Below are 57,671 nucleotides of genomic sequence, written 5' to 3' on the forward strand. Positions count from 1 at the left end.
GCCATCGCCTGCCCGAACTGTTTACCAATGGCGCCGAGATTGGCGTGTTGATCACGCAGGCGCTGGTGCACCAGTACGCCGACCTGCGCCAGGACCTGACGCTGCAGAGGAGCGGGCGCGAACCGCTGCATGTCAACAGCATCGTCAGCGCGCTGGGCGACGGCACGGCGCTGATCGAGCTGCGCGAGAACGTCCAGCAGCTAAAGCTCGACCGCGAAGAGCGCCTGATGGACCAGAGCCAGGCCAACAAGGAGCTGATCCGCAACCTGGCGCACGAGATCAAGAACCCTCTGGGCGGCATCCGCGGCGCAGCGCAGCTGCTCGAACTCGAGCTGCCGCCACACCACCTTCTGGAGCTGCAGGAATACACGCAGGTGATCATCAAGGAAGCCGACCGCCTGCAGACGCTGGTCGACCGCCTGCTGGCGCCGCACCGCAAGCCGCACATCGTCGGCGACGTCAATATCCACGAAGTGTGCGAGCGCGTGCGCAGCCTGATCCTGGCCGAATTCCCGCAGGGGCTGTCGATCCGGCGCGATTACGATGCATCGATTCCCGAGTTTCGCGGCGATATGGAGCAGCTGATCCAGGTGGTGCTGAACATCGCCCACAACGCCGCGCAGGCCGTCGCCGGGCGCATTGCGCAGGGCGACGCCGAGATCGTTTTGCGCACCCGCGTGGCGCGCCAGGTCACGCTGGCCAAGGTCCGCTACGGGCTGGCATTAGACTTGCATATCATCGACAATGGACCGGGCATCGCGCCCGATATCCGCGACCGCATTTTCTATCCGCTCGTATCCGGGCGTGACGGCGGGAGTGGCCTCGGGCTGACGCTGGCGCAAACGTTTGTGCAGCAACACCTGGGTGTGATCGAGTGCGAAAGCCGGCCTGGACTGACGGATTTCAGGATCCTGCTGCCCCTGCCATAAGCGGGAGAAAGCGGACCGCACCGGCCAGTCCTTTATTGAATCCATGTTGCGGGAAGCACGAAACCATGAAACCAATCTGGATTGTCGACGACGACGCATCGATTCGCTGGGTCCTCGAAAAGGCCCTGGCACGCGAAAGTCTGGAGACCCGCAGTTTCGCCAATGCGCGCGAAGCCATGACCGCCTTTGAAACCGACACGCCGCAAGTGCTGGTGTCGGATATCCGCATGCCGGGCGAATCCGGCATCGACCTGCTGCAAGCCGTCAAGGAACGCCATCCGGGCCTGCCGGTCATCATCATCACCGCGTTCTCGGACCTCGATTCGGCGGTGTCCTCGTTCCAGGGCGGCGCCTTTGATTACCTGGCCAAGCCATTCGATATCGACAAGGCCGTCTCGCTGATCCGGCGCGCGCTGGAAGAGAGCCTGCGCGAAGCGAGCGTCGAAGCCCCGCCGGCCGAAACCCCCGAGATCCTCGGCCACGCGCCGGCGATGCAAGAGGTGTTTCGCGCCATCGGCCGCCTGTCGCAGTCGAACGTCACGGTGCTGATCACGGGCGAATCGGGCACCGGCAAGGAGCTCGTGGCACGTGCGCTGCACAAGCACAGCCCGCGCGCGCAGCAACCGTTCATCGCATTGAACACGGCGGCGATCCCGAAGGACCTGCTCGAATCCGAACTGTTCGGCCACGAGCGCGGCGCGTTCACGGGTGCGCAGGCGATGCGGCGCGGCCGCTTCGAGCAGGCCGAGGACGGCACGCTGTTCCTCGACGAAATCGGCGACATGCCGTTCGACCTGCAGACGCGCCTGCTGCGCGTGCTGTCCGATGGTCACTTCTACCGCGTGGGCGGCCACCAGCCGGTCAAGGCCAATGTGCGCGTGATTGCCGCCACCCACCAGAACCTCGAGCAACGCGTGCGCGACGGTTTGTTCCGCGAAGACTTGTACCACCGCCTGAACGTGATCCGCCTGCGCCTGCCGTCGCTGCGCGAACGCAACGAAGACATTCCTGTTCTTACGCGCCACTTCCTGGTGCAAAGTGCGCACCAATTGGGGGTGGAGCCCAAGCGCATGAGCGAGCAGGCAATGCGCTTCCTGTCGGGCCTCGAGCTGCCGGGCAATGTGCGCCAGCTGGAAAACCTGTGCAACTGGATCACCGTGATGGCCCCGGGCCAGACCGTGGAGGTCAAGGATCTGCCGCGCGACCTGACCCAAGGCTCGGCGCCGCTGACGGGCAGCAGCGTGCCGAACGTGGTGCCGCTGTCCGACGGCATCGTCAGCGCCGGTGCGCAGCCAATGGCATCCGGCGGTGGCGTCGTGCTGCAGACCGCCGGCGCGCAGTCGCCCGAAGGCTGGCTGGGGCTGCTCGAACTGCAGGCGGCCGGCATGCTCAGCGCAGGGCAGATGGACGTGATGGATATCCTGGGACGCCAGTTCGAATCGGCCCTGATCCGTACGGCGCTCAAGCACACGCACGGGCGCAAGAACGACGCGGCCATGCGGCTCGGGATCGGGCGCAACACCATCACGCGCAAGATCGTGGAGCTGGGCATCGACGGTGCGCGCGAAGAGTAAGCTTTTAGATGGCAGGGCGTTGGTGTAAAGTCCTGCATCGGCGCGCTGCGCCCGTTTCATTTTCTACTCAATGCTGATCAATTGCGTCGCCTACCAGGAAGGCAAGAAGCTGTCCGATATCCCGGTCGAGGATATCAGCGAATACATCAAGCTCGATGACACCTTTGTCTGGGTCGCACTGCGCGACCCGGACGCCGCCGACATCGCCCTGATGCAGGAAGAATTCGGTCTGCACGAACTGGCGGTGGAAGACGCGCTGCGCGGTCACCAAAGGCCCAAGCTCGAAGAATATGGCGACTCGCTGTTCGTCGTCGTGCAGATCGTCGAACTGGTGGGCGAGGAGATGTCGGTCGGCCAGTTGTCCGTATTTGCCGGGCCCAATTACGTGCTGTCGGTGCGGCGTGATGCCAACCAGGGCTTTCTCGGCGTGCGGGCGCGCGCCGAGCGTGAACCGCACCAGCTCAGGAAAGGCGCGGGCTTCGTGCTGTATGCGCTGGTCGACGCCGTCGTCGACCGTTATTTCCCCGTGGTCGACACGCTCGAATCCGAGCTCGAATCGATCGAAGACCACATCTTTTCCATGCAGGGCAAGCAGCGCGACAATGTCGAGCGCCTGTATGACCTGAAGCGCAAGGCGCAGACGCTGCGCCACGCCGTGGTGCCGCTGATGGACGCGCTGGGACGCCTGTACGGCGGGCGCGTGCCGGCCGTGGTGGACGAGACCCAGGAATACTTCCGCGACGTGCACGACCACCTGCACCGCATCGCCGGCCGCCTGGACGCGGTGCGCGACACGATCAATACCGCGATCCAGGTGACGCTGTCGATGGTGGCGATCGAAGAAAACGAAGTGAGCAAGAAGCTGGCGTCGTACGCGGCGATCTTCGCGGTGTTTACCGCGTTCGCCGGCGTGTGGGGCATGAACTTCGAATTCATGCCCGAGCTGAAATGGAAGTATGGCTACCCGTTCGCGATGCTGACGATGATCTGCGTGTGCGGCTACCTGTATCGCAAGTTCAAGCGGGTGGGGTGGCTGTAACAGCGCTCGTAGGGTGGGCGGCTATGCCGTCCACGCGGTGATCGTGACCGGTGCCGCTGTCGTTCCGGATGATCTGGCGGCCAACCATCGCCGCGTGGGCGGGGGACCCGCCCACCCTACGTTAATTCTTGGGCTAGTGGTTTTTCCGGCCGTGGCGGCAGCGCTGCCTGACGCCACCCACTGCAGGCGTAGGGTGGGCGGCTAAGCCGTCCACGCGTTCAAGGTACGGTGGCATGCCACGCTACTCCTGGGCCCGTGATTTTCCGGCCGTGGCGGCGGCGCCGCCCGAGGCCACGATGACGAGCACGATCGCCAGCCACTGCAGGCTGGTCAGGCGCTCTCCGAGCCAGATGAAGCCGGCCAGCGCTGCGATGGCCGGTCCGCTGCTGACCAGGATGCCGAATACCCGCTGCGGCAGGCGCCGCAGTGCCATCATCTCGAGCGAGTAGGGCAGGGCGGACGACAGCAGCGCCACCGCCACGCCGCCCGCCAGCATGGCCGGCGTGAACAGCGCCATGCCCGCATGCGCCACGCCGAACGGCACCGCGAACACGCTCGCCGCCAGCAAGCCCCAGGCCACGGCCTGGCCACTGTTCAGGGTCGAGACGCGCTTGCCGAACACGATGTACATCGCCCAGCAGAACGCAGCCGCCAGCGCATACGCGATGCCGGCCGGGTCGAGCTGCGTCGCGCCGGCCACCGGCAGCAGCAGCCACAGGCCGAATCCCGCGCACACCACCCACACAAAATCGCGCGCATGACGCGACGACAGGACCACGACTGCCAGCGGCCCCGTGACCTCGATCGCCACCGCGATCCCCAGCGGGATGCGCTCGAACGCGCGGTAGATGCACAGGTTCATCGCGCCCAGCATCAGGCCGTACACGAGCAGGTTGCCCACATCGGCGCGCGCCGGGCGGCCAAAGCGCCATGGCCGCACGATGGCCAGCAGGATCAGCGCCGCCAGGCCCACGCGCAGCGCGGTGACGCCTTCGCTGCCCACGGCTGGAAACAACCCCTTGGCCCAGGCCGCGCCCGCGTTGACCGACACCATCGAGGCCAGGATCGCCAGACCCGGGCCCCATGCCGCATGCCGGCCCGCCGCGTTCAACGTGGCGCCATGGCCAGTGCCACCGCTTCGGCCACGCGAATGCCGTCGACGGCCGCCGACATGATGCCGCCCGCGTAACCGGCGCCTTCGCCAGCCGGGAACAGGCCGCGCGTGTTCAGGCTTTGCAGGTCGTCGTTGTTGCGCCGGATGCGGATCGGCGACGAGGTGCGTGTCTCCACGCCCGTCAGCACCGCGTCTTCCTTGTAGTAGCCCTTGATCTGCTTGTCGAAGGCGACAAACGCTTCGCGCATCGCGACGATGGCGTAGTCGGGCAGCGACGTGGCCAGGTCGGTCAGGTGCACGGCCGGCAGGAACGACGGCGTGACCGAACCGAGCGACGTGGACGGCCGACCGGCCACGAAGTCGCCCATCAGCTGGCCCGGTGCGTCGTAGGTCGAGCCGCCCAGCACGAACGCGCGCGATTCGAGTTCGCGCTGGAACGCGATGCCGGCCAGCGGATGGCCCGGGAAATCCTCGGGCGTGATGCCGACCACGATGGCGCTGTTGGCGTTGCGCTCGTTGCGCGAATACTGGCTCATGCCGTTGGTGACGACGCGGCCTTCTTCGCTCGATGCGGCCACCACGGTGCCGCCCGGGCACATGCAGAAGCTGTAGACCGAGCGGCCGTTGGACGCGTGGTGCACGATCTTGTAGTCGGCTGCGCCCAGCAGTTTGTTGCCGGCGTTCGGGCCGAAGCGGCAGACGTCGATCAGCGACTGCGGGTGCTCGACCCGGAAGCCGATCGAGAACGGCTTGGCTTCGATGTACACGCCGCGTTCGTACAGCATCTCGAAGGTGTCGCGCGCGCTGTGGCCGATGGCGATCGTCAGGTGACGGGTCGGGATTTCTTCGCCGCTGGCCAGGCGCACGCCGACCACCTGGCGCACGCCGCCGGTTTCTTCGATCAGGACATCCTGCATGCGCGTGTCGAAGCGCATTTCGCCGCCCAGGTTGATGATCTCGGCGCGCATCTGCTCGACCATCTTGACGAGGCGGAAGGTGCCGATGTGCGGCTTGCTGACGTACATGATCTCTTCGGGCGCGCCGAACTTGACGAACTCGGTGAGCACCTTGCGACCGTGGTGGTTGCTGTCCTTGATCTGGCTGTAGAGCTTGCCGTCCGAGAAGGTGCCGGCGCCGCCTTCGCCGAACTGCACGTTCGACTCGGTATCGAGCTTGCGCTTGCGCCAGAAGCCGAAGGTGTCGACGGTGCGCTCGCGCACGACCTTGCCGCGCTCGAGCACGATCGGGTTCAGGCCCATCTGCGCCAGGATCAGCGCAACAAACAGCCCGCACGGCCCGGTGCCGACCACGACCGGGCGCGGGGTGCCGGGGGCCGGTTTAGCGGCGTTGACGAACTTGTACTCGACGTCGGGGGCGGGCATGACGTGCGGGTCGCGCAGCTTTGCCAGCACGGCCTTGTCGTCGGCAACGGTCGCGTCGATCGAATAGATCAGGACGATGGCGGATTTCTTGCGCGCATCGTAGCTGCGCTTGTAGACGGCAAAGTCGAGCAGCTCGGCGTCAGCGATGCCAAGGCGGGCCAGGATGGCGTCGCGCAGGGCGGCGTCCGGGTGGTTCAGGGGGAGTTTGAGTTCGTTAATACGCAGCATGGGAGTGGTTGCTAGTGAGGCAACAAAATGAGAGCGGCAAAAGCCGTTATTTTACCCTGCCGTACAGGCACCAGCCGGTATGCGGGATAAAAAAACAAACAGTCTAAAACATGTAAATACATAGGGTTTGTGATCTTTTGACATTCTCACTTCGAAGCCCTGGTTTTGGTTTAAAACGTGCCAAATTACAACGAACTTTGTGGAACTGTCGCAACGTTCAAGCGCCGAAATTCATAAAAAATAACGTGCCTCGGGTGGCGCAAAAGTGCACTGCAGCAGGGAGTTTTCAGAGCTGTTTTGGTGAATGAATGCACCATGCCTGCGCGCTGTCTCACACCGACAACGTTGTGCGAACGAAAATAACGAAATGCATACGTATATGCACAAAAAGTTGTTGACGCCACAATGCACTATGCATGAACGTAGATGAGCGTTCATTTCCTTTTCGAGGAAAAAATGGCATGAACGTACCTGCGCGGCGATGCAGGTGTACAGGGAGGGGCGCTACCGCGATCGGTGCTGGTGCGACCAACAACAGGACTGCCATGAGCGGTCCGGCAAAAAAGAGAAAGCAAATCACATGTTGAAGAAAACTGTATTGGTTCACGCACTGAGTCTGGCCTTTGGTGGCGCAGTGATTGGCATGGCTGCAATGTCGCCGGCAATGGCGCAGTCGAATGCATCGGGTAGTGTCTTCGGCACCGTCGCACCGGGCAGCAATGTGCAGATTCTCATCGAGAACACCGACATCGGTATCCGCCGCACCCTGACGCCGGATGCACAGGGTCGTTTCGTTGCCAGCTCGCTGCCGAGTGGCACGTACCGCGTGTCCCAGTTGCGTGACGGCGCCGTCATCGGCTCGGTCAACGTCGAGACCGGCATTGGCCGCAACGGCGAAGCCATCTTCGCCGCTGCCGCACCGGCCGGCGGCCCGCAAGTCGTCCAGGTGACCGGTACCCGCGCCACCATCGACACCAGCAGCGCCGGCAGCAGCGCCACCTTCAATGCCCGCGAACTGGCAACGTTGCCGATCGGCCGCACCGTCGAAGCCATCATTCAGCTGGCGCCAAACACCACCACCGCCGACTCGCGCTTTGCCGGCGGCGCATCGTTCGGTGGCGGCGCAGCGTCCGAGAACTCGTACTACATCAACGGTTTCCCTGTCACCAACCCGCTGACCGGCCTGGGCGCTGCCCAGCTGCCATTCGGCGCGATCGCCGAAGCGCAAGTGCTGACCGGTGGCTTCGGTTCCGAATTCGGCCGCTCGATCGGCGGCGTCGTCAACATCGTCACCAAGGGCGGTACCAACACCTGGGAAGCGGGCGGCATCGTGACCTGGGAACCGAAATCGCTGCGCGCCACGCCGAAAGATATCTACTACCGCAATACCGGCACGCCAAACAACGTCAATACCGACGGTACGCTGCGCCTGGCGCGCGCCGAAAATACGCGCGACCAGAAGGTGTATGGCGCCTATGTAGGCGGCCCGATCATCAAGGACAAGCTGTTCTTCTTCGCATCGGCCGAGAAAACCGAGACTGAAGAAGGCCTCGTCAACGGCTTCCGCATCGCCACCAACAATGCCGCCGTCGGCTGGCGCGAGCGTGACACCAAGATCGAGCGCTACATGGCCAAGATCGACTGGAACATTACCGACAATCACCGCCTGGAATTCACGACGCTGGGCGACACGCCTGAAGTGAACAATTCGGACAGCGGCTTCAACTACGCGACCCGCACCCGCAGCGGTGTCGTCAACTCGAGCGCGCGGCGCATCAACGTCGACAACAACGGCGCCAAGATCAACACCCTGCGCTACGTCGGCAACCTGACCGACGACCTGACTGTCACCGCCCTGTATGGCCGCGCGAAGTCGCCGCACGAAAACTATTTCACCGGTTACAACCCGGACCTGTTCCAGATTTCGTCAACGGTCGATGCACGCGCGCCTGGCCTCAGCTACGCCAACCCGCAAAACATCAGCGGCAACATCCTGGCCCCGGGCTCGGAAGACATCGTCGATTCGGGTCGTTTCGACGTCGAATGGCGCCTCGGCGCCCACACGCTGCGCGGCGGCTTCGACCAGACCAAGGTCGAGTCGGTAGCAGCAGGCGACTTCCTCGCCGGTGGCGGCCGGTGGACCTACTACCGCGCCAGCGTGCCGGGCGCGGCCATCCCGGGCGAGGGCGGCGTGCGCGTTCCTGCACCGGCCAGCACCGGCAGCCCGTTGGGCAACCAGGGCTATTACGTGACCCGCGACCAGTTCTCGACCGTCACCAACTCGTTCGGTGAGCAGAGCGCGTGGTATCTGGAAGACCGTTTCCAGGCAACCCCGAACCTGCTACTGACGCTGGGTGTGCGTAACGAATCGTTCAAGAACCAGAACGACTCGAAGACCACCTTCCTGGAAATGAAGAACCAGTACCAGCCACGCCTGGCCGCCGTGTGGGACGTCAACGGTGATTCGAGCTTCAAGGTGTACGCGACCCTGGGCCGCTACTCGGTGCCGATCCCGACCCACATCTCGGTGCGTGGCGCTGGCCGCTCGACCTTCACGTCGCAGTACTACACCTACACCGGTACCGACGCGAACGGCGCGCCAACCGGTCTGACGCAGCTGAGCCAGCCTCTGTCGGGCAATAACGAATATGGTCAGGACAAAGTCGTCGATACCCTGGCTGCGCGCAATATGGAGCCGACCTATCAGGACGAAGTGACCTTCGGCTTCGAGAAAGCCTGGTCGCCATCGCTGAACTTCGGCGCGAAAGCGATTCATCGCAAGCTGCAGTCCACGATCGACGATTTCTGCGATGTGCGTCCATTCGAACGTTTTGCCGCAGCCAATGGCATCGCGATCACCAACCCGCTGTTTGGCAACAGCTGCCAGACCTTCAATCCGGGTGAAGACAATGAGTTCCTGGTCGACTTCTCCGGCGATGTATCGAAGCTGACACCTGTCAGCCTGACTGCGGCGGACATGGGCTTCGACAAGCCAAAGCGCACTTATAGCTCGGTCGAAGCATTCCTCGAGCACCCGTTCCGCAATGGCTGGTACGGCAAGATGAGCTATGTGTGGTCGCGCAACAAGGGCAATACCGAAGGCCAGGTGCGTTCGGATAACGGCCAGGCTGACGTCGCCGTTACGTCGTCGTGGGATTACCCTGAGCTGATGGAAGGCGCCTATGGCTACCTGCCGAATCACCGCAAGCACCAGGTCAAGGCATTCGGCTTCTATCAGTTCAACGACGAGATCACTGTTGGTGGTAATGCGCTGATCGCTTCGGGCCGTCCACGCAGCTGCATCGGCAGCGCCGCCAATCCGGGCGATTCGCCGAACTATGCCAACCAGACCTTCTATTGCGGTGGCCTGACCCGTTCGCAGAACGTGCTGACCCCACGTGGCTCGGTCGGCAGCCTGCCATGGACGCACCGTTGGGACATGAACGTGGCTTACAAGCCTAACTTCATCAAGGGCCTGCAGTTCCGTGTCGACGTGTTCAACGTCTTCAACAGCCAGTCGGTTGCCAGCGTGACGGAGGCCTACAACAATGCAGCCAACGTCAGCAGCCTGTACCAGACGCCGCTGTCGCTGACCGCACCGCGTTACGCCCGTTTCTCGCTGATGTACGACCGCAAGTTCTGATCCAGTCGTTGTCAGAATAAAAGCCAAACCGCCCTTCGGGGCGGTTTTTTATTGGGTTGCTCAAAGACATTGTGTTGTATTTACCCAACTTTTAGTTTCACGCTCGATAATGGTGCATCGAAATAAAAATCGTGACTGGCACAGCGCAACACCACCTTGACTTGCCCCGTTCTAAAAAAATTTTGATGATAAAAAGATCGTCAATACGAGACGTTGCGTGCGTTTAGCTTTTGAATGCGGGTTCAGGGCATTGCACCAGTTTGATATTGCGGCGCACCACCATCGCACTTTCCCGACTTTCAAAAAAATAAAGTGTTGTATTTCACACTCTGCATTATTGGTGCTCGGTTGACACTATTCTTGACGCCATGTTTTTATAGCTCCACTTGAATAACGTTTGGTTTCATCCAAGCACTTATTTAGGCTGATCGTCCCCAGTCAGACGTATGCATGAAAAATACTGCCGTCCAGAATGCGATCAGTGGTCCACCTGTTCCGGCTCAATGCGTTGATCCGATGCTTTGCCGGCCCAGGCGACCGGCAGGCACGGGCCTGCAGAACAGGCACTGAGCATTCTTGTGCGCAATCACCGATAAGAAAGTACGAGGAGAATTACCCATGATGTTGAAACTGAAGTCGATGCCTTTCGCGATTGCTTGCGCAATTGCCAGCGGCGCCCTGACCTGCGCAGCGCCGGCGTTTGCCCAAGCCCAGCAGGGCGGCACCGAACCAGCCGCGCAGCGCGTGGTCGTGACGGGTTCGCTGATCAGCCGCACCAACACCGAGACGCCGACCCCGGTGCAGGTGCTGACTGCAGCCGACATCCAGAAGAGCGGCAAGACCTCGGTTGCCGAGCTGCTGACCGACCTGGCCGCCAACGGCGCCGGTACCCTGGGCACTGGCTTTGCCGGCGCGTTCGCCAACGGCGCATCGGGCATCTCGCTGCGTGGCCTGACCGTGGGCGCGACCCTGGTGCTGATCGACGGCCACCGCATGGCCCCGTATCCATTGTCGGATGACTCCCAGCGCTCGTTCGTCGACGTCTCGTCGATCCCGTTCGATGCCATCGAGAGCATCGAGATCCTGAAAAGCGGCGCGTCGTCGCTGTACGGCTCGGACGCGATCGCTGGCGTCATCAACATCAAGCTCAAGAAAAACCTGAACGGCACCCGCCTGTCGGCCGAAGTGGGCGACACGCAGCACGGTGGTGGCAAGACCAAGCGCGCCTCGATCAGCACCGGCATCGGTGACCTCGACAACGACGGCTACAACGCCTTCATCACGGCTGAATACCGCAAGCAGAACGCGATCAAGGTCGTCGACCGCGAGCAGTACGGCTATGCAAACCGCGACTGGCGCGCACGTGGTGGTAACGACCTGACCCTGGGCGTGCCGACCAACATCAACAACTTCCTGACCCCGGCCAGCAGCCCGTTCCTGTACAACGCGTCGAACCCGAACAACCCGGCTGGCGTCACCAACGTCAATAACCCGGCCAACTACCAGTTCCTCGACCCGACGAACTGCAACTTCACCAAATACCGCGCCGGTGGCTGCTCGGTGCGCGATGAACTGTCGAACATCCAGCCAGAGACCGAAAACGTCAACCTGATGATCGGCATGACGAAAAAGCTGAGCGAAGACTGGGAAGTGCGCTTCAACGGCTCGATGTTCCAGCGCGAAAGCAACAACAACCGCAATGCGGCCCCGGCAGCATTCAGCCCGACCAGCTTCAACGGCACCACGACCCTGGTCAATGGCGTGCTGACATCGCGCGTGGGCGCCATCCCGAACACGACCTTCGCCGCTGGCGCACCGGTCGGCGCGAATATCACCAACCAACTGGGCGCAGCTGCCCGCCTGTACGGCTACATCCCGGATGTTGGCGCCGCCCTGACCACCAACAACAAGACCACCGCGACCCGCTTTGCGGCTGACCTCGTCGGTAGTGCCTACGGCTGGGACGTGAACGCTGCCATCGGTGGCACCCGCGTCAAGAGCGACCTGGACTACAGCGGCTACGTCAACCGTACCAACCTGTACAACCTGCTGCGCAATGGCACCTTCAATGTGCTGGGCAACAATGCGCCGGGCGTCGTGGATGCCGTCTCGCCGCGTTTCAGCAACGAAATCGAATCGACGCTGAACTACGCCGACCTGATCGGCTCGCGTGAACTGCTGTCGAATTTCGGCGCTGGCCCACTGGCCTTCGCCGCTGGCGTGCACTGGCATGAGCGCAAGCAGAATGCGCCACCATCGAGCCTGACGCTCAACGGCGCGGTCGCCAACACGGCAGCGTTCACCATTGGTGACGAAACCAACAGCGCGGTGTTTGCCGAGCTGCAGGCCACGCCGATCAAGAACCTGGAAATTGGCCTGTCCGGTCGTTATGACCACTACGACACCTACGGCAATTCGTTCACGCCGTCGGCCAACTTCAAGTGGGCGCCGATCCAGCAGTTCGGTCTGCGCGGCACGTTCGCACGCGGTTTCCGCGCGCCGAACCCGGCCGAAGTCGGCAATGCCGGTTCGTTCTTCACGTTCAACGCGATCCGCGATCCGCTCCTGTGCGCCAATGGCAGCCAGACCACGGCCGGCAACGTGCCATCGGCTTGCTCGTTCAGCCCACCGTACGTCCAGACCACCAATCCTGATCTGCAGCCAGAGAAGTCGAAGTCGTTCACGGCCGGTATCATCGTCGAGCCAATGCGCGGCCTGAACATGACCCTGGATTACTACAAGATCCAGATCAAGAACCTGGTCGTCACGCAAGCCGGTAACGATCCAAGCTTCACGCCAACCTGGGTCCGCGGTCCTGCCAACACGATCGACATCGCCACCGGCGTGGGCAACAACACGGTGCCTGGCATCCCTGCGGTTGGTCCGATCCTGTACGGCCTGTCGCCTTACATCAACGCCGGCAGCACCGAAACCCACGGCATCGAAGCGGACATCCGCTACCGCTGGCGCCTCGCCAACGACCTGGGCACTGTCAGCGCGAACCTGAGCGCAGCCCACGTCTTTGGCTATGTGACCGAACTGGGCAGCGATTCGTACCAGCTGGCCGGCACGCAAGGTCCATCGTCGGTTGGCGGCGCAACGGGTAACCCGAAAGACCGTGCACAGTTCACCCTCGGCTATAACCGTGGCCCACTGGACGTGACCGCTACCGTGAACTACACGAGCGGCTTCTCGACCTTCGACCCGGCACTGGGCGCGACCGACTGCGCATCGACTGCAGCCGACGTTGGTGGCCGTACCTACTTCCAGGGTCTGGTCCAGCCGATCGGCTACTGCAACGTGTCGTCGTTCACCGTTACCAACCTGAACCTGTCGTACAAGGTCACGGATAACCTGACGATCCGCGGCGCGATCCTGAACCTGTTCGACAAGGAAGCACCATACGACGTCGCTACCTACGGCAACGCCGGTGCACAAACGTCGTACAACGCTTCGCTGCACCAGCCAGGCGCAGTGGGCCGCTTCTTCAGCCTGGGCGCGAACTACACGTTCTAAGCCTGTCGCTGTATAAAAAAACCCCGCCGGCAGCGATGCCGGCGGGGTTTTTTCATGTTCTCTGCGCTTAGATGGCGTCCCAGGCCCCCGCCAGCACGGCGAGCGCGGCCAGACCGGCCGTCTCGGTGCGTAGCACGCGCGGCCCCATCGACAGCGACAGCGCGCCGGCGGCAACGGCCGCGTCTTCTTCGTGCGGCGTGAGCCCGCCTTCAGGGCCGATCAAGAGCGTGACCGCCTGCGGCGCATTCGCGCGCGCCCAGCCGGCCAGCGATTCGGTTGCGCGCGGACTGAGCAGGATGCGAGTCGTGCCCGCGCCCGCCGCCAGCCACGGTTGCACCTCCGCCATTGGGTGCAACTGCGCCAGCCGGTTGCGCCCGCATTGCTCCGATGCGGCCACAATGACGCCATGCCAGTGTGACTGGCGTTTCTCGAGCCGCTCGCCGGACAGGCGCACGACGCTGCGCGCCGCTGCCAGCGGCTGGATCGCGGCCACGCCCAGTTCAACGGCCTTTTCGATGATCCAGTCCATTTTCGAGCCTTCCGGCAAGCCCTGGGCCAGCGTGACCGGGTAGGGCGCCTCGGTCTCGATCGCGTCGTGCCCGTCGATGACGGCAGTGGCGCGCCGCTTGCCGGTCTCGACCAGCGTGGCGCGGTATTGACCGCCTTCGCCATTGAACAGCGTCAGCGCGGCCCCGGGCTGCAGGCGCACCACATGCAGGTGATGCGCGACCGCTTCCGGCAGCTCGATCGTGTTGCCGCTAACAAGTGGCTGAGGACAATAAAAACGCGGCATGGCACTCCTGAAATCGCGGTGGACAGGGCTGCATTTTAAATCCTCGCTACATCGGTCTGGTAAAATAACGGGCTACGGCCAGCCGCAGGCCACCAGCTTTCCAATCCCTGATCCCCGATCTCCATGAAATCTACGCAAACCACCACCCTGATGGCCAACGCGATCCGCGCGCTGGCGATGGACGCTGTTCAGCAAGCCAACTCGGGCCACCCGGGCATGCCAATGGGCATGGCCGAGATCGCCGTTGCGCTGTGGGACAAGCACTACCGTCATAATCCGGCCAATCCGGGCTGGATGAACCGCGACCGCTTCCTGCTGTCGAACGGCCATGGCTCGATGCTGCATTACGCGCTGCTGCACCTGGCAGGGTACGACCTGACGATGGGCGATCTGCGCGCCTTCCGCCAGATGCATTCCAAGACGCCGGGTCACCCTGAAGTGGGCATCACCCCGGGCGTGGAAACCACCACCGGCCCGCTGGGCCAGGGTATTGCCAACTCGGTCGGCATGGCGCTGGCTGAATGGCTGCTGGGCTACGAATTCAACCGTCCAGGCTACGACGTGGTGGATCACTACACCTATGCGTTCCTGGGCGACGGCTGCCTGATGGAAGGCATCTCGCACGAAGTGGCGTCGCTGGCCGGCACCCTCAAGCTCAACAAGCTGATCTGGCTGTACGACGACAACGGCATCTCCATCGACGGCAAGGTCGAAGGCTGGTTCACCGATGATACGCAAAAGCGCTTTGAAGCCTATGGCTGGAACGTGATCCCGAAGGTCGACGGTCACAGCGTCAAGGATATCGATGCCGCTATCGAGCAGGCCAAGACGTCGGATCGTCCAACGCTGATCTGCTGCAAGACGATCATCGGCAAGGGCGCACCGAACCTGGAAGGTGGCGACAAGGTCCACGGCGCGCCACTGGGCGACAAGGAAATTGCCGCCGTGCGCCAGCACCTGGTCTGGGATCCGATCCCGTTCGACATTCCTGCCGAACTGTACGAAGCATGGGACGCGAAAGAGCGCGGCGCCCAGGTCGAAGGCGAATGGAACACGATGTTCGCGGCCTATCGCGGCGCACACCCTGAGCTGGCGAGCGAATTCGAGCGCCGCATGAAGGGCGAGCTGTCGGGTGAATTCACCAAGGCGCTGGACGCCGCGATTGCCAGCTGCATCGAGAAGCAGGAAACCATTGCCACCCGCAAGGCCTCGCAAAATGCAATCCAGGCGCTGGCCGCGAGCCTGCCAGAATTTTTGGGCGGCTCGGCCGACCTGACCGGTTCGAACCTGACCAACTGGAAAGAATCGGTTGCTGTGCGCTCGGGCATCGCCGGCAATCACATCAACTACGGCGTGCGCGAATTCGGCATGGCCGCGATCCAGAACGGCGTGGCGCTGCATGGCGGCTTCATTCCGTTCGGCGCAACGTTCCTGACCTTCTCGGACTACAGCCGCAACGCGCTGCGCATGGCCTCGCTGATGAAGATCCGTTCGATCTCGGTCTTCACGCACGATTCGATCGGCCTGGGCGAAGACGGTCCGACGCACCAGTCGGTCGAGCACGTCTCGTCGCTGCGCTTGATCCCGGGCCTGGACAACTGGCGTCCATGCGACACGGTCGAATCGGCCGTGGCATGGGGCGCAGCAGTCCAGCGCAAGGATGGCCCGACGACGCTGATTTTCTCGCGCCAGAACCTGCCGTTCATGGCCCGCGACACCCAGCAGGTCGCTGACGTCGCCAAGGGCGGCTATGTGCTGCGCGACACGCCGGACGCCAAAGTCATCCTGATCGCCACCGGTTCGGAAGTCGAGCTGGCCGTGAAGGCCTTCGACGCACTGGCCGCTGAAGGCATCGCCGCGCGCGTTGTCTCGATGCCGTCGACCGACGTGTTCGATCGCCAGAACGCCGCCTACAAGGCCAGCGTGCTGACCCGCGGCACGCCGCGCGTGGCCATCGAAGCCGGCATTACCGCCTTCTGGTACAAGTATGTGGGCCTCGAAGGCGCCGTGGTCGGCATCGACACCTTCGGTGAATCGGCGCCGGCGCCGGTGCTGTTCAAGCACTTTGGCTTCACCGTCGAGAACGTGGTTGCCAAGGCCAAACAAGTTATCGCAGCGTAAGCATTCGCCAGAAAACGGACTGTCCCGCAGGGATGGTCCGTTTTACTATGTTCGTTACGAAAAAGTTTTTTTTCTACTAGGAGCCAAGCATGACGATCAAAGTTGCAATCAATGGTTATGGCCGTATCGGCCGCAATATCCTGCGCGCATTCTACGAAGGCGGCAAGAAACAGGACATCCAGATCGTGGCGATCAACGACCTCGGCAATGCCGAGTCGAACGCCCACCTGACCCGCTACGATACCGCCCACGGCAAGTTCCCTGGCACCGTCACGGTCGAAGGCGACAACATGATCGTGAACGGCGATCCAATCCGTGTGTTCGCACAGCGCAATCCTGCGGAAATCCCATGGGGCGAGCTGGGCGTCGATGTCGTGCTCGAGTGCACCGGCTTCTTCACCACCAAAGAAAAAGCTTCGGCCCACATCAAGGGTGGCGCCAAGAAAGTCATCATCTCGGCCCCTGGCGGCAAGGATGTCGATGCGACCATCGTGTTCGGCGTGAACCAGGACGTGCTGAAAAGCTCGGACACCGTCATCTCGAACGCATCGTGCACCACCAACTGCCTGGCCCCGCTGGTCAAGCCGCTGCATGACGCCATCGGCCTGGAAACCGGCCTGATGACCACCGTGCACTCGTACACCAACGACCAGGTGCTGACCGACGTGATGCACGAAGACTTGCGCCGTGCCCGCTCGGCCACGCAGTCGATGATCCCGACCAAGACCGGCGCTGCCGCTGCAGTCGGCCTGGTGCTGCCAGAACTGAACGGCAAGCTGGATGGCTTCGCGATCCGCGTGCCGACCATCAATGTGTCGATCGTCGACCTGACCTTCATCGCCAAGCGCGACACCACCGTCGATGAAATCAACCAGATCATGAAGACGGCCGCCGATGGCGCGCTGAACGGCATCCTGACGTACCAGACCGAGCCGCTGGTGTCGGTCGACTTCAACCACAACCCGGCCTCGTCGAACTTCGACGCGACCCTGACCAAAGTGTCGGGCCGCCTGGTCAAAGTGACGTCGTGGTATGACAACGAGTGGGGCTTCTCGAACCGCATGCTCGACACCACCGTTGCGCTGATGAACGCCAAGTAACCGGTTCTTGTCGATCGTAAAACCCGGTAAGGCGCAGGCCTTCCGGGTTTTTTTACGTCGCGCAGATTGGATGGATGCTCTTTTTTACCGGCAGCGCATTGCGGGATATGAACGCCTGATGGGTCGGCCCGCCTGGTCAACGTGACGTCGCACGCTCGACACCATGGCTGAGCAGGGAGGCATCTCGACGGTGATGCGCTACAGCTTCACCGATAACCTCATCCTGCGCGCCGGCATGAAGAATATCGCCGACCGGTCGTCAGCTGTACGTGACGGGCAACTACAAGTTCTAAGCTGCACGCAAGAAGGGCCGGATCCCTGGCGGGAGCCGGCCCTTTTTTTATTGATGCACGTCCTGTTGCAGACTGATCAGCGCTTGTCCGGCCACGGCGTCAGGATCTCGGCGCCATTCTTCGTTACCACCAGCATATGTTCCCACTGCGCCGACAGCGAACCGTCGCGCGTCATCACGGTCCAGCCATCCTCCAACTGGATCACGTCGTCTTCGCCCATATTGATCATCGGCTCGACCGTAAAGGTCATGCCTTCCTTCAGCAGCAGGCCCGTATTCTTGCGACCGTAATGCAGCACCTGCGGTTCTTCGTGGTAGACACGGCCGATGCCGTGGCCGCAGTAGTCGCGCACGACCGAGAAGCCGGCGCCTTCGGCCAGCGTCTGGATCGCGTGGCCGACGTCGCCCAGGCGCGCGCCCGGGCCGACGGCGCGGATGCCCGCCATCATGGCGTCATAGGTGACCTCGACCAGCTTCTTCGCTTCGGGCGACGGCGTGCCGGCAAAGTACATGCGGCTCGTATCGCCATGCCAGCCATCCTTGATCACGGTCACGTCGATGTTGACGATGTCGCCGTCCTTGAGGATGTCCTTCTCGCTCGGGATGCCGTGGCAGACCACGCCGTTGATCGACGTGCACAGGGTTTTCGGGAAGCCGTGGTAACCGATATTGGCCGGCGTGGCCTTCTGCACCTTGCGGATGTAGTCGTGGCAGCGGCGGTCGAGTTCTTCGGTGGACACGCCGGGCACGACGAATTCCTTGATCATGTCCAGCACTTCGGCGGCCATGCGGCCGGCCACACGCATCTTGGCGATGTCTTTGTCGTTCTTGAGTTTGATGGTCATACGGGAGGCAGTAGCGCGGCGGCGCCGCAGGCAAACCGCCATGATACCGCGTTGGCGCCAGGCAAGCAGGATAGTGCAAGAAAAATGCCCGCCAGGCTGGGCCGGGCGGGCATCGGTCAGGACTTCAGGACGGGGTCTTGCGACCCCGATCCATCAGAAGTTCTGGGTGTAGCGGACGTACATGAAGCGGTCCAGCGAGGTATCAGCATCGACCGAAGCTGCCGACGCTTGCGTGTTGTACACGGTGCGTGGCGACTTGTCGAAGACGTTGTTGATACCGAACAGGATGCGGCCATCCCAGCTGGTCTTGTAGCCAACGCTCACGTCATGGATCGTGATCGAACCCAGTTTGTTGGCGCCGGTGCCGAAGGTTGCTTCGTAGTCAGGCAGGTTGCACTCGATGGTCGAGGTGTAGCAGCTGTCCTTGACCGGGCTGTAGTAGCGGAAGCCCCAGGTGGCGCTCCAGTTGCCCATGGCCCAGTCGACGTTGGTGTTCGACTTCACGCGGTTGTAGAAGTACTCACCGGCGTAGTTGTTCCACTCCGAATCAGCACCGCTGCGGGTACGGAACGTGTCGACGTACGAAGTTTCGTTACGGATGTTGAACTGGCCGTAAGCGGTGCGTGGCAGACGATAGTTAATCGACATGTCCAGGCCTTCGGTTTCCATGTTGCCCAGGTTGGCGTTACCGCGCGACAGCGTGGTGATCTGGCCGGTGACCGGGTCACGACGGATTGCCGAGCAGAAGTTGGCGCTACCGTTGATGAAGCACTCGTTGGCAACGTAGGTCGCGCTGATCGCGGTGATACGGTTGTCGATCGAGATGTTGTACCAGTCCAGGCCAACCGACAGGCCAGGCACGAACGATGGGCTGTAGACGAAGCCGACCGTTTTGGTCGTTGCGGTTTCTGGTTCCAGGAATGCATTGCCGGCGCCGGTGTTGAACGCGACGGTCGACTGGATACCAACGGCGCTAGGGATCGGGGTACCGGCCTGGTTGACCTGACGGTAGGTTGGCGTGGTGCCCGATGCAACGCAGCGTGCCTGGACAGCTGGGTTACGTGCTGCGTCGCCGTACACGGTGTCGCATGGATCCAGGAACGTGTCGAACGACTGCGAACCGCCGCCGAAGGTGTCGCCCAGGGTTGGAGCGCGGAAGCCCTCAGCCCAGGTACCACGAATCAGCACGTCCTTGACCGGCTTGTACATGAAGCTGGCCTTGCTGTTGTTGGTCACGCCAAAGTTGCTGTAGTCCGAGTGGCGGGTGGCCAGGTTGAAGCTCAGCAGTTCTGCGAAAGGCATTGCCTTCAGGACAGGGATTTGCAGCTCGGCGTACGCTTCACGCACGGTGTAGCGACCGTAGGTGGCATTGCCAGCCAGATCGGTCGAGTAGCCCGATTGCTCGAACTGGCCTGGAACTTCCTGGCCCTTGACTTCACGGTGTTCGATACCGACTGCCAGACCCAGTGCACCGGCTGGCAGCTGGAACAGTTCGCCAGCCAGATCAGCGGTAGCGCTGTTGACGGTCGAGCCGTAGGTCGACTGGCCGGTCGAGTTGATGTAGGCCAGTGCTTCCGGGGTCGACGCCGATGGGCCACCCAGGACGTTGAACGGCACGCACGACGACAGGCCGATCGGGTTAGCTGCAGTACCGCACTGGACGACGCCGGCCGAGTTGAGGAACGATGGGCCCAGGGCGTTTTTCAGGTTCAGCAGGTTGATGTTGCCGGTACCGAATTGCGAACCCGAGACCTTGCTGTGGTTGTAGCCAGCGCTCCAGTTCCATGCCAGATCCTTGACGGTGAAATCACCTTCCAGGGTTGCATCGATGTGCAGTGTGCGGTTTTCGGTTTCGGTAATACGCTTGAGTTCGGTGGTGCGACGTGCGAAGTACAGGTCCTGACCCAGGCCGGCGCCAGCGACGCTGTTGCCGTACGGGTTGTAGTAGCTGTTCTTGTCGATGTAGACCGGGTAGTTCGGCTGGCTGGTCGAGGTCAGCGGGTAGCCGGCGACCGTCTGCGACGAGCTGCGCTGCGAGTACATCGCGGTGGTCTTGAAGCGCATGTCTTTCGGCAGCGCGATCTCGCCCTTGACGAACAGGGTGTCCAGCTTGCTCGGGATGAGCAGGTCCATGTCCTGGGTCGAGTTGTAGCGATCGTCGATCCCGTTGGCGTATGGGTGGTAGTTGTTCGGGTTGCGCGAGTCTGCGCCGACACCCTGGCCGTCGAAGCTGCCGGTGTGGTTCAGGGTCTGGTTGAAGCTGCCAGCGCCGGTGGCCAGCGAGCCGCCGGTACGTGGATTGACCGGGGTGATACGACCCCATGGACCGGTACCCAGACCATCGAATGGGTGAGCAGGACCGTTCGTGAACGAGCTGATCGCACGGGTCATGGTGCCCACGCGGCCGGATTCGGTGTGCGACAGGCCGAACATCAGCGATGCTTTGTCATCGCCGGCGCCGTAGCTCAGCGAGAAGTCCTTGTTCTTGCCGTCGTTCTTTTCGTACTGGCCCGTGTACAGCGACAGCTGGCCGCCCTGCATGTTCTTTTTCAGGATGATGTTGATCACGCCTGCAATTGCGTCCGAGCCGTAGATCGACGAAGCGCCGTCCTTCAGGATCTCCATGCGCTCGATCATCGACGATGGAATGGTCGACAAGTCGGTGAAGCCATCGACCGACTGCGTCCAGCGCTTGCCGTCAACCAGCACCAGCAGGCGGTTCGAGCCCAGGTTGCGCAGGCTGACGTACTGACCACCGATTTCGCTGTTCGAAGTCAACGAACCCGAGCGGGAGAAGTCAGGCGCACCGGCCGACGACAGGTTGTTCAGGATCTCGCCGACGGTCACCAGACCGGTCTTCTGGATCTGTTCCTGGCTCATGATCTGGATCGGCTGTGCCGTCTCCAGGTCAACCTGGCGAATACGCGAACCGGTCACTTCGACGCGCTGTGGCGCAGCGACTTCCTGCGCGATCGCAGCGGTCATGCCAAGGGTCATACCGCCGAGGCAAATAGCGCGGACCGAACGGGACAAGAGTGTTTCCATCATGTTGCAGAACTCCTAGGGTGTATGCGCGGCGGGACCTGGGTAAGGACCTGCCACCGAAAAATGTCGCGGAGCGACTCGCTGAAAAACGCCAACTAATTTGGTTAAACGACTTTTCAAGTCAGCAATAAAACCATTCGGGGTACTTCACTGTCAATGCATACGCACCAGAAGGGTGAGAATGTGACAGTTTTGTTGCAGAAATGTGTATTTACTCTTTTTCGATATGACATGTAATTGACTATATGGTTACTTGCTGATCTAAGTTTGGCTGAGCGCAAAAAAGCCCGCCCGGCTTGCGCCGGGCGGGCTTTCAACGCAATTAAATTGCTTAGAACGCTTGGTTGTATCGAACGTAGAAGAAGCGATCGATTGGCAGGTCGGCATCGACCGTCGTGGCAGACGAGGCGCCGAGCAGTGTGAAGCGCGGTGACTTGTCGAACACATTGTTCACGCCGACACGCAGGCTGGCGTTCCAGTCGAACTTGTACCCAGCGCTGATGTCATGGTAAGTCAGCGACGACAGGCGGTTTGCGCCAGCCGACGTTGCGCCTGGACGGAAGGTCGTCGGTGCATTGCACTCCCAGCCGCGCGGGATGTTCAGGCACTGGTCGAGTACCGAACTGAGGAAGCGGATGCCCCAGGTTGCGCTCCAGTTGCCCTGTGCCCAGTCGGTCGTGAAGTTCGACTTCCAGCGATGGAAGTCGTATTCACCCGAATAGTCGATCCAGCGTGCAGCGGCCGAGCTCTTGGTCGAGTACTCGTCCAGGTAGGTCGTTTCGCTGCGCAGCGAGATCTGGCCCCACGAGAAGCGCGGCAGGCGATAGCGCAGCTCGACGTCCACGCCTTCGGTCTTGATCTGGCCGAGGTTGGCATTACCGCGGGTCAGGCCGACCACCTGGCCGCTGACCGGATCGCGGCGGATGCTCTGGCAGAAGTCCGTCAGGCCTTCGGTGTAGCACTGGTTGGCAACATAGCTCGACGATACGGCAGTGATGCGGTTGTTGATGCTGATGCTGTACCAGTCGACCGATGCCGAGAAGCCGGGCACGTACGACGGGCTGTAGACGAGACCCAGCGTGCGGGTCACGGCTGTTTCCGGCGTCAGGAACGCGTTGCCGGCGCTGGCCTGGAACGGATACGCGGTCTGCGCCCCGCCGCTTGAGGTGATCGGCGAGCCGCTCTGGATGCGCTGGCGGTAGCCACCCGGAGTGCCGATGACGCCGCCAAAGCCCGACGAGCAGCGTGCTGCGACTGCGGCAGTGCGGGCAGCTTCGCCGTACACGGTGTCGCACGGGTCGAGCCAACCGGTGTCGAAGGATTGCTGACCGCCGCCGAAGGTGTCGCCCACGGTCGGTGCGCGGAAACCTTCAGCCCAGGTACCGCGTGCCAGGACGTCGGTGATTGGACGGTACATGAAGCTGAACTTGCTGTTGTTGGTGGTGCCGAAGTTGCTGTAGTCCGAATGGCGTGTGGCCAAGTTGAAGTTAAGCAATTCTGCAAACGGCAGGTCTTTCAGGACCGGGATGTTGACTTCCAGGTAGGCTTCGCGCACGGTGTAGCGGCCGCGGGTGGCGTTGCCGGCCAGATCGGTCGAATAGCCCGACTGCTCGAACTGGCCTGGAATATCCGTGCCGATGACTTCGCGGTGTTCGATGCCGCCTGCAATGCCCAGCGCGCCGGCTGGCAGTTGCAGCAGCTCGCCACCGATGTCGGCCGTCGCGCTGTTGATCGTGCTGCCGTAGGTCGCCTGGCCAGTGGACATGACGTAGGCCAGTGCCTCCGGGGTCGAGGCCGATGGGCCGCCCAGGATGTTCCATGGAACGCAGGTGGCCAGGCCGATCGGTGCGGCAGCGGTGCCGCACTGGACGACGCCGGCAGAGTTCATGAATGACGGGCCGAGAGCGCGTTTCAGGTTCAGCAGGTTGACATTGCCGGTGCCGAGGGTCGAGCCGGTCACCTTGTTGTGGTTGTAGCCGGCACTCCAGTTCCATGGCAGGCCACGCAGCGTGAATTCGCCTTCGAGGGCCGCATCGATGTGCAGGGTGCGGTTTTCGTTTTCGGTGGTGCGCGGCACTTCGATGGTGCGGCGATAGAAGAACAGGTCCTGGCCGGCCCCGTTGCCGGCGACCGAGCTGCCCAGCGGGTTGTAGTAGCTGTTCTTGTCGACATACACCGGATAATTCGACTGCGCGCCCGATTGCAGTGGATAGCCGGCAGTGGTCGACAGGCTCGTGCGCTGCGAATACATCGCAGTCGTTGTCAGGCGCATGTTCTTCGGCAGCGCGATCTCGCCCTTGACGAAGATGTTGTCCATCTTGTTCGGCATCGCGAACACCATCTGGCTCGTGGTGTTGAACAAGTCGTCCGGCACCGGCGTCAGGTTGGCGACGTTATGGTAGTTGGCGATATTGCGCGAATCGGCGCCCACGCCGATGCCGTCATAGGAGCCCGTGTGATTCAGGATGCGGTCGAAACCGGTGGCGCCGCCGCTGGCATTGATGGCGCGGATACGGCCCCATGGACCGCCACCCAGGTTTTCGAGCGGGAAGTTTGGGCCGCGTGAATTGGCCGTGATGGCGCGGTCGCGTGCCCAGACGGCGCCACTTTCGGTGTGCGCCAGGCCGAACATCAGCGATGCTTTTTCGTCGCCCGCGCCATAGCTCAGCGAGAAGTCCTTGTTCTTGCCGTCATTCTTTTCGTTCTGGCCCGTGTACAGGCTCAATTGGCCGCCTTCCATCGACTTTTTCAGGACGATGTTGACGACGCCTGCGATGGCGTCCGAGCCGTAGATCGACGAAGCGCCGTCCTTCAGGATCTCCATGCGCTCGATCATCGACGACGGGATGGTCGACATGTCGGTGAAGCCGGCGACGGACTGGGTCCAGCGCTTGCCATTGACCAGCACCAGCACGCGCTGGGCGCCCAGGTTACGCAGGTTGGCGTACTGGCCGCCGTTTTCGCGGTTGGAGGTCAGTGCGCCGCCTTTGCTGAATGCAGGGGAGCCGGCCGACGTCATGTTGTTGATGATGTCGCCGACGGTGACCAGGCCCGTTTTCTGGATTTGCTCCTGCGTCATGACCTGGACTGGCTGCGCCGTTTCCAGGTCGACCTGGCGAATACGCGAACCGGTCACTTCGACGCGCTGGAGGTTGTCCTGCGCGATGGCGGTCAGTGCGGGTAGCGCGAGCGCTACGGCTAGTGCGATCTTGGTACGTTGTTGCATGAGCTCTCCATCCTGCATTTCACAGCTGTGAAACAGCTTTCTTGGTTAAAAAGTGCATCGCCTGCGTTTGCGATCCAGCGTGGGAAACGGTTTACCCGGGCCCCAGGCGCGTATGTATAAGACCATCTTGCTTTTAGTCATGTCAATGCGGCAACTGGCCATTTCTGTCTGAAATACAACAGTTGATAAAAAGAAAATAAATGACTGAAAAGTCAGGATTGGCGGCGGCACTGCAGGGGTGCAAAAAGCGCGGATATGACACGGCCCGGTGCGGGAAAATGACATGCGCACCAGGCCGGTGCGCATGCCGAAAAGCGGGGGATGGGGCAGGGAGAAAAGACGACGCTGGGTCGAATGACCGAGTGCAGGGCGGGACTGGCCGTGTTGCGCAGCAGCGCGGTTAGTCCCCGAAACAGGCGTGCCACAAGCGCAGCACGCTGTCTGGATGCGCGCCGAGCTGGGTCCGTTCGACCCGGGTCTTGTCATGGCTTTGCAACCGCACGCTGTGCTGCAGCTTGCGCATGGCGCGATATGCCGCCGCGACCTGGCTGGCCAGGGCCGCGTCGATCAGGCCCAGTTCGCCGCACAGGTGCAGCAGGGCGATGTTGCCGGCGTTGGCGGTCAGCTGTGGGTAGGTGTGCGCGTGGCGCAGCACCAGGTATTGCACGATGAACTCGATGTCGATCATGCCGCCCGCATCGTGCTTGAGGTCGAACTGGGTGCTGCGGTTCAGGTTCGCGCCATGCATGCGCGCGCGCATCTGCATCACCTCGTTCTTCAGCACATCCGCCTGGCCAGATCGGTCCTTGCGCAGCACCTGTTCGCGGATCGCCTCGAAGCGCGCGCCGATGGCAGCGTCGCCGGCGCAAAAGCGCGCCCGCGTCAGCGCCTGGTGTTCCCAGATCCAGGCCGCTTCGCCCTGGTAGCGCTCGAAGGCGGCGATGGACGATACCAGCATGCCGCTGGCGCCGTCCGGGCGCAGGGCGATGTCGATGTCGAACAGGATGCCGGCCGGCGTCGGCGCCGTCATCCAGGTGATGAAGCGCTGGGCCAGCCGGGCGTACAGGGGCGGCGCGTCGCCATCGTCGTCTTCGTACAGGAAGATCACATCCAGGTCGGAGACATAGCCCAGCTCCTTGCCGCCCAGCTTGCCATAGGCGATGACGGCAAAGCGCGGTACCTCGCGGTGGCGGCCATTGACCGCGCGCCAGGCATGCGTGACCACCGCCCCGACGATCGTGTCGGCCAGCGCCGACAGGTGGTCGGCCAGGTGCTCGACCGACAGTTCGCCGGCCAGGTCCAGTGCCAGCAGGCGAAACAGCTGCGCGTGGTGCGTCTCGCGCAGGATGTCGAGCTGGCGCTCGGTGTCGCCGGCAGCGTCGGTCAACTGCGCGTCGAGGCTGGCCGCCAGCTGCGGCAGCGCTTCGGCGCCCGCGTTGCGGTCGTCCAGCAACTCGTCGAGCAGGATCGGGTGCTGGGTCAGGAACGTGGCGGCCCAGCCGCTGGCATTGATCATGCGGATCACGCGCTCGAGCGTGTGCGGGTATTCGGTCAGCAGCGCCAGATAGGCCGAGCGGCGCGCGATCGCCTCGAACAGGTCGAGCAGGCGCCCCAGCGTGGCGGCGTGGCTGCCCATACCGGCATCCTTCACGACGGTGGCGATCAGGGGCAGGGCGGCCTCGACCAGCGCCAGCAGGCGCACGCGGCTGAAGTCGGGCAGGCTGGTCAGGCGTGTGCCCTGCAGCGTGGTGGTCAGGCGGCCGGCGGCGGCGCGCGTGTCGTTGAAGCCCAGCCCGGCCAGGCGCTCAGTCAGCGCGTCGAGGTTGTCCAGGTCGTCGACCAGCGCCGGGGTGTCGGGGTCCGGTTCGGGCGCTTCCTTGTCGGCGAAGATGGCGTCGAACTGCTGCGCGACGTAGGTGCGCTGTTCTTCCAGCCGCGCCAGCAGCGTGGCTTCATCCGGGCAACCCATCATGCGCGCCACCGTCAGGCGGTCGTCGTCGCTCGCCGGCAGCGTGTGGGTCTGGGCGTCTTCGAGATACTGCAGCCGGTGTTCGAGGTTGCGCAGGAAGGTGTAGGCCGCCAGCAGGCGTTCGACGGTGTCGACCGTCAACAGCTCACGCTCGGCCAGCAGGAGCAGCGTCTTGCGCGTGGAGCGCTCGCGCAGCGCCGGATCGCGTCCGCCGCGGATCAGCTGGAAGACTTGCGCCAGGAACTCGATCTCGCGGATGCCGCCGCGGCCCAGCTTGACGTTGTGGCTGCGCTCGGGATGCAGGCGCTCCTGGCGTTTGACCTCGGCGCGGATCTGCGCGTGCATCGTGCGGATCGCATCGATCACGCCGAAGTCCAGGTAGCGCCGGAAGATGAACGGCTGCACGATCGCGTCCAGCGCCGCGATGTCGTCCGGCTCGCCCGTGACGGCGCGCGCCTTGACCCACGCATAGCGCTCCCATTCGCGGCCCTGGACGATCAGGTATTCCTCGACCATGCCGAAGCTGGCCGCCAGCGGGCCCGACTTGCCGTTGGGGCGCAGCGCCATGTCGACCCGGAACACGAAACCGTCCTCGATCACTTCGGACAAGGCCGCGCTCAGGCGGCGCCCCAGACGGATGAAGAATTCGTGGTTCGACAGCTGGCGCTGGCCGGCCTCAGCGGCCGTGTCGCCGTCTTCCGGGTACACGAAGATCAGGTCGATGTCCGACGACACATTGAGTTCGCCGCCACCCTGCTTGCCCATGGCCAGCACGATCAGGTGCTGCGGGCGGCCTGAATCCTCGCCCACCGGCATCCCGTGCGCCGCGACCAGCTCTGCCATCAGGCTGGCGACATGGGTCTGGATCGCGAAGTCGGCAAAGGCTGTCATTGCGGTGACGACTTCATCGAGGTCGGCCTGCCCGCCGAGATCGCGCGCGACGATGGTCGAGATCAACAGGTTGCGCACCCGGCGCATAGCGCGCTCGAGCGGCAAGCCCTTGGCCAGTTCGCCCTCCAGCAACGCGCGGAAATCGGCGTCGGCCAGCGATACGGTGGACAAGCTGGCGAGCTGTTCAGCGCGCTCGGGCGCGGCGCCCAGCCAGCGCGCGACGAAACGCGACGCGGTGACAGGAACGGTGGATGGGACAGGCTGTGGTGCAGCGGAAACTTCGGTCATCGTTGATCCTGGGAAACGCGATGGATGGCCGTTTCAATAGGCCATTAGTCGGGGCCGGCAGGCAGTCGATGCGTTAAAATGGCCCGCTAACAGGCCGTCGCTGCTGCCCGGGTCAGCACCGATGGTAAGGTAGACGCCGCAACGCACGCAAGCGACCTGTTTTTTTGAGCTGTACATTTTTCGGCGAGCCTTTGTTATTAGCACCTTGATGCACAACCCGGATCCGCAGGCGACGTCCGCGTCCCGGCCGCTGGCCGTACGCTGGCGCCGGTTGCGCGCGTGTTATCGCTTCGCGAACCTGGCCTCGCACCACGTGCTGGGCTTTACCGTCAAGCTGCTGCTGATCGTGTATTTCGCGCTGGCCGTGCTGTTCCTGGTGCTGCGCTACGCCATTCTTCCCAACATCGACCTGTACAAGAGCGATATCGAACGCGTGGCCGGCAATGCACTCGGCAGCCGCGTCACGATCTCGCAGCTGGCGGCGTCCTGGCATGGCATGCGCCCGGCCTTGTCGCTGCGCGACGTGCGCCTGCACGACCGCCGGGGCCGGCAAGTGCTGGCCTTGCCGCAAGTCAACGCCACCGTCGGCTGGTGGAGCATCGCCGCGCTCGAACCCCGCTTTGCATCGCTTGAAATCATCGGTCCGCGCCTGGCCGTGCGGCGCGGCCGCGACGGTGTGCTGGTCGTGGCCGGCGTGCGGCTCGAGCAGCAACAGGGCAATGGTGCCGGCGCCGACTGGCTGCTGCGCCAGCGCGAAATCGTCATCCGCAATGGCCGCGTCGACTGGGTCGACGAATTGCGCGGCACGCCGCCGCTGGCGCTGCAGGGCGTCACGCTGGCGCTGCTCAACCGCTGGGGCGCGCACCACCTGGCGCTGACGGCGACCCCGCCAGCGCTGCTGGGCGGCCCGCTCGACATCCGTGCGCGTTTCCGGCACCGCTTCGGCCAGCAGCCGTCCGATGTCACGCGCTGGAAGGGCGAGCTGTACGCCGATCTGCGCGACGTCGACCTGGGCGCCTGGAAGCGTTTCGTCGATTATCCGATCCAGCTCGAACGGGGCCGTGGCTCGCTGCGTACCTGGATCAACGTCGACCAGGCCCGCCTGGCGGGTTTCACTGCCGACCTGGCACTGGCCGGTGTGAACGCGCGCCTGGGCCCGGACATCGCGCCGCTGCAACTGGCGCGCGTGTCGGGGCGCCTGAGTGCGCGTGAAACACTGTTGAGTGGCAAGGGCGATGGGAAGCCCACCTTTGGCGCCAATGGCCACGCGATGCGGCTCGATGGTTTCACGGTGGTGGCGCGCGATGGCCGCGCCTTGCCGCCCGCTACGCTCGAACAGACCTGGCGGCCCGCCGCCCATGGCAAGCCCGAGCAAGGCACGCTGCGCGCGCAGGGCCTCGACATCGGCGCGCTGGCAGCGTTGGCCCAGTACCTGCCGATCTCGCCCGTGCAGCGCGGCCTGCTGGCCGATTACGCCCCGCGCGGGGTGTTGCAGGATGTCGGTGTCGAATGGGATGGACGCTATCCCGGTGTAACGGGCTGGCGGATCCGCGGCGACGTCGCCGGGCTGGCGCTCAAAGCCCAGGCCGCGCGTCCGGGGCGTGCCGCCACGCCCGGCTTCGAGAACCTGAGCGGGCGCATCGACGCCAACGAGCGCACCGGCAGCGTCAAGCTCGATTCGCAGCAATTTGCCCTGAATATGCCGGCCTGGTTTGCCGAACCGCGCATGCCGTTCGACCGGCTGGTGCTGGATGCGCGCTGGGAGTTTGACGCGGGCCGGCAGTTGCAGGTCGAGATCGACGACCTGGACTTTGCGCAGGGCGTGTTCAAGGGCTCGGTCTCGGGCCGCCACGTCATGCCGCTCACGCCCGGCCACGGGCCAGGGACGGCCGATTTCACCGGCAGCCTCGACGGTTTCCCGATCAACCGGATCGGCGCCTTTTTACCGCTGGCCACGCCGCACGGCCTGCACGACTGGCTGGTGGGCGCGCTGCAGGGCGGCCAGTTGCACGACACCACGCTGCGCCTGCGCGGCGACCTGGCGCAGTTTCCGTTCAAGTCTGCCGACACGGGCGAATTCCGCGTCGCCGGCCGTCTGGCAGGCGCGCGGCTCGAATACGCACCAGGCCACCGCCATCCGGACGGCACGCCGCTGTGGCCGCTGGCCGAAGCGATCGACGGGCGCATCGTGTTCGACCGCGCGCGCATGGAAATCAATGGCAAGACCCTGCGCACCCTGGGCGTGGCGCTGTCGAACGTCAAGGCCGTGATCCCCGACCTGGGCGCGCATGACAAGATGATGCTGGAGATCGATGGCGCCGGCGCCGGGCCGCTGCAGGAATTTTTACGCTACGTGGCCGCCACGCCGGTGCTGGGCTGGATCGGTCACTTCACCGAAGACACGCAGGGCACCGGTAACGCCAAGCTCGACCTGAAGCTGCGCCTGCCGCTGGCGCACATGAACGAAGCAAAAGTGCAGGGCAGTCTGCAGTTGCAGGGCAACGACGTGGTGCTGTTCCCCGAACTGCCGGCGCTGCAGAATGCCCAGGGCCGGATCGCGTTCCACGACCACGGCTTTGGCCTGGAAGGCGTGGGCGCCGATTTCCTGGGCGCGCCGCTGGCAGTGGGTGGCGGTACGACGCCTGAGGGCAGCACGCGCGTGACGCTGGCCGGCACGCTGTCGGCCGAGGGCATGCGCCGCACGGCCCCGGCACCGGCGCTGGGCCGTCTGGCCGAACGCCTGTCAGGCAGCACGCCGTACCGGGGCGAGATCGTCGTCAAGGCCGGGCATCGCACGATCACGATCGATTCGGCGCTGGCCGGGCTGGGTATCGAATTGCCGGCGCCGCTGAACAAGGTGCAGGATGCGAACCTGCCGCTGCACTTCGTGCTCGAGGGCGAGCCGACCGTCGAGGGCCTGGCGCGCGACGTCATCCGCGTCGGCGTCGGGCAGAGCCTGGCCGCGCGGTACGAACGCGAAAAGCAGGGCAAGGGCGCCTGGCGCGTGACCCATGGCGGCATTGGCGTGAACGTGCCGGCGCCGCGTCCGGACCAGGGCCTGATGGTACACCTGGACATGAAGGCGCTGAATGTCGACCATTGGCTGGCGGCAGGCCGCGCCATTGCCGGCATGGACGCCAACGCGCCTGCTCCGGCGGCGGATGCGGCCCCGGCCAGCGGCGCCGATGTCACCCAATACGTGCTGCCGGCCGTGGTGGCCGGCCGCGTCAGCGAACTGACGGTCGGCGAGCGGCGCGTGGCCGATGTGGTCATCGGCGCCACGCACGTGGGCGACACGTGGCGCGCCAACCTGCATTCGCGCCAGGCCAGCGGCTATCTGACCTGGGCCGAAACACCCAGCGGCCTGGGCAAGGTTACGGCGCGCCTGGCGTCGCTCGTGATCCCCGAATCGGCCGAGGCCGAGGTCAAGGACCTGCTCGAGTCGAACAAGGGCGCCACGGCCAGCATCCCGTCGCTCGACATCGTGGCCGAGCGCTTCGAGCTGTTCAACAAGAACCTGGGGCGCCTGGAACTAAACGCCAGCAATGTACGCGCACTGGCCGGACGCGAGTGGCGCATCGACCGCCTTGCACTGAGCAATCCCGATGGCAAGCTGAACGCGTCAGGTCGCTGGCTGACCAAGGATGGCAAGAGCAATACCAGCCTGAACTTCGCGCTCGACATGGACAATGCGGGGCGCCTGCTCGACCGCGTGGGCTTCCCGGACACGATCGGGCGCGGCAACGGCTACCTGCGCGGCGACATCTCATGGGCCGGCCTGCCGTATGCGATGGACATCCCGAGCCTGTCGGGACAGATCGAGATGAATGTGGAGTCGGGCCAGTTCCTCAAGCAGGACCCGGGCGCGGCCAAGCTGCTGGGCGTGCTCAGCCTGCAAGCCTTGCCGCGCCTGCTCAAGCTCGACTTCCATGACGTGTTTTCCGACGGCCTGGCATTCGACGGCATCACGGCCAACGCGCTGATCACGCGCGGCGTGGTGCGCACCGATAACCTCAGGATGCATGGCGTGGCCGCCACCGTGCTCATGAATGGCACGGCTGACATCGCCAACGAATCGACCAATCTGCGCGTGGTCGTGATTCCGGAATTCAATCTGGGCACCGGCCCACTGGTGTACGGCCTGGCTGTCAATCCGGTGCTGGGCCTGGGCGGCTATCTGGCCCAGCTGTTCCTGCGCGCGCCGGTGATGAAGGCTCTGACCTACCAGATGCAGGTGACAGGGCCGTGGAAATCGCCGACCATTACCAAAATCCCTAACGGACCTGACAACAGCCCTGTCAGCACGCCAGCCGCCCCCACCACCAGCAAGGAATAACATGACGACCGTAGCCGCGATCCAGATGGTTTCCACTCCTAACCTTGAAGACAACCTGGTCACCGTGCGCCGCCTCGTGGCCGAGGCCGCCGGGAAGGGCGCGACGCTCGTGGCCTTGCCCGAGTACTGGCCGATCATGGGCATGACCGATGTCGACAAGGTGGCGCTGGCCGAAGACCCGGGCGCCGGGCCGATTCAGGAATGCATGGCCGAACTGGCGCGCGAGCACGGCATCTGGCTGGTCGGCGGCACACTGCCGATCGTCTCGCCGAGCGCCGGCAAGGTGCTCAACACCACGCTCGTGTACGACCCGCAGGGCATGTCGATGAGCCGCTACGACAAGATCCACCTGTTCGGCTTCAACAAGGGGACGGAATCGTACGACGAGGCGCGCACCATCGTGCCAGGCGATACGGTCGGCGTGTTCGATGCGCCGTTCGGCCGCGTGGGGCTGTCGGTGTGCTACGACCTGCGCTTTCCCGAGCTGTACCGTGCGATGGGCGAGTGCGCACTGATCATCGTGCCGGCCGCCTTTACCTACACCACCGGCCGCGCGCACTGGGAAGTGCTGCTGCGGGCGCGCGCCATCGAGAACCAGTGCTATGTGCTGGCCGCTGCCCAGGGCGGCATGCACGTCAATGGCCGCCGCACCTGGGGCCACAGCATGCTGGTCGACCCGTGGGGCGAGGTCAAGGCGGTGCTGCCGGAAGGCGAGGGCGTGATTGCGGGCGAGCTCGATCCGGTGTTCCTGCTCGGGGTGCGCGACAGCCTGCCGGCGTTGCGGCACCGGAAGATGTAAACCAGGCTGTCCCCTGTACCGGGCGCAGCGATGCGAATAAACGGGATATGGCACAATGCCCGTTCCAACCGAACGCATGAATCGACCCACAATGACGCCATTCGAACCGAACCTGTCCTCCATCGCTGTTGCCCGCGACGTCCTCCTGACGCCATTCGGCCTGGACGAAGACAAGCTGCTGCGCGCGCTGGGGACGATGTTCACGCACAAGGTCGACTATGCCGACCTGTACTTCCAGTTCACCAAGAGCGAAGGCTGGAGCCTTGAAGAAGGCATCGTCAAGAGCGGCAGCTTCTCGATCGACCAGGGCGTTGGCGTGCGCGCCGTGTCGGGCGAAAAGACGGCGTTTGCGTATTCCGACGAGATTTCCGAACAGGCGCTGCTGGATGCCGCGGCCGCCACGCGCACCATCGGACGCCAGGGCGCCGGTCGCATCAAGATCGCGCGCAGCACCCAGCACAGCGGCGGGCGCTCGCTGTACCTGCCCAACGATCCGCTGGCCTCGCTCGATGCGACCGCCAAGGTGACGCTGCTCGAGCGCGTCGAAAAGATGGCGCGCGCGAAAGACCCGCGCGTGGTGCAGGTGATGGCCGGCCTGGCCGGCGAATACGATGTCGTGCTGGTGCTGCGCAGTGATGGCGTGCTGGCGGCCGATATCCGGCCGCTGGTGCGCGTGTCGGTCACCGTCATCGCCGAGCAGAACGGGCGGCGTGAAGTCGGTTCGTCCGGCGGCGGCGGGCGCTTCGACTATGGTTACTTTAGCGACGAGGTGCTGGATCGCTATGCGACCGATGCCGTCAAGGCGGCTTGCGTGAACCTGGAAGCACGGCCAGCACCGGCCGGCCCGATGACGATCGTGCTGGGCCCGGGCTGGCCCGGCGTGCTGCTGCACGAGGCGGTCGGTCACGGCCTCGAGGGCGACTTCAACCGCAAGGGCTCGTCGTCATATGCCGGCATGATCGGCGAGCGCGTGGCGGCCAAGGGTGTCACCATCGTCGACGACGGCACGCTGCAGGACCGGCGCGGCTCGCTCAATGTCGACGACGAAGGCAATCCGACCCAGTGCACGACGCTGATCGAGGATGGCATCCTGAAAGGCTATATCCAGGACACGATGAACGCGCGCCTGATGAAGATGCCCGTCACCGGCAACGCGCGCCGCGAATCGTTCGCGCACCTGCCGATGCCGCGCATGACCAATACCTATATGCTCGCCGGCGACAAGGACCCGCAGGAAATCCTGGCCTCAGTCAAGAACGGCCTGTATGCGGTGAACTTCGGCGGTGGCCAGGTCGATATCACGAACGGCAAGTTCGTGTTCTCCGCCAGCGAGGCCTACATGATCGAAGACGGCAAGGTGACGTACCCGGTCAAGGGCGCGACGCTGATCGGCAACGGTCCTGAAGTGATGAACCGCATCTCGATGATCGGCAACGACATGCGCCTGGATTCGGGCGTGGGCGTGTGCGGCAAGGAAGGCCAGAGCGTGCCGGTGGGTGTGGGTCAGCCGACCCTGCGCATCGATGGCGTGACGGTCGGCGGCACGGCTTGAAGCTGCGTCGATACTGCGCTGCTGTGGTATCGCGTAACAAGCTGTCTGTACAAGCCGTCATCGACGGATAAAGGGCTTGCCAAGTTTTGCGGGTTGTTGCTATAGTCAATTGACCAAACACGGACGACATCATGCGCCACGCTTTCTTTACCCGCTTTTTTTACTTTAGCCATTCCAGCCTCAGGCGGTGGAACAGCAGCGGGTACGCGCAGTAAAGTCCCGGCAGCATCCAAACAAACCGCCAGCAATGGCGGTTTTTTTATTTCAGACGAACTAAAACCGAACACAACCGAGCACGAAAGAGAGTCCAGCATGCCCCGCACCGACGACCTACGCATCCGTGAAATGAAGGAATTGACGCCACCCTCGCACCTGATCCGCGAGTACCCCGTCACCCCGGCGGCCGAGCAGACCGCGGCCGGCGCGCGCGTCGACCTGCACCGCATCCTGCACGGCCAGGACGACCGCCTGATGGTGGTGATCGGGCCGTGCTCGATCCACGACCCGAAGGCCGCGATCGAATACGCCCACCGGCTGGTGGAGCAGCGCCGCCGCTTTGCCGGTGAACTCGAGATCGTAATGCGGGTCTACTTTGAAAAGCCCCGCACGACGGTGGGCTGGAAAGGCCTGATCAACGACCCGTACATGGACAACAGCTTCCGCATCAATGACGGCCTGCGCATGGCGCGCGAGCTGCTGCGCGACATCAACGAGATGGGCCTGCCGGCCGGCACCGAATTCCTCGATGTGATCAGCCCGCAGTACATCGCCGACCTGATCAGCTGGGGCGCCATCGGTGCGCGCACGACCGAGTCGCAGGTGCACCGCGAGCTGGCGTCCGGCCTGTCGTGCCCGGTCGGTTTCAAGAACGGCACCGATGGCAATATCAAGATCGCGACCGAGGCCATCAAGGCTGCGTCGCAGCCGCACCACTTCTTGTCAGTGACCAAGGGTGGCCACTCGGCCATCGTGTCGACCTCGGGCAACGAGGATTGCCACATCATCCTGCGTGGCGGCAAGGCGCCGAACTACGACGCCGCCAGCGTCGACGAAGCCTGCCGCCAGATCGCCGCGCTGGGCCTGGCCAGCCGCCTGATGATCGACGCGTCGCATGCCAACAGTTCGAAAAAACCCGAGAACCAGGTGCCCGTGTGCGCCGACATCGCCACGCAGATTGCAGCCGGCGACGATCGCATCGTGGGCGTGATGATCGAGTCGAATCTGGTGGGTGGACGTCAGGATCTGGTGCCGGGCAAGGAGCTGACCTATGGCCAGTCGGTGACCGATGGCTGTATCGACTGGGACAGCAGCCTGCAGGTGCTGGACGGCCTGGCGGCGGCGGTGCGCCAGCGCCGCCTGCGCCAGGAATAAACCAGGCGGCGCGCGATGCGCCGCCGCAACGACAAAGGGGCGCACCGAGGTGCGCCCCTTTCGTTCTAACTTACTGCGATCAGAACTTGGCGGTCAGGTTCAGGAAGATATGACGGCCCATCGCGTCATACACCTGCGGGTAGGTATTGCCGTTGCCGAAGACGGCAGCGACCACGCCCGACAGCGGTGGATCCTTGTCCAGCGCGTTGTTCATGCCGGCGCGCAGGGTGAAGTTCCGGTTGATCTGCCAGCTGCTGACCAGATCCAGGTAGTTGCGTGCGCCCAGGCTTGCATCCGCTGGTTCCGATTCGGTGTCGAGGTCCACACCGCGCACATAGCGCCAGGTCGCGCCCAGTTCCACGCCATTCCATGGGGTGCCCCAGACAGCGCGCACCTTGTGACGCCATTTTGGCAGCGGCACGCCGCAGGTAGGACCGTGCAGGCCAGCGCACTCACGCGTATCGCCGCCTGGCAAGTCCTGTTGCTTGAACTCTTTCAGGTAGGTGCCCATCAGCGACAGGTTCAGGCTGCCCCAGTCGCCCAGCTTGGCGTTCCAGTTCGCGCCCAGGTCGATACCTTTGGTCGACGACATGCCCAGGTTCTGGTTGGTGGCGACGATCTGCGCGGTTTCCAGTGCCCACAGGGTACCCAGACGGTCACGCGTGATCAGCGAGCAGAACGTCGGGTCGCCCGTTGCCAGGCAGCTCTCGAGGCTGGTCGTTGCCGGCAAGCCGCCGATGATGCCCTTGACCTTCATGTCGAAGGCGTCGATGGTGACCGACGTGTTGCGCGTCGGGGTCAGCACCAGGCCCAGCGTGTACGAGTCGGATTCCTCTGGCGCCAGGTTCGTATTGCCGCCCGTGATCTGGTTGTACTGCTGGGCTGGCGAATCGACGATGTTGCCGTACTGGGCCGCCGTGACGCCGGTGCGTGCGCACTGGGCCAGGGTCGCGGTCGGGGTCTCGCCGGCGCATGGGTCGGACGACATGTCGTACAGGCCCAGGCCCGCCGGCGTGTACAGTTCGACCACGTTGGCGGCGCGCGCCGCACGCTGATAGCTGAAGCGGAACTTGGCTTCCTTGATGGGCGCCCACTCGATGCCGGCACCATACGAGCTGGTCTTCTGGCCGGTCGAATAATCTGATTTGCGATAGCTGGCGGTGACGTTGAGCTGGTCGGCGAACGGCTGCTTCTGCAGGATCGGGATGCGGGTTTCGGCGTAGTAGTCACGCACGCTGAACTGGCCGCTCACGTTCTTGGTCGGGCCGCCCTGGCCGGCGAGGTCACCCGATTCGAAGGCGGCGTCGTTGTCCAGCGACAGTTTTTCGGTGCGGTGTTCCCAGCCGAGCGCCAGGCCGATGCCTTCGGTGCTGGTCGGGAGCTTCAGGCCGTATTCACCCAGGTCGGTCGACAGGTTGACGCCTTGCACGGTTTGCGACGTGTTGCCGCGCTGGAAGCCCGGGGTTTGCAGGTAGGTCAGTGCTTCCTTGGTGACGCCGCCGAGGCTCCAGATATTGTAGGGCACGCAGTTCGGATCGATGCCGTTCAGGGTGCTGCGGCAGACCGGTGCACCGTTGGCGCCGGGGACGACGTCCAGTGCACGCGCGCTGCGCGCCACCGAGAAGTCGTTGAAGTAGGTTTCGGCGTAGCGGACCTTGCCGACCTGCGCGAAGACGTCGTATTTCCAGTTGCCGACATCGCCCTTGACGCCAACCACGCCGCGGTAGGACGTGTGGTTCAGATCGTCGCGGCGGCCACCGCCTTCGACGTTGCGGCGGAAGATCACCAGATCGGCCGTGTCGCCAGGGGCGTTCAGGCCCAGCGTCCGGCGCCAGGCGTTCGACAGCAGTGGGTTTTCGAAGGTGATCGCATTGGCGCCGGAAGCGTCGAGGCCGAACAGGCCGGATGGCGCAATCTGGGCAACGGTGCTGTCATCGTGGAAGCTGGCCTCGCCGTAGACGCGGGTCTTGTCGTTGATGTCGTAGTGCGTGAACGAGCTGAACGTGTAGCGCTCCGACGGACGGCGGAAATAGTTCAGCGGACCGAAGTTGTAGGCATCGTTCGCGCCGATGTACGGGCGCACGCCGCCGTTTGCATCGGCCACGGTGAAGCTGCGCGTGCCAACCAGGAAGCGACCCGGGAAGCTGGTGCCGGAGCCGCCGCAGTTGAACGTGTCGCCCGTGGTGGAGCCGCCCAGCGAGCACGCGGTGAAGTCACGCTCCGATTGCAGCAGCGCGTCTTCCTTCTTGTAGCCCAGGAACACCACGGCATTGCCGCGGCCATCGGCGAAGTTGCCGCCCATCGTGAGGCTGATGTCCTTGACCTTGGCGTCAGCGCTCTTGTCGCCCGGCAGCTGGAAGTTGCGGCGCGTGGCGGCATCGGCTGCCGGCCCGCCGTTTTGCTGGTGGTTGTAGAACTGGTAGTTGCTGTCAATCTGGACGCCCTGGAAGTTGTCGTCCATGATGAAGTTGACCACGCCGGCCACGGCGTCGGAGCCGTAGATGGCGCCGGCGCCGCCGGTCAGCACTTCGACGCGCTTGACCAGGCCCACCGGGATCTGGTTCAGGTCGGCGGCCGGATTGCGCGGGCTGCCTGCTGGCAGGCGGCGGCCATTGACCAGCACCAGGGTGCGGTCGGCGCCGAAGTTGCGCAGGTTGACAGTCGCGGTGCCGGTCGAGCCGTTCGAGACCGAGCCGCCCTGGTCGGCGAAGACCTGGGGCAGGTTGTTGAGCAGGCTCTCGACCGAGCGCACACCTTCGAGCTTGATGTCCTTGGCGTTGACGACGGTAACTGGACTGATGCTTTCCAGGTTGGCCGTGGCGATGCGTGAACCGGTCACTTCCACGCGCTGAGGTTCGCCTGTAGCGGGCGCCGTGTCCTGGGCGTGGGCCGCCGAGAACGCGACGATCATGCCGCCTGCACAGATCAGTCGAACCGATCGAGATAACACTGTTTCAACCATCATGTCGATTTTCCCAGGTAAGACCTGCAGGGCGGATGTCGCCTGCAGTAATGTCATTGGATTGCCACCGCGAATAGCAGCGTCGAATTTTTACTACTTGGCAATAAAAACATTTCCGGTAAGGCAGTGTCAACGTATAAAGTCTTTACGAATCAAAAATACAACTGTGCGCCGACTAGTCTGTACAAGTATGCATTTTGGTGCTAGTCATGATTCCGACATGAAAAATAATATGTGGAATATATGAAGGAAAATATAGTTTGTCCGGTATTTAATGCGGTAATCATGCAAATTTTTGGCAGGGATTGCTGTTTAGGCGTATGTATGCAGGTTCATGTGTGACACGATATCGACCCGATTTAAATGTCACAAATGTCAGTACATTCGATAACCCGTATCTATCTCCCCATGACATCCTGCATCTGTCAGCGCGCGCCGATATGCGCTATCGTGTCGGGTTCGCAACGCCTGCATTGGCGTCGCGGATTACACGGGAAATGGCACGTTCGCCTGGTCCCGGTTCGGGAGTGTCATGCTTGCTTATATCGTCCGGCGCCTGTGGCAAATGTTGCCGACCATGGCGGGCGTCGTACTGCTGGTGTTTGTGCTGTTCAACTGGGTCGGCGGTGATCCGGCCTATCTGTTGGCCGGCAAGATGGCCGATGCGAACGCCATCGAGAACATCCGGCGCCAGCTGGGCACTGACCAGCCGTACCCGGTGCAGCTGTGGATCTTCGTGCAGCAAATCGTCACGTTCGACTTCGGCAATGCCTGGAGCACGGGCGAACCGGTGGCCCAGATCATCACCAGCCGCCTGGGGCCATCGCTCACTGTCCTGATCCCGCTCACCGTGCTCGAAGTGTTCTTTGGCATTGCGCTGGCGCTGGGCATCGCCTTCGTGCGCGGCTCGCTGACCGACCGCGCCGTGATGATTGCCTGCACGGTGGGCATGTCGATCTCGATCCTCGTGTATATCTCGGTGTTCCAGTACGTGTTTGCCTACCAGCTGGGCCTGTTTCCGGTGCAGGGCTGGGGCAGCACCCTGGGCGAGAATCTGCTGCACTACGCGCTGCTGCCGATCATCATTGGCCTGGCGGTCTCGATCGCGCCGACGCTGCGGCTGTACCGCAGCTTCGTGCTCGACGAAGTGGGGCAGGATTACGTACGCACGGCGCGTGCCAAGGGCTTGAGCGAGCGCCGCATCGTCTGGGTGCACGTGCTGCGCAATGCGGCCATTCCCATCATCACGCACGTGATGGCGAACCTGCCGGCGCTGCTGATCGGGGCGTTTCTTCTTGAGCGTTTCTTCGGCATTCCCGGCATCGGGCGCGAAGTCATTCTTGCCGTTGAGCGCAGCGACTTCCCGGTGATCAAGGCGATCACGGTCTATGTCGCGGCTGCGACGATGGTGTTCAACCTGCTGGCCGACCTGCTGTACCGGGCCGTCGATCCGCGCGTGCAATTCCGATGATGACAATGCAGACATCCGACGATTCAGCCGGCCTGTGGACGCTGGCCTGGCGCCGCCTGCGGGCGGACCGCGTGGCGATGGCGGCGCTTGCCGTCGTGGTCGGCTTTTTGCTGCTGGTGCTGCTGTCAAGCACGGGCCTGGTGGCCGCCGACTGGGAAGACGAGGTGGCCGTCAATTACGCGCCGCCGGGCTTTGTCGGCGCCGATGCGACGGCGCGCGCACTGGCGCAGGCGCAACTGCCGCGCGCCACGCCGCCGAATGCGTTCGATCCGCTGGCGGCCGAACTGGCAGCGTTGCAGGCCCAGGTGGCGGCCACGCACCCGCCGGTGGCCAAGCGCACGACGCTGCTGTTTGGCGCCGATAAATGGGGCCACGACATCGTCAGGAAAACGATCAAGGGTGGCGAGACGTCGATCGTCGTCGGCCTGGTCGCGGCGCTGCTGGCTGTCACGCTGGGCACGCTGTTCGGCGCCGTCGCCGGGTTCTTCGGTGGCTGGGTCGACGATCTGTTCAACTGGTTCTACAGCATCTTCACGTCGATTCCGTCAATCCTGATGATCCTGACCGTGGCCGCCGTACTGCAGCAAAAGGGCGTGACGACCATTGTGCTGATCCTGGGCCTGACCGGCTGGACGGGACCGTTTCGCCTGATGCGCGCCGAATACATCAAGCACAGCGCGCGCGAATACGTGATGGCGGCCAACGCCATCGGCGCGTCGAACTGGCAGCGCATGTTCGGGCATATCCTGCCGAACGTGTCGCATGTGGCGCTGGTGCAGATGTCGATCCTCGTGGTCGGCTTCATCAAGGCCGAAGTGATCCTGTCGTTCCTGGGTTTCGGCGTGCCGGTGGGCACCGTCTCGTGGGGCAGCATGCTCAACGAAGCGCAGAATGAACTCATCCTCGGCAAGTGGTGGCAACTGGCGGCCGCCGCCGGCGCCATGGCGGTGCTGGTCACCAGTTTTTCGCTGTTTGCCGACGCCCTGCGCGACGCGCTCGACCCCAAGATCAAATGACCCACGAAACCATGCCTTTGCTGAGCGTGCGCGACCTGCGCATCGCGTTCCGGGTCGACAAGCACCGCACCAGCGCCGCATTGAAGGGCGTCTCGTTCGACGTGCCGGACAACACCACGGTGGCGCTGGTGGGCGAATCGGGCAGCGGCAAGTCGGTCAGTTCGCTGGCCGTGATGGGGCTGCTGCCACCCGAGACGACGATCGTCGATCCGGCCTCGCGCATCGCGTTTGCCGGGCGCGAGCTGCTGGGCCTGCCGCTGGCCGCGCGGCGCGCCTTGTGCGGCAAGGACATCGCGATGATTTTCCAGGAGCCGATGTCCTCGCTCAACCCGGTGTTCACCGTCGGGTTCCAGATCGGCGAAGTGCTGCGCCAGCACATGGGCATGGACAAGCGCGCGGCGCGTGCCCGCACGCTCGAGTTGCTGGCTGAAGTGGGCATTCCCGATCCGGCACGCAAGATCGACGCCTACCCGGGCCACCTGTCGGGCGGCCAGCAGCAGCGCGTGATGATCGCGATGGCCATTGCCTGCGAGCCCAGATTGCTGATTGCCGACGAGCCCACCACGGCGCTCGACGTGACGATCCAGAAACAGATCATGGACCTGATCGCGCGCCTGCAGCGCGAGCGGCGCATGGCCGTGCTGTTCATCACGCACGACCTGGGCCTGGTGGGCGAGATCGCCGATCGCGTGATCGTGATGCGCCACGGCGAGGTGCGCGAGGAGGGCACCGCCGCGCAGGTGTTTGGCGCGCCGCAGGACGCCTATACCCGGGCACTGCTGCATTGCCGGCCGTCCCTCGATGCGCGTCCGCTGCGCCTGCCCGTGATCGACGATTATCTGGCAGGGCGCGTGCTCGCTGGTGCGCAACTGCCGCAGCGTGTGCGGGGCACGAACCCCGACGATGCGCCGCTGCTGGTGGTGAAAAACCTGGCCAAGAGCTTCTGGACGCGCGAAGGCCTGTTCGGCAAGCGCGAATTCAAGGCGGTGGAGGATGTGTCGTTCACGCTGGCGCGTGGCAAGACGCTGGGCGTGGTCGGTGAATCGGGCTCGGGCAAGACGACGGTGGGCCTGACGCTGTTGCGGCTGCACCGCGCGACGGGCGGCTCGGCGCTGTTCGAAGGGCGCGATCTGGTGGCGATGTCCGACCGCGAATTCCAGCCCTACAAGCGGCGCATCCAGATTATTTTCCAGAATCCGTATGCCTCGCTCAATCCGCGCTTTACGGTCGGCCAGATCCTGCTCGAACCGATGCGCATCCACGGGATCGGCGCGCACGAGGCCGAGCGCGCCGCGCTGGCGCGCACCTTGCTGGGCCGCGTCGGCTTGCCGGACGCGGCCTACGGGCGCTATCCCCATGAATTTTCGGGTGGGCAGCGTCAGCGCATCGCGATTGCGCGCTGCCTGACGATGCAGCCCGAGATTCTCGTCTGCGACGAATCCGTCTCGGCACTGGACGTGTCGGTCCAGGCCCAGGTGCTGAACCTGCTGCAGGATTTGCAGGATGAATTTGGCCTGAGCTATATCTTCATCTCGCATGACCTGTCGGTGGTGAAGTACATCTCCGACCAGGTGATGGTGATGCAGAACGGCGGCGTCGTAGAGGTGGCTGATGCCGATGCGCTATACCGCAACCCGCAGCATCCGTACACGAAGTCGCTGCTGGCGGCGATTCCGCGCGGGGTGTAACTACAGGTCGTTGCCGATGCCGCAAAAGACCGTTGCGAATATGCTAAACAGGCCGCCGAAACAGGTCGCATTCCTGTGCCGCGAGCGCAATTCACGTACACTGTGATGATGCCCCAGTTAGTCGAACTCATTCAAGTCTATGGCGTGCTGATCGTGTTCGGCATTGTTCTCGTCGAGCAGTTTGGCTTGCCCATTCCCGCCTACCCGATCCTGATCGTGGCCGGCGCGCTGTCGGTCGAGGCCGACGTCAGCTGGCAGCTCGTGTGGCTGGCCGCTATCAGCGCCTGCCTGATCTGCGATGTGTTCTGGTTCCGCGCCGGGCGCTTCTATGGCAAGCGCATCCTGCGGCTGCTGTGCAAGATTTCCTTGTCCCCCGATTCGTGCGTCAACCAGACCGAAGACCGTTTCAGCCGGTTCGGCGTCAAGTCGCTGCTGGTGTCCAAGTTCGTCCCTGGCTTCAATACCATCGCCGCGCCATTGTCGGGCGCGATGGGCGTGGCCCCGAAGCCGTTCCTGCTGTACGCCGTCACGGGCGCGGCGCTGTGGAGTGGCGTTGGCATCCTGCTGGGCGCCTGGTTCCACGACAGCGTCGACGACGTGCTCGCCATCTTGTCGACAATGGGCAGCACGGCGCTGGTCGTCGTTGCCAGCGTGCTGGGCCTGTTCATCGCCTTCAAGTATGCCGAGCGGCGCCGCCACCGTTCGCGCAGCGGCGCCGAGCGCATCGAGATGGCCGAATTGCTGGCGCTGATCGACAGCGGCGCACAACCGGTGCTCATCGATGCGCGCAGCCTGACCGCGCAGGATCTCGAAGCGGCCATTCCCGGCGCGCTCATTTTCCGCGCGTGCGAGCCGGGTAAATTAATGGCGTCGCTCGACCGCAAGCGCGAAATTGTGGTCTACTGCAGTTGTCCCGACGACGTGACGGCCGCCCAGGTCGCACACCAGTTCGCTGCCAACGGCTTTCGCCGCGTGCGCGCGCTCAAGGGCGGGCTCGATGCCTGGAATGGGCGTGGTGACACCCCGTCCTCGCTGGACCCGGCGCCCTGCTGATCGTCCCTGCGCCCAGCATGGTCGGCGGCGTAGTGCAATTACGGTGATTTCGCCCATTTTTACGTAAGTAAGCCCTGACACCTGCCATTGTCTGTAGCAAAACTACAGATAGTTCTTGTCTTGGAGGCAAAATATTTAGTAAGCTTGCGGCTTCGTCTCCACTGTGCCCGCAATGACCGCATCCATGTCCATGAACGAGATTTCCCACCTGCATGCTGGCGGCCCGCGCCTGCTGGCCGATATCGGCGGCACCAATTGTCGTTTTGCGCTCGAGCGTGGTCCTGGTCAACTCGAGGGCGTCGAGATTCTGCCATGCGCGGCCTATGCAACGCTGGGCGATGCAATGCGCACCTATCTGGCCAGTCCGACCGTCCAGGCGCTGACAGCCAGCCCGATCCGGCATGCGGCGCTGGCGATTGCCAACCCGGTTACGGGTGACTATGTGCGCATGACCAATCACCACTGGGAATTTTCGACCGAGGCATTGCGGATCGAATGCGGCTTCGAGATCCTGCTGGTGGTCAATGACTTTTCGGCACTGGCGCGTTCGCTGCCGCATCTGGGCGAGCACAAGCGTCAGGTCGGCGGCGGCGTACCTCAGCCGGATACGGCGCTGGGCCTCATCGGCGCTGGTACCGGCCTGGGCGTGTCGGGCCTGATCCCGTGCGCCAGTTCGTGGACGGCATTGCGCAGCGAAGGCGGGCACGTGAGCTTCGCGCCCATTAACGATGACGAGATTGCGATCCTGCAATTTGCCTGGCGCGAATATGACCACGTCTCGTTCGAGCGCTTTCTGTCGGGCGCCGGCGTCGAACTGATCTACCGCGCGCTGGCCGACCGCGCCGGCAGCCCCAACGAGCGCCTCAGCGCCGCCGAGATTTCGCGCCGCGCGCTGTCGGGTGAATGCCCGCTGTGTGATGATGTGCTCGAGGCGTTCTGCGGCATGCTCGGCACCGTGGCCGGCAACTTGGCTGTCACGCTCGGCGCGCAGGGCGGCATCTATATTGGTGGCGGCATCGTTCCGCGCCTGGGCGCGCGCTTCGACCGCTCGTCGTTCCGCCGCCGCTTCGAACAAAAAGGGCGCTTCGTCCATTACCTGACGGCCGTGCCGACCTACGTCATCACCGCCGAGTACCCGGCTTTTGTTGGCGTGTCAGCGATTTTGTCCGAAAAACTGTCAGACTGACGCCACTAGCTATCCGCCGCGTGGCTGGTCGCTTGTCCACTACGCGGTTTTATCGGGTACAATGGCCGCCAGTTGCAAGAAACGTCGTCGTCCCTCCGCGTGCCGCACAGGCCGCTCCCCGGCGCCTCCCGAACATGGCGAGTGCGCCGATGCGCCGCGTTTCCCAACGAGCATCAACACTCAGAGGCAGGTTGCCCGCGACGGGTTCCTTGTCCGTCGTGTAATAGACTGTCCGGCGCATCAGCCCCGGACCCACGGATTCCAGTATCAGGCAGCAAATCGCAAACAGCAGGCTAGCCGCCCATGCGCCGGCGTCGCTCGTTGCGTGGTTGCCGGGCGCTAACCGTGTTTGCCCTTGTTCTGTTGCGCGGATTCTGTTTCTGCTACCGCTATTGTTTGTGGATTGACGACATCGCACTATGAATACTGACGAGGCCAAGCGCGTCCTCGAAACCGCCTTGCTGTGCGCCCGCGAGCCAATGTCGATCCACGGCATGAAAAAGCTGTTCGCCGACGTCGATGCGAGCGGTCGCAGCCAGGGCGCCGGCGTTGGCGCCGATACGATCAAGATATTGCTGGAAGAACTCCGCCAGGACTGGGACGGCCGCGGCATCGAGATCGTCAGCCTGGCATCGGGCTGGCGTTTCCAGAGCCGTCCCGAGATGAAGCCGTATCTCGACCGGCTGTCGCCCGAGAAGCCGCCGAAGTATTCGCGGGCGACGCTGGAAACGCTGGCCATCATCGCCTATCGCCAGCCGGTCACGCGCGGCGATATCGAAGAAATTCGCGGCGTGGCGGTCAATTCGCAGACGATCAAGATGCTGGAAGACCGCGGCTGGATCGACGTACTCGGCCACCGCGAGGTAGTAGGGCGCCCGGCGCTGCTGGGCACGACGCGCCAGTTCCTGGATGACCTGGGCCTGGCGTCGCTATCGCAACTGCCGCCGCTGCAGGCGCTGGCCGAAGGGCCGGATGCACGCAGTCTGGAAGCACTGGAAGCAGCACTGAACGACAATTTTGAGAAGGCGGACGCCGGCGCGCCCGTCCCACATCCAGACACTTCACCGATTGAAGTGTCGATACCAGACCTGACAGACGACGGAATTGCCGAGGCGGGTCAGCACAATAAAGATACGAATGATGAACCCAACTGAACCAACCGAAAACAAGCCTGTCGACGCAGCCGAGACCGCCGCCGCCAAGCCGAAGCGCCGCACCAAGGCCATGATTGCAGCCGAGGCTGCTGCTGCAACATCTGCGCCGGTCGACGCCGCCGCTGAAGCACCGGCCAAGCCAAAGCGCACCCGCAAGGTCGCTGTCGCCAGTGAATCCGGCGCCGCCGCGCCAGTCGCTGCCGCGTTGGCTGGTGATGCACCAGCTGCCGACGCGCCAGCCGCGAAAGTGCGCAAGCCGCGCGCCATGAAGGCCGCCAAAGAAGTCCAGGCCGCCAAGGAAGAGCTGGCGGCAGCGCCGGCCGCCGACGGCGCCGAGGCTGCACCTGCTCCTGCACCGAAGCCACGCGGTCCCCGCCAGATGCGCGAAAAGCGTGCCGAACGCGAAGCACTTGAGCAGTTGGCGGCGCCCGCCGTGGCCGCTGATGATGCTGCGCCAGCAGGTGACGCGCCGGCGGAAGCTGCTGGCGCCGAGGCTGCCGTCGACGGCGCGCCGCAAGGCCGCGGCCGTGGCCAGCAAAAGCCGGGCATGCGCAACCAGCAAAGCAACCGTCCGGTGCAGGGCGCCGGTCGCCAGGGCCAGCCGGTCAAGCAGATCGGCCGTAACGGCAAGCCGGGTAAACCCGGCGGGAAGCCGCAGCCAATGGACGAGGCCGACAACGTGTTCTCGTTCGTCACGTCGGACGACTTCGACGCCAACGACGGCGCCCGCCGCAATGCGCCGGTCAAGGCCGTGCGCCGCGACCTGACCGCCGACGACGACGCGCCGAAGCTGCACAAGGTGCTGGCCGAAGCGGGCCTGGGTTCGCGCCGCGACATGGAAGACCTGATCGTTGCCGGCCGCGTGTCGGTCAATGGCGAGCCGGCCCACATCGGCCAGCGCATCCTGCCGACCGATGCCGTGCGCATCAACGGCAAGCTGATCCAGCGCCGTGTGAGCAGCAAGCCGCCACGCGTGCTGGTTTATCACAAGCCGGCCGGCGAAATCGTCAGCCATGACGATCCGGAAGGCCGCCCATCGGTGTTCGATCGCCTGCCGTCGATGAAGGCAGGCAAGTGGCTGGCCGTTGGCCGCCTCGACTTCAACACCGAAGGCTTGCTGCTGTTTACCACGTCGGGTGACCTGGCGAACCGCCTGATGCACCCGCGTTATAATATCGATCGTGAATACGCAGTGCGTACGCTGGGCGAGCTGGAAGAAGGCATGCGCCAGAAGCTGCTGGCCGGCGTCGATCTCGACGATGGCAAGGCGGCGTTCTCCAAAATCCAGAACGGCGGCGGCGAAGGCATCAACCGCTGGTACCGCGTGGTCATCGGCGAAGGCCGTAACCGCGAAGTGCGCCGCATGTTCGAGGCGGTCGGCCTGACCGTCTCGCGCCTGATTCGTACCCGTTACGGCGCGATGACCCTGCCAAGTGGCCTCAAGCGCGGTCGCTGGGAAGAATTCGAAGAGAACGATGTCCGTTCGCTGATGACGGCCTTCGGTGTCGAGAAAAAAGCGGCGCCGGAGAAAAACGCCAAGTCGGGCGGCAAGCCGGGCAAGGGTCCGCGTCCGAATGGTGCGCGCGACAGCGAGCGCGGTAATGAACGTGGCAATGAGCGTGGCAACAGCCGCGGTCCTGAGCGCGGCAACGTGCGCAGTGCCGGCGGTGACGATGAGCGTGGCAACGACCGCAGCGATGGCAACCGCATCGACCGCGCTGACGCCAACCGCAATGTCGATCCGTTCGGTCCGCAAGCAACGCGCGTGGGCAGCACTCGCGGCCAGGGCATTCTGAATGGTCCGGTGCCTGGCAACAAGCCAGTCAGTGGCCGTCCGGTTGGCCAGGGTGGTGGCAAGGGCCGCGGCGCCGGTTTCGGTGGCGGGCAGGGCGGCAAGACGGGTGGCGCTGGCGCCAGCAGCCGTCCACGCCAGCCCGATCCGTTGCAGACCACGTTCGGTTTTGCCAACACCGGTGGCGGCGCACGCCGCGGCGGTGCGGGTGGCGGGCAGGGTCCGCGTGGCGGCGCCGAGCATGCGGCACCGCGCCGCGGCCGTCGCGGCTAAGCCCAATTCAGTGCAGGCTGCCGATGGCAGTCTGCTAACTGTTGTATAGCTGCTCATTTTGGCGTGCGGATTGCGAGGCACGCCGAAAAGCAGTATAATTTGCAGCCTAATCGAAGACCTTCCCGACGTGTTGTTCAGCGTGCATCCGGTGTAAGCGTCATATTTTGATTGGGGTGTAATGACAAAAAGATGGGCAGATGCCCATTTTTTTTTTGGTAAATCGTTTTAGAAGCCCTGGAGAAGTGCCGTGCAGCAGTTTGATTTAATCGCCACGACAGTCAGTGGTCTCGGTTATGAACTCGTCGACGTGGAACGAGGCGACCGCGGGATCCTGCGTGTGTATATCGATTTTCCGGCTGCCGACGCGGACGAAAAGGGCCCGATCACGGTCGAGGATTGCGCCAAGGTGAGTCACCAGCTGTCGCATGTCTTCACCGTGGAAAACGTCGATTACGAACGACTCGAAATTTCGTCGCCGGGCCTCGATCGCCCGGTACGAACCCTCGCCGATTTCGCGCGCTTTGCCGGCCTTGAGTGCACGGTCAAGCTGCGCGTCGCGGTGCCGGGCAGTGATAACCGCAAGACGTTCACCGGTATCCTGCGCGGCGTCGAAAACGACAAAGTCGGCTTGGAATTTGACAGTAAAGATGGCCCGGCGTTGATGGAATTTACGCTGGCCGAATTGGATAAGGCACGTTTAGTGCCGCAGGTGGATTTTAGGAGTCGCAAAGCATGAGTCGCGAAATTTTGTTACTGGTGGATGCGCTTGCGCGCGAAAAGAACGTCGACAAGGAAGTCGTTTTCGGAGCGCTCGAGTTCGCGCTGGCACAGGCCACGAAGAAGCGTTATGAAGGCGAAGTCGACATTCGCGTGTCAATCGACCGTGACACCGGCGAATTCGAGACTTTCCGCCGCTGGCACGTCGTTCCCGACGAAGCCGGCCTGCAGCTGCCTGACCAGGAGATCCTGCACTTTGAAGCCAAAGAGCAGATCTCGGACATCGAAGTCGACGAATACATCGAAGAGCCGATTGAATCGGTCGACTTCGGTCGTCGCTTTGCCCAGGACACCAAGCAGGTCGTGCTGCAGCGCGTGCGCGATGCCGAACGCGAGCAGATCCTGCAAGACTTCCTGGAACGTGGCGATTCGCTCGTCACCGGCACCATCAAGCGCATGGAACGCGGCGACGCGATTGTCGAATCGGGCAAGATCGAAGCACGCCTGCCGCGTGACCAGATGATCCCGAAAGAGAACCTGCGTATCGGCGACCGTGTGCGCGCTTTCATCCTGCGTGTGGACCGCAATATGCGTGGCCCGCAGGTGATCCTGTCGCGTACTGCGCCTGATTTCATCATGAAGCTGTTCGAACTCGAAGTGCCAGAGATCGAGCAGGGCCTGCTGCAGATTAAATCCGCAGCCCGCGATGCCGGCGTGCGCGCCAAGATTGCCGTGTTCACGGCCGACAAGCGCATCGACCCGATCGGTACCTGCGTCGGGATGCGCGGTTCGCGCGTCCAGGCCGTGACCGGTGAACTGGGCGGTGAGCGTGTCGACATCGTGCTGTGGTCCGACGACCCGGCGCAGTTCGTCATTGGCGCCCTGGCGCCGGCGAATGTCTCGTCGATCGTGGTCGACGAAGAAAAGCACGCGATGGATGTCGTCGTGGACGAAGAAAACCTGGCCATCGCGATCGGCCGTTCGGGCCAGAACGTGCGCCTGGCGTCCGAGCTGACCGGCTGGAAGATCAACATCATGACGGCCGAGGAATCGGCCAACAAGGTGGAGCAAGAGTCAGCGGCCATCCGCGCGCTGTTCATGCAAAAACTGGACGTCGACCAGGAAGTGGCCGACATCCTGGTGGAAGAAGGCTTCTCGAGCCTGGAAGAAATCGCGTATGTGCCAATTTCCGAAATGCTGGAAATTGAATCGTTCGACGAAGACACTGTCAACGAACTCCGTACCCGTGCACGCGATGCGCTGGTCACCGAGGCGATTGCTTCCGAAGAAGGCCTCGAAGGCATGGAAGAAGCTCTGGTCAATCTGGAAGGCATGGACCGTACCGTTGCCGGCAAGCTTGGCCTGGCTGGTATCAAGACGGTCGACGCATTCGCGGCACTGGCCTATGACGAGTTTGGCGCCATCCTGGCGCTGCCGTCGGAACGTGCCCGCGACCTGATCAAGAGTGAATTTAATGATGTGACCGACGACGAGATGAAGCTGGTCGATGGCAAGTACGACGACCGGGCAAAAGCACTGCAGGCGAAAGCCTGGAGCCTGGCTGAAACGGCCAAAGCTTGAGCAAATCTTTATCATCTGTCGCGACACATAGAAAAGAGGACTGAATGGCGAGTAACAACGTAGCCCAATTTGCCACCGAGCTGAAGATGCCTGCAGACCTGCTGCTGACGCAGCTGCGCTCGGCCGGCGTCGAAAAAAGTTCGACGTCAGATCCGTTGTCGAAAGATGATAAGGACAAGCTGCTGAACCATCTGCGTCGTACCCACGGCGCGAGCGACACCGGTGAAAAGAAAAAGATCACGGTAACGCGCAAGGAAACCAGCGAAATCAAGCAAGCTGATTCGTCGGGCAAATCGCGCACCATCCAGGTCGAAGTCCGCAAGAAGCGCACCTTCGTGCAGCGCGACGACCTGGTCACGACCAAAGCACCTGAAGAGCCAGTCGTCGACGTTGCTGAACAAGCACGTCGCGAAGAGGAAGCAGCGCGCCAGAACGAAGCGATCGCCCGCCAAGAGGCTGATCTGCGCGAGAAGCAAGAGCGCCTGATCAAACTCGAAGCCGAAGAAAAGGCGCAAGCCCAGGCAGCGCAAGAGCAGGCCAAGCGCGATGCGGCTGAACAGGCCAAGCGTGACGCCGCCGAGAAATCGGCTGCTGCTGCCGTGGCTGCCGGTGCTGCCAAGGAAGCTGCTGCCGGCGCGAAAGAAGCCGCTGCCGGTGCTGCTGCTGATGAGTCGGCCAAGCGCGCCGCTGAAGAAGTCAAGGCCCGCAATGAAGCGGCAAGCAAGGAAGCGGCCGAACGCGTTGCCGCTACCGAGCGCGCACGCAAGGCCGTGGCCGATGAAGTCGCGCAGATCAAGCTGATGATGAGTCAGCCGCGCCGCGTCATCAAGGCACCTGAGCCAGCACCGAAGCCGGTCGTCGCACCAGCGGCCCCAGCCGGTACGCTGCACAAGCCTGCTGACAAGAAGCCTGGCGAAGTCAAGAAAGACGACGCCAAGAAGCCTGGCGACAAGAAGTCGATCAAGTCGGCCAATGTGTCGTCGACCTGGTCGGACGATGCTAAAAAGCGTGGCGGCCCGAGCGTGAAAACGCGCGGCGGCGCAGGCAGCAGCACCGGTGGCCGTGACGGCTGGCGTGCTGGTGGCGGCCGTGGTGGTCGTCGTGGTCATGATGACCGCGAGACCAACTTCCAGGCGCCAACCGAAGCGATCGTGCGCGATGTGCACGTGCCGGAAACCATCACCGTGGCCGAACTGGCCCACAAGATGGCGATCAAGGCATCGGAAGTCATCAAGCAACTGATGAAGCTGGGCCAGATGTGCACGATGAACCAGGTGCTCGATCAAGAGACCGCGATGATCCTGGTGGAAGAGATGGGCCACAAGGCCTTCGCTGCTGCCGAGGATGATCCGGAAGCACTGCTGGCTGACAACGGCGAGCACGCCGAGTTCGAATCGACCTCGCGCGCACCGGTCGTCACCGTCATGGGTCACGTCGACCATGGTAAGACGTCGCTGCTGGATTACATCCGTCGCGCCAAGGTTGCTTCGGGCGAAGCCGGTGGTATTACCCAGCACATCGGTGCATACCACGTGGATACGCCACGCGGCATGATCACCTTCCTTGACACCCCGGGTCACGAGGCGTTCACCGCCATGCGTGCCCGTGGTGCCAAGGCGACCGACATCGTCATCCTGGTGGTGGCGGCGGACGACGGCGTGATGCCGCAAACCAAAGAGGCAATTGCTCACGCAAAAGCCGCTGGTGTGCCGCTGGTCGTGGCGATCAACAAGATCGACAAGCCGGGCGCCAACGCCGACCGCGTCACGCAAGAGCTGGTCGCTGAAGGTGTCGTGCCTGAAGAATACGGTGGCGAATCGCCATTCGTGCCGGTGTCGGCAAAAATCGGTACCGGCATCGACGATCTGCTGGAGCAAGTGCTGCTGCAGGCCGAAGTGCTGGAACTGAAGGCACCGACCGAAGCGCCGGCCCGTGGCCTGGTGGTCGAAGCCCGTCTGGACAAGGGCCGCGGCCCGGTGGCAACGATCCTGGTGCAGTCGGGTACCCTGAAGCGCGGCGACGTCGTGCTGGCGGGTTCGTCGTTCGGTCGTGTTCGTGCCATGCTGGACGAAAACGGCAAGGCCGTCACCTCGGCTGGCCCATCGATCCCGGTCGAAATCCAGGGTCTGACCGAAGTGCCGACCGCTGGCGAAGAAGTCATGGTCATGGCCGACGAGCGCAAGGCGCGTGAAATCGCCCTGTTCCGTCAAGGTAAGTTCCGTGACGTGAAGCTGGCCAAGCAGCAAGCCGCGAAGCTCGAGAACATGTTCGAGCAAATGGCCGAAGGCGAAATCAAGAACCTGCCGCTCATCGTCAAGACCGATGTGCAGGGTTCGCAAGAAGCACTGGTCGGTTCGCTGCAGAAGCTGTCGACCTCGGAAGTGCGGGTCCAGATCGTGCACGCAGCGGTCGGCGGCATCACCGAGTCGGACGTCAACCTGGCAACCGCGTCGAAGGCAGTCATCATTGGCTTCAATGCCCGTGCCGATGCCCAGGCGCGCAAGCTGGCCGAGTCGAATGGTGTGGACATTCGTTACTACAGCATCATTTACGATGCCATCGACGAAGTCCGTACCGCTCTGTCGGGCATGCTGGCGCCAGAAAAGCGCGAGACTATCACCGGTCAGGTCGAGATTCGCCAGGTCATCCTGGTCTCGAAAGTCGGCGCGATTGCCGGTTGCCTGGTCACCGATGGTGTCGTCAAGCGTTCGTCGTCGGTCCGTCTGCTGCGCAACAACATTGTGCTGTGGACTGGCGAAATCGATTCGCTCAAGCGCTTCAAGGACGACGCAAAAGAAGTGCGCGCCGGTCTCGAGTGCGGCCTGTCGCTCAAGGGCCAGAACGAAATCCAGGTCGGCGACGTCCTGGAAGTGTTCGAAGTCACCGAAGTGGCACGTACGCTGTAAGCGACACGTTGGCGTAACATGGGGGCCAGGACGCTTCGCGGCAACGTCGCGAAGGGCCTGGCCCCTTTTTTCGCTGCCGGCCTCGATGTAAGCGTTGGCCTGCAGCCCCTGCACGTCGTTCCCGCGAAGGCGGGAACCCAAGTTCATTTGCGCAGCCAGGAGTTCCATCGGTGTGGCTGTGCGTACATGCTTGGGTTCCCGCCTGCGCGGGAACGACGGCAAGTGAAGCAAACAAAAGAACAATGAGCGGTACATATCATGGCTAAACACAGCAAAAGCATTCCCAAGCGCGGCCTGCGCGTGGCCGACCAGATCCAGAAGGATCTGTCGGAACTCATCGCCTTCGAACTGAAGGACCCTCGCGTCGGCATGGTCACGATCAGCGAAGTGCAACTGACCCCCGACTATGCCCACGCCAAGGTGTATTTCACCTTGCTCAAGGATGGCGTGGAAGAAGTCAAGCAGACGCAGGAAGGCCTGAACAAGGCGTCCGGCTACCTGCGCAATATGCTGGGCAAGCGCCTGCACATCCACACACTGCCGGCGCTGCACTTCGTGCATGACACGTCGACCGTGCGCGGCTTGCAGATGTCGGCCCTGATCGACCAGGCCAATGCGACGCGCTCGAAGGATGACCCGGAATCGAATCCGGCGCCTGAGGTGGACGTCGACCTGGACCAGTCGCAGGATCAGGATCAGGATCAGGACAGCGATGCTGGTGACGACGCCGACAAGGCGAACAAAGCGTGAACGGTCGGCCCGCCAAAAAACCGCGCGACCTAGTCAATGGCGTGCTGTTGCTCGACAAGCCGGTAGGCTTTTCGTCCAATGACGCGCTGATCAAGGCAAAGCGCGTGCTCAATGCGAAAAAGGCCGGCCACACCGGCACGCTCGACCCGTTTGCCACTGGTCTCTTGCCGCTGTGCTTTGGCGAAGCGACCAAGTTTTCGCAGGATTTGCTGGAGTCGGACAAGACCTATCTGGCCACCGTCCACCTGGGGATCACGACGACCACCGGCGACACGGAAGGCGAGGCCGTCGAGACGAAACCGGTGGACGTGACGCTGGACCAGATCGAAGCCGCACTGGCCCGCTACCGCGGCCCGATCCTGCAGACGCCGCCAATGTACTCGGCGCTCAAGCGCGACGGCAAGGCGCTGTACGAATACGCGCGCGAAGGCATCGTGCTCGAGCGCGAAGCGCGACCCGTGACGATCCATTCGCTAACGCTTGTTGCCTACGACGCGCCGTTCCTGAAGATCGCCGTCACCTGCAGCAAGGGCACGTATGTGCGCGTGCTGGGGGAGGACATCGGCGCCGCGCTCGGTTGCGGCGCGCACCTGAACGCGCTGCGCCGGACCGAGGTCGGGCCGTTGACGATCGAGGGCATGATCACGCTGGACGATCTGCTGGCGCACCCGGACCCGTTGTCGCTGCTACAGCCGGTCGATGCTTTGCTGTCGAGTTTCCCGGCGCTCGAGCTCACGCCCGAGCTGGCGCGCCGTTTTCTGCAAGGCCAGCGCCTGGCGCTCGGCAAGGAAGAGATCACCGTTCCCGAACAGCAGGGCAGGGTGCGCATCTATCACGATGGCAGCCTGCTGGGCACCGGCATTCTCGGTGAGTATGCGATCCTGGCGCCCGAGCGCCTGATCTCGACCGCGCCGCAGGGTTGATGTCACGCGGCAGTCATAAACGGGCGCTACCCTTGCAGGCAGCGCCCCGTCTGCCCAATGACTGGGCAAGCTCTTGAAATACCTCGCTATTTCCAGCCACCCCGGTTAGAGCGGCACTTTACCTGTTATACTAGTCGGTTTCCGAAATCAGCAAGTGCGCGGCAACTTCGCAGCACCATCGCGGCAACATCGTGGCAGCACCGCAGCAGTACTGTAGAAACATCGCGGTACAGCGCAGCAGATACTCGGCAGATCGTACACTTCCGTACAACGCAACTTCTCAGAGACCATGTCAAACACCAAACGCGCGATTCGTAATATCGCAATCATCGCCCACGTTGACCACGGCAAAACCACCCTGGTGGACATGCTGCTGCGTCAATCCGGTACGTTCCGTGAAAATCAGCAGGTGGAAACCCGCGTGATGGACTCGAACGACCTCGAAAAAGAACGCGGCATCACCATTCTGTCGAAGAACTGCGCTGTCGAGTACGAAGGTACCCACATCAACATCGTCGACACCCCCGGCCACGCCGACTTCGGCGGTGAAGTCGAGCGCGTGCTGTCGATGGTTGACTCCGTGCTGCTGCTGGTCGATGCGCAAGAAGGCCCGATGCCACAGACCCGCTTCGTGACCCGCAAGGCACTGGCCCTGGGCCTGAAGCCAATCGTCGTCGTCAACAAGGTCGATCGTCCAGGCGCGCGCGCTGAATGGGCCATCAACCAGACGTTCGAACTGTTCGACAAGCTCGGCGCGACCGACGAACAGCTGGACTTCCCGATCGTCTACGCATCGGGTCTGAACGGCTATGCCGGCCTGACCGAAGATGTCCGCGAAGGCGACATGAAGCCGCTGTTCGAAGCGATCCTGCAACACGTGCCAGTCCGTGACGACAATCCGGACGGTCCGCTGCAGATGCAAGTCACGTCGCTCGACTACTCGTCGTACGTCGGTAAGATCGGCATTGGCCGTATCTCGCGCGGCCGTATCAAGGCTGGCCAGGACGTCGTCGTCGTGAACGGCCCAGGCGCAACCCCGATCAAGGGCCGCATCAACCAGGTCCTGAACTTCAAGGGTCTGGAGCGCGTGCTGGTCGATGAAGCCGTCGCTGGCGACATCGTCCTGATCAACGGTATCGAAGAAATCGGCATCGGTTCGACCATCTGCGCACCGGACACCCCGGACGCACTCGAAATGCTGACCGTCGACGAGCCAACGCTGACCATGAACTTCATGGTCAACAACTCGCCACTGGCCGGCCGCGAAGGCAAGTTCGTCACCAGCCGTCAGCTGCGCGAACGCCTCGACCGCGAACTGAAAGCCAACGTCGCGCTGCGCGTTTCGCCAACCGACGACGACACGATCTTCGAAGTGTCGGGCCGCGGCGAGCTGCACCTGACGATTCTGCTGGAAAACATGCGTCGCGAAGGCTTCGAGCTGGCCGTGTCGCGTCCACGCGTCGTGTTCAAGATGGTCGATGGCGTGCGCCATGAGCCGTTCGAGAGCCTGTCGGTTGACGTCGAAGAAGCCAACCAGGGCGGCGTGATGGAAGAACTGGGCCGTCGTCGTGGCGACCTGCAGAACATGGAATCGGATGGCAAGGGCCGCGTGCGTCTTGAGTACCTGATCCCGGCGCGTGGCCTGATCGGCTTCCAGGGCGAATTCATGACCCTGACCCGCGGCACCGGCCTGATGAGCCACGTGTTCCACGAGTACGCACCAGTCGACAACAGCAAGGGCGAAATGGCCGGCCGTCGTAACGGCGTGCTGATCTCGCAGGATGACGGCGCTGCCGTTGCCTACGCCATCTGGAAACTGCAGGATCGCGGCCGTATGTTCGTGTCGCACAACGATCCAGTGTACGAAGGCATGGTCATCGGCATCCACTCGCGTGACAACGACCTGGTCGTGAACCCGATCAAGGGCAAGCAGCTGACCAACGTGCGTTCGTCGGGTACCGACGAAGCGGTGCGCCTGGTGCCACCAATTCAGATGTCGCTGGAATACGCCGTCGAATTCATCGAGGACGACGAACTGGTCGAGATCACCCCGAAGAGCATTCGTCTGCGCAAGCGCTACCTGAAAGAGCACGAGCGCAAGAAGGCCAACCGCGAAGGTTAATGCCTTCCCCTCACCGGCAATCGA

At 63.3% G+C, this 57,671-nt stretch carries 33 protein-coding genes (1 of these 33 only partly in view); 24 read left to right on the top strand and 9 right to left on the bottom strand.

What is annotated here, in order from left to right:
* The 3 genes from glnL to corA form a co-directional block, all read left to right on the top strand.
* Positions 1-929, top strand: the 3' portion of a protein-coding gene (gene glnL, locus HD842_RS00260; protein WP_229424525.1) for a nitrogen regulation protein NR(II). The gene continues 157 nt to the left of window position 1, outside the view; 929 of the gene's 1,086 nt are visible here — the last part of the coding sequence; the start codon falls outside the window, past its left edge; it ends in the stop codon at positions 927-929.
* A gap of 65 nt (positions 930-994) precedes the next feature.
* Positions 995-2,503 (top strand): nitrogen regulation protein NR(I), encoded by a 1,509-nt coding sequence (gene ntrC, locus HD842_RS00265; protein WP_183549398.1) that lies wholly within the window; start codon positions 995-997, stop codon positions 2,501-2,503.
* 70 nt (positions 2,504-2,573) lie between these two features.
* A complete protein-coding gene (gene corA / locus HD842_RS00270; protein WP_183549401.1) occupies positions 2,574-3,542 on the top strand; it encodes a magnesium/cobalt transporter CorA in 969 nt (322 codons plus the stop codon).
* 241 nt (positions 3,543-3,783) lie between these two features.
* Here the strand turns inward: corA and HD842_RS00275 are convergent, their stop codons facing one another.
* Together HD842_RS00275 and HD842_RS00280 are read right to left on the bottom strand one after the other, a co-directional pair.
* A complete protein-coding gene (locus HD842_RS00275; RefSeq protein WP_183553423.1) occupies positions 3,784-4,596 on the bottom strand; it encodes an EamA family transporter in 813 nt (270 codons plus the stop codon).
* A 53-nt stretch (positions 4,597-4,649) separates the two neighbouring features.
* Positions 4,650-6,266, bottom strand: coding sequence for an NAD(P)/FAD-dependent oxidoreductase (locus HD842_RS00280; protein WP_183549403.1), 1,617 nt, complete (start codon positions 6,264-6,266; stop codon positions 4,650-4,652).
* Positions 6,267-6,846: 580 nt separating this feature from the next.
* On the opposite strand from HD842_RS00280, the gene HD842_RS00285 reads away from it, so the two are divergent.
* Both HD842_RS00285 and HD842_RS00290 read left to right on the top strand, forming a co-directional pair.
* On the top strand, positions 6,847-9,909 hold the full coding sequence (locus HD842_RS00285; RefSeq protein ID WP_183549406.1) for a TonB-dependent receptor: 3,063 nt from the start codon (positions 6,847-6,849) through the stop codon (positions 9,907-9,909).
* 618 nt (positions 9,910-10,527) lie between these two features.
* On the top strand, positions 10,528-13,425 hold the full coding sequence (locus HD842_RS00290) for a TonB-dependent receptor (protein ID WP_229424526.1): 2,898 nt from the start codon (positions 10,528-10,530) through the stop codon (positions 13,423-13,425).
* Between the two features lie 67 nt (positions 13,426-13,492).
* Here HD842_RS00290 and HD842_RS00295 read toward each other — a convergent pair whose 3' ends face one another.
* Positions 13,493-14,218: a 16S rRNA (uracil(1498)-N(3))-methyltransferase gene (locus tag HD842_RS00295; protein WP_183549409.1), complete on the bottom strand. Its 726-nt coding sequence runs from the start codon at positions 14,216-14,218 to the stop codon at positions 13,493-13,495.
* A 123-nt stretch (positions 14,219-14,341) separates the two neighbouring features.
* Here HD842_RS00295 and tkt point away from each other — a divergent pair, with 123 nt between their 5' ends.
* Both tkt and gap read left to right on the top strand, forming a co-directional pair.
* The gene (gene tkt / locus HD842_RS00300; RefSeq protein ID WP_183549413.1) at positions 14,342-16,339 is read left to right on the top strand and encodes a transketolase; all 1,998 of its coding nucleotides are present in this window, start codon (positions 14,342-14,344) and stop codon (positions 16,337-16,339) included.
* A gap of 89 nt (positions 16,340-16,428) precedes the next feature.
* A complete protein-coding gene (gene gap / locus HD842_RS00305) occupies positions 16,429-17,439 on the top strand; it encodes a type I glyceraldehyde-3-phosphate dehydrogenase (RefSeq protein ID WP_183549416.1) in 1,011 nt (336 codons plus the stop codon).
* A gap of 369 nt (positions 17,440-17,808) precedes the next feature.
* On the opposite strand, the gene map is transcribed toward gap, so the two are convergent.
* From map to glnE, 4 genes are all read right to left on the bottom strand, one after another.
* Complete coding sequence (gene map, locus HD842_RS00310) at positions 17,809-18,576, bottom strand: type I methionyl aminopeptidase (protein ID WP_183549420.1); 768 nt, start codon at positions 18,574-18,576, stop codon at positions 17,809-17,811.
* Positions 18,577-18,729: 153 nt separating this feature from the next.
* Positions 18,730-21,561, bottom strand: coding sequence for a TonB-dependent receptor domain-containing protein (locus HD842_RS00315; protein ID WP_229424527.1), 2,832 nt, complete (start codon positions 21,559-21,561; stop codon positions 18,730-18,732).
* 391 nt (positions 21,562-21,952) lie between these two features.
* Positions 21,953-24,847, bottom strand: a complete 2,895-nt coding sequence (locus HD842_RS00320; protein ID WP_183549426.1) for a TonB-dependent receptor domain-containing protein — start codon at positions 24,845-24,847, stop codon at positions 21,953-21,955.
* A gap of 400 nt (positions 24,848-25,247) precedes the next feature.
* Positions 25,248-27,995 carry a bifunctional [glutamate--ammonia ligase]-adenylyl-L-tyrosine phosphorylase/[glutamate--ammonia-ligase] adenylyltransferase gene (gene glnE, locus HD842_RS00325; protein WP_183549429.1) on the bottom strand — a complete coding sequence of 916 codons (2,748 nt, stop codon included), beginning with the start codon at positions 27,993-27,995 and terminating at the stop codon, positions 25,248-25,250.
* A gap of 208 nt (positions 27,996-28,203) precedes the next feature.
* Between glnE and HD842_RS00330 the strand changes: the two genes are divergently transcribed.
* The 3 genes from HD842_RS00330 to tldD all read left to right on the top strand — a co-directional run bounded on the left by HD842_RS00330 (position 28,204) and on the right by tldD (position 34,682).
* Entirely contained in the window at positions 28,204-32,331 is a 4,128-nt protein-coding gene (locus HD842_RS00330; protein ID WP_183549432.1) for a YhdP family protein, read from the top strand.
* 1 nt (position 32,332) lies between these two features.
* The gene (locus tag HD842_RS00335; protein ID WP_183549435.1) at positions 32,333-33,130 is read left to right on the top strand and encodes a carbon-nitrogen hydrolase family protein; all 798 of its coding nucleotides are present in this window, start codon (positions 32,333-32,335) and stop codon (positions 33,128-33,130) included.
* 91 nt (positions 33,131-33,221) lie between these two features.
* Positions 33,222-34,682, top strand: coding sequence for a metalloprotease TldD (gene tldD / locus HD842_RS00340; protein ID WP_183549438.1), 1,461 nt, complete (start codon positions 33,222-33,224; stop codon positions 34,680-34,682).
* Here tldD and HD842_RS00345 read toward each other — a convergent pair.
* A complete protein-coding gene (locus HD842_RS00345) occupies positions 34,634-34,996 on the bottom strand; it encodes a hypothetical protein (RefSeq protein ID WP_183549442.1) in 363 nt (120 codons plus the stop codon). The genes tldD and HD842_RS00345 overlap by 49 nt on opposite strands.
* On the opposite strand from HD842_RS00345, the gene aroG reads away from it, so the two are divergent.
* Positions 34,995-36,053: a 3-deoxy-7-phosphoheptulonate synthase AroG gene (gene aroG, locus HD842_RS00350; RefSeq protein WP_183549445.1), complete on the top strand. Its 1,059-nt coding sequence runs from the start codon at positions 34,995-34,997 to the stop codon at positions 36,051-36,053. The two genes, HD842_RS00345 and aroG, sit on opposite strands and share 2 nt — an antisense overlap.
* A gap of 79 nt (positions 36,054-36,132) precedes the next feature.
* Here aroG and HD842_RS00355 read toward each other — a convergent pair whose 3' ends face one another.
* Entirely contained in the window at positions 36,133-38,964 is a 2,832-nt protein-coding gene (locus tag HD842_RS00355; RefSeq protein ID WP_229424528.1) for a TonB-dependent receptor domain-containing protein, read from the bottom strand.
* Positions 38,965-39,547: 583 nt separating this feature from the next.
* Between HD842_RS00355 and HD842_RS00360 the strand changes: the two genes are divergently transcribed.
* The 13 genes from HD842_RS00360 to typA all read left to right on the top strand — a co-directional run bounded on the left by HD842_RS00360 (position 39,548) and on the right by typA (position 57,647).
* Positions 39,548-40,486: an ABC transporter permease gene (locus tag HD842_RS00360; RefSeq protein WP_183549449.1), complete on the top strand. Its 939-nt coding sequence runs from the start codon at positions 39,548-39,550 to the stop codon at positions 40,484-40,486.
* Positions 40,486-41,502, top strand: a complete 1,017-nt coding sequence (locus HD842_RS00365; protein WP_183549452.1) for an ABC transporter permease — start codon at positions 40,486-40,488, stop codon at positions 41,500-41,502. The genes HD842_RS00360 and HD842_RS00365 overlap by 1 nt, the downstream gene beginning before the upstream one ends.
* Positions 41,499-43,190: an ABC transporter ATP-binding protein gene (locus tag HD842_RS00370; RefSeq protein ID WP_183549456.1), complete on the top strand. Its 1,692-nt coding sequence runs from the start codon at positions 41,499-41,501 to the stop codon at positions 43,188-43,190. The genes HD842_RS00365 and HD842_RS00370 overlap by 4 nt, the downstream gene beginning before the upstream one ends.
* Before the next feature lie 108 nt (positions 43,191-43,298).
* Positions 43,299-44,243, top strand: coding sequence for a VTT domain-containing protein (locus HD842_RS00375; RefSeq protein WP_183549458.1), 945 nt, complete (start codon positions 43,299-43,301; stop codon positions 44,241-44,243).
* A 190-nt stretch (positions 44,244-44,433) separates the two neighbouring features.
* On the top strand, positions 44,434-45,429 hold the full coding sequence (locus HD842_RS00380) for a glucokinase (protein WP_229424529.1): 996 nt from the start codon (positions 44,434-44,436) through the stop codon (positions 45,427-45,429).
* Between the two features lie 419 nt (positions 45,430-45,848).
* On the top strand, positions 45,849-46,583 hold the full coding sequence (gene scpB, locus HD842_RS00385; protein WP_183549464.1) for an SMC-Scp complex subunit ScpB: 735 nt from the start codon (positions 45,849-45,851) through the stop codon (positions 46,581-46,583).
* Positions 46,570-48,648: a 23S rRNA pseudouridine(2605) synthase RluB gene (gene rluB / locus HD842_RS00390; protein WP_183549467.1), complete on the top strand. Its 2,079-nt coding sequence runs from the start codon at positions 46,570-46,572 to the stop codon at positions 48,646-48,648. Before scpB ends, rluB begins: the two co-directional genes overlap by 14 nt.
* A gap of 247 nt (positions 48,649-48,895) precedes the next feature.
* Positions 48,896-49,384 (top strand): ribosome maturation factor RimP, encoded by a 489-nt coding sequence (gene rimP, locus HD842_RS00395; RefSeq protein ID WP_183549472.1) that lies wholly within the window; start codon positions 48,896-48,898, stop codon positions 49,382-49,384.
* Positions 49,381-50,946: a transcription termination factor NusA gene (gene nusA, locus HD842_RS00400; RefSeq protein ID WP_183549475.1), complete on the top strand. Its 1,566-nt coding sequence runs from the start codon at positions 49,381-49,383 to the stop codon at positions 50,944-50,946. The genes rimP and nusA overlap by 4 nt, the downstream gene beginning before the upstream one ends.
* Positions 50,947-50,990: 44 nt before the next feature.
* Entirely contained in the window at positions 50,991-53,852 is a 2,862-nt protein-coding gene (infB, locus tag HD842_RS00405; protein WP_183549478.1) for a translation initiation factor IF-2, read from the top strand.
* Between the two features lie 258 nt (positions 53,853-54,110).
* A complete protein-coding gene (gene rbfA / locus HD842_RS00410) occupies positions 54,111-54,602 on the top strand; it encodes a 30S ribosome-binding factor RbfA (RefSeq protein ID WP_229424530.1) in 492 nt (163 codons plus the stop codon).
* Complete coding sequence (truB, locus tag HD842_RS00415) at positions 54,599-55,525, top strand: tRNA pseudouridine(55) synthase TruB (RefSeq protein WP_183549481.1); 927 nt, start codon at positions 54,599-54,601, stop codon at positions 55,523-55,525. The genes rbfA and truB overlap by 4 nt, the downstream gene beginning before the upstream one ends.
* Positions 55,526-55,814: 289 nt before the next feature.
* Entirely contained in the window at positions 55,815-57,647 is a 1,833-nt protein-coding gene (gene typA / locus HD842_RS00420) for a translational GTPase TypA (RefSeq protein WP_183549484.1), read from the top strand.
* Positions 57,648-57,671 lie beyond the last annotated feature (24 nt).

Source organism: Massilia aurea (assembly GCF_014200505.1).
In the GTDB taxonomy this organism is placed as follows: Bacteria; Pseudomonadota; Gammaproteobacteria; order Burkholderiales; family Burkholderiaceae_D; genus Telluria; species Telluria aurea_B.

Bases quoted from the DNA above. Each gene is read 5' to 3' on its own strand.
- ntrC (WP_183549398.1), top strand. From the start codon at position 995: ATGAAACCAATCTGGATTGTCGACGACGACGCATCGATTCGCTGGGTC.
- corA (WP_183549401.1), top strand. From the start codon at position 2,574: ATGCTGATCAATTGCGTCGCCTACCAGGAAGGCAAGAAGCTGTCCGAT.
- HD842_RS00275 (WP_183553423.1), bottom strand. From the start codon at position 4,596: ATGGTGTCGGTCAACGCGGGCGCGGCCTGGGCCAAGGGGTTGTTTCCA.
- HD842_RS00280 (WP_183549403.1), bottom strand. From the start codon at position 6,266: ATGCTGCGTATTAACGAACTCAAACTCCCCCTGAACCACCCGGACGCC.
- HD842_RS00285 (WP_183549406.1), top strand. From the start codon at position 6,847: ATGTTGAAGAAAACTGTATTGGTTCACGCACTGAGTCTGGCCTTTGGT.
- HD842_RS00290 (WP_229424526.1), top strand. From the start codon at position 10,528: ATGATGTTGAAACTGAAGTCGATGCCTTTCGCGATTGCTTGCGCAATT.
- HD842_RS00295 (WP_183549409.1), bottom strand. From the start codon at position 14,218: ATGCCGCGTTTTTATTGTCCTCAGCCACTTGTTAGCGGCAACACGATC.
- tkt (WP_183549413.1), top strand. From the start codon at position 14,342: ATGAAATCTACGCAAACCACCACCCTGATGGCCAACGCGATCCGCGCG.
- gap (WP_183549416.1), top strand. From the start codon at position 16,429: ATGACGATCAAAGTTGCAATCAATGGTTATGGCCGTATCGGCCGCAAT.
- map (WP_183549420.1), bottom strand. From the start codon at position 18,576: ATGACCATCAAACTCAAGAACGACAAAGACATCGCCAAGATGCGTGTG.
- HD842_RS00315 (WP_229424527.1), bottom strand. From the start codon at position 21,561: ATGACCGCTGCGATCGCGCAGGAAGTCGCTGCGCCACAGCGCGTCGAA.
- HD842_RS00320 (WP_183549426.1), bottom strand. From the start codon at position 24,847: ATGCAACAACGTACCAAGATCGCACTAGCCGTAGCGCTCGCGCTACCC.
- glnE (WP_183549429.1), bottom strand. From the start codon at position 27,995: ATGACCGAAGTTTCCGCTGCACCACAGCCTGTCCCATCCACCGTTCCT.
- HD842_RS00330 (WP_183549432.1), top strand. From the start codon at position 28,204: ATGCACAACCCGGATCCGCAGGCGACGTCCGCGTCCCGGCCGCTGGCC.
- HD842_RS00335 (WP_183549435.1), top strand. From the start codon at position 32,333: ATGACGACCGTAGCCGCGATCCAGATGGTTTCCACTCCTAACCTTGAA.
- tldD (WP_183549438.1), top strand. From the start codon at position 33,222: ATGACGCCATTCGAACCGAACCTGTCCTCCATCGCTGTTGCCCGCGAC.
- aroG (WP_183549445.1), top strand. From the start codon at position 34,995: ATGCCCCGCACCGACGACCTACGCATCCGTGAAATGAAGGAATTGACG.
- HD842_RS00345 (WP_183549442.1), bottom strand. From the start codon at position 34,996: ATGCTGGACTCTCTTTCGTGCTCGGTTGTGTTCGGTTTTAGTTCGTCT.
- HD842_RS00355 (WP_229424528.1), bottom strand. From the start codon at position 38,964: ATGATCGTCGCGTTCTCGGCGGCCCACGCCCAGGACACGGCGCCCGCT.
- HD842_RS00360 (WP_183549449.1), top strand. From the start codon at position 39,548: ATGCTTGCTTATATCGTCCGGCGCCTGTGGCAAATGTTGCCGACCATG.
- HD842_RS00365 (WP_183549452.1), top strand. From the start codon at position 40,486: ATGACAATGCAGACATCCGACGATTCAGCCGGCCTGTGGACGCTGGCC.
- HD842_RS00370 (WP_183549456.1), top strand. From the start codon at position 41,499: ATGACCCACGAAACCATGCCTTTGCTGAGCGTGCGCGACCTGCGCATC.
- HD842_RS00375 (WP_183549458.1), top strand. From the start codon at position 43,299: ATGCCCCAGTTAGTCGAACTCATTCAAGTCTATGGCGTGCTGATCGTG.
- HD842_RS00380 (WP_229424529.1), top strand. From the start codon at position 44,434: ATGAACGAGATTTCCCACCTGCATGCTGGCGGCCCGCGCCTGCTGGCC.
- scpB (WP_183549464.1), top strand. From the start codon at position 45,849: ATGAATACTGACGAGGCCAAGCGCGTCCTCGAAACCGCCTTGCTGTGC.
- rluB (WP_183549467.1), top strand. From the start codon at position 46,570: ATGAACCCAACTGAACCAACCGAAAACAAGCCTGTCGACGCAGCCGAG.
- nusA (WP_183549475.1), top strand. From the start codon at position 49,381: ATGAGTCGCGAAATTTTGTTACTGGTGGATGCGCTTGCGCGCGAAAAG.
- infB (WP_183549478.1), top strand. From the start codon at position 50,991: ATGGCGAGTAACAACGTAGCCCAATTTGCCACCGAGCTGAAGATGCCT.
- rbfA (WP_229424530.1), top strand. From the start codon at position 54,111: ATGGCTAAACACAGCAAAAGCATTCCCAAGCGCGGCCTGCGCGTGGCC.
- typA (WP_183549484.1), top strand. From the start codon at position 55,815: ATGTCAAACACCAAACGCGCGATTCGTAATATCGCAATCATCGCCCAC.